This is a genomic window from Coleofasciculus sp. F4-SAH-05, from assembly GCF_040222985.1.
Classification (GTDB): Bacteria; Cyanobacteriota; Cyanobacteriia; order Cyanobacteriales; family Coleofasciculaceae; genus Coleofasciculus; species Coleofasciculus chthonoplastes.
Window position 1 is genome coordinate 1 of the sequence record NZ_JAVKBY010000164.1, and the last position, 49,868, is coordinate 49,868.

General features: G+C 43.2%; 43 protein-coding genes and 1 pseudogene. 23 read left to right on the forward strand and 21 right to left on the reverse strand.

What is annotated here, in order from left to right; genetic code table 11:
* Nucleotides 1-513 precede the first annotated feature (513 nt).
* The 4 genes from RIG27_RS19955 (at nucleotide 514) to RIG27_RS19970 (ending at nucleotide 7,288) form a co-directional block, all read left to right on the forward strand.
* Entirely contained in the window at nucleotides 514-3,306 is a 2,793-nt protein-coding gene (locus RIG27_RS19955; protein WP_446348024.1) for a DUF4114 domain-containing protein, read from the forward strand.
* 175 nt (nucleotides 3,307-3,481) lie between these two features.
* Nucleotides 3,482-4,558 carry an acyltransferase family protein gene (locus RIG27_RS19960; RefSeq protein WP_446348026.1) on the forward strand — a complete coding sequence of 359 codons (1,077 nt, stop codon included), beginning with the start codon at nucleotides 3,482-3,484 and terminating at the stop codon, nucleotides 4,556-4,558.
* Nucleotides 4,559-4,943: 385 nt separating this feature from the next.
* Nucleotides 4,944-6,179, forward strand: coding sequence for a glycosyltransferase family 4 protein (locus tag RIG27_RS19965; protein ID WP_446348028.1), 1,236 nt, complete (start codon nucleotides 4,944-4,946; stop codon nucleotides 6,177-6,179).
* A gap of 44 nt (nucleotides 6,180-6,223) precedes the next feature.
* Entirely contained in the window at nucleotides 6,224-7,288 is a 1,065-nt protein-coding gene (locus RIG27_RS19970; RefSeq protein WP_446348030.1) for an exostosin domain-containing protein, read from the forward strand.
* 385 nt (nucleotides 7,289-7,673) lie between these two features.
* On the opposite strand, the gene RIG27_RS19975 is transcribed toward RIG27_RS19970, so the two are convergent.
* The 6 genes from RIG27_RS19975 to RIG27_RS20000 form a co-directional block, all read right to left on the reverse strand.
* Nucleotides 7,674-8,864 carry a glycosyltransferase gene (locus RIG27_RS19975; protein WP_446348032.1) on the reverse strand — a complete coding sequence of 397 codons (1,191 nt, stop codon included), beginning with the start codon at nucleotides 8,862-8,864 and terminating at the stop codon, nucleotides 7,674-7,676.
* 42 nt (nucleotides 8,865-8,906) lie between these two features.
* Nucleotides 8,907-9,890, reverse strand: coding sequence for a sulfotransferase family protein (locus tag RIG27_RS19980; protein WP_446348033.1), 984 nt, complete (start codon nucleotides 9,888-9,890; stop codon nucleotides 8,907-8,909).
* 88 nt (nucleotides 9,891-9,978) lie between these two features.
* The gene (locus tag RIG27_RS19985; RefSeq protein ID WP_446348034.1) at nucleotides 9,979-10,848 is read right to left on the reverse strand and encodes a glycosyltransferase family 2 protein; all 870 of its coding nucleotides are present in this window, start codon (nucleotides 10,846-10,848) and stop codon (nucleotides 9,979-9,981) included.
* Between the two features lie 65 nt (nucleotides 10,849-10,913).
* Complete coding sequence (locus tag RIG27_RS19990; RefSeq protein WP_446348035.1) at nucleotides 10,914-11,744, reverse strand: FkbM family methyltransferase; 831 nt, start codon at nucleotides 11,742-11,744, stop codon at nucleotides 10,914-10,916.
* A gap of 87 nt (nucleotides 11,745-11,831) precedes the next feature.
* Entirely contained in the window at nucleotides 11,832-12,455 is a 624-nt protein-coding gene (locus tag RIG27_RS19995; RefSeq protein ID WP_446348036.1) for a class I SAM-dependent methyltransferase, read from the reverse strand.
* 39 nt (nucleotides 12,456-12,494) lie between these two features.
* Nucleotides 12,495-13,325 carry a glycosyltransferase family 2 protein gene (locus tag RIG27_RS20000; RefSeq protein WP_446348038.1) on the reverse strand — a complete coding sequence of 277 codons (831 nt, stop codon included), beginning with the start codon at nucleotides 13,323-13,325 and terminating at the stop codon, nucleotides 12,495-12,497.
* A 258-nt stretch (nucleotides 13,326-13,583) separates the two neighbouring features.
* Here RIG27_RS20000 and RIG27_RS20005 point away from each other — a divergent pair, with 258 nt between their 5' ends.
* The 3 genes from RIG27_RS20005 to RIG27_RS20015 all read left to right on the forward strand — a co-directional run bounded on the left by RIG27_RS20005 (nucleotide 13,584) and on the right by RIG27_RS20015 (nucleotide 16,449).
* Complete coding sequence (locus RIG27_RS20005) at nucleotides 13,584-14,315, forward strand: CatB-related O-acetyltransferase (protein ID WP_446348039.1); 732 nt, start codon at nucleotides 13,584-13,586, stop codon at nucleotides 14,313-14,315.
* A gap of 271 nt (nucleotides 14,316-14,586) precedes the next feature.
* On the forward strand, nucleotides 14,587-15,429 hold the full coding sequence (locus RIG27_RS20010; protein WP_446348040.1) for a glycosyltransferase family 2 protein: 843 nt from the start codon (nucleotides 14,587-14,589) through the stop codon (nucleotides 15,427-15,429).
* Nucleotides 15,430-15,462: 33 nt separating this feature from the next.
* A complete protein-coding gene (locus RIG27_RS20015; RefSeq protein ID WP_446348041.1) occupies nucleotides 15,463-16,449 on the forward strand; it encodes a sulfotransferase family protein in 987 nt (328 codons plus the stop codon).
* 160 nt (nucleotides 16,450-16,609) lie between these two features.
* Here the strand turns inward: RIG27_RS20015 and RIG27_RS20020 are convergent, their stop codons facing one another.
* Both RIG27_RS20020 and RIG27_RS20025 read right to left on the reverse strand, forming a co-directional pair.
* Nucleotides 16,610-17,950, reverse strand: a complete 1,341-nt coding sequence (locus RIG27_RS20020; RefSeq protein WP_446348042.1) for a flippase — start codon at nucleotides 17,948-17,950, stop codon at nucleotides 16,610-16,612.
* 72 nt (nucleotides 17,951-18,022) lie between these two features.
* Complete coding sequence (locus RIG27_RS20025; protein WP_446348044.1) at nucleotides 18,023-19,258, reverse strand: O-antigen ligase family protein; 1,236 nt, start codon at nucleotides 19,256-19,258, stop codon at nucleotides 18,023-18,025.
* A 397-nt stretch (nucleotides 19,259-19,655) separates the two neighbouring features.
* Between RIG27_RS20025 and RIG27_RS20030 the strand changes: the two genes are divergently transcribed.
* The 3 genes from RIG27_RS20030 to RIG27_RS20040 are packed head-to-tail and all read left to right on the forward strand — an operon-like array spanning nucleotide 19,656 to nucleotide 21,809.
* Nucleotides 19,656-21,125 (forward strand): SLBB domain-containing protein, encoded by a 1,470-nt coding sequence (locus RIG27_RS20030; RefSeq protein ID WP_446348046.1) that lies wholly within the window; start codon nucleotides 19,656-19,658, stop codon nucleotides 21,123-21,125.
* Between the two features lie 15 nt (nucleotides 21,126-21,140).
* Nucleotides 21,141-21,491 (forward strand): hypothetical protein, encoded by a 351-nt coding sequence (locus RIG27_RS20035; RefSeq protein WP_446348048.1) that lies wholly within the window; start codon nucleotides 21,141-21,143, stop codon nucleotides 21,489-21,491.
* Between the two features lie 24 nt (nucleotides 21,492-21,515).
* Entirely contained in the window at nucleotides 21,516-21,809 is a 294-nt protein-coding gene (locus tag RIG27_RS20040; RefSeq protein WP_446348091.1) for a class I SAM-dependent methyltransferase, read from the forward strand.
* A 135-nt stretch (nucleotides 21,810-21,944) separates the two neighbouring features.
* On the opposite strand, the gene RIG27_RS20045 is transcribed toward RIG27_RS20040, so the two are convergent.
* On the reverse strand, nucleotides 21,945-22,985 hold the full coding sequence (locus RIG27_RS20045) for a hypothetical protein (protein ID WP_446348050.1): 1,041 nt from the start codon (nucleotides 22,983-22,985) through the stop codon (nucleotides 21,945-21,947).
* 38 nt (nucleotides 22,986-23,023) lie between these two features.
* Here RIG27_RS20045 and RIG27_RS20050 point away from each other — a divergent pair, with 38 nt between their 5' ends.
* From RIG27_RS20050 to RIG27_RS20060, 3 genes are all read left to right on the forward strand, one after another.
* The gene (locus tag RIG27_RS20050; RefSeq protein WP_446348052.1) at nucleotides 23,024-23,323 is read left to right on the forward strand and encodes a hypothetical protein; all 300 of its coding nucleotides are present in this window, start codon (nucleotides 23,024-23,026) and stop codon (nucleotides 23,321-23,323) included.
* A gap of 412 nt (nucleotides 23,324-23,735) precedes the next feature.
* On the forward strand, nucleotides 23,736-24,515 hold the full coding sequence (locus tag RIG27_RS20055) for a glycosyltransferase (RefSeq protein ID WP_446348054.1): 780 nt from the start codon (nucleotides 23,736-23,738) through the stop codon (nucleotides 24,513-24,515).
* 184 nt (nucleotides 24,516-24,699) lie between these two features.
* Nucleotides 24,700-26,976: a GumC family protein gene (locus tag RIG27_RS20060; protein WP_446348055.1), complete on the forward strand. Its 2,277-nt coding sequence runs from the start codon at nucleotides 24,700-24,702 to the stop codon at nucleotides 26,974-26,976.
* A 99-nt stretch (nucleotides 26,977-27,075) separates the two neighbouring features.
* Here RIG27_RS20060 and RIG27_RS20065 read toward each other — a convergent pair whose 3' ends face one another.
* On the reverse strand, nucleotides 27,076-28,257 hold the full coding sequence (locus RIG27_RS20065; protein WP_446348057.1) for a glycosyltransferase family 87 protein: 1,182 nt from the start codon (nucleotides 28,255-28,257) through the stop codon (nucleotides 27,076-27,078).
* Nucleotides 28,258-28,583: 326 nt separating this feature from the next.
* Here RIG27_RS20065 and RIG27_RS20070 point away from each other — a divergent pair, with 326 nt between their 5' ends.
* On the forward strand, nucleotides 28,584-28,742 hold the full coding sequence (locus RIG27_RS20070; RefSeq protein ID WP_446348093.1) for a sulfotransferase domain-containing protein: 159 nt from the start codon (nucleotides 28,584-28,586) through the stop codon (nucleotides 28,740-28,742).
* 50 nt (nucleotides 28,743-28,792) lie between these two features.
* Here RIG27_RS20070 and RIG27_RS20075 read toward each other — a convergent pair whose 3' ends face one another.
* Nucleotides 28,793-30,268 (reverse strand): pentapeptide repeat-containing protein, encoded by a 1,476-nt coding sequence (locus tag RIG27_RS20075; protein WP_446348059.1) that lies wholly within the window; start codon nucleotides 30,266-30,268, stop codon nucleotides 28,793-28,795.
* Here RIG27_RS20075 and RIG27_RS20080 point away from each other — a divergent pair.
* The 4 genes from RIG27_RS20080 (at nucleotide 30,267) to RIG27_RS20095 (ending at nucleotide 32,649) form a co-directional block, all read left to right on the forward strand.
* Nucleotides 30,267-30,587, forward strand: a complete 321-nt coding sequence (locus tag RIG27_RS20080; protein WP_446348061.1) for a hypothetical protein — start codon at nucleotides 30,267-30,269, stop codon at nucleotides 30,585-30,587. The genes RIG27_RS20075 and RIG27_RS20080 overlap by 2 nt on opposite strands.
* 194 nt (nucleotides 30,588-30,781) lie before the next feature.
* Nucleotides 30,782-30,925: a chlorophyll a/b-binding protein gene (locus tag RIG27_RS20085; protein WP_006101425.1), complete on the forward strand. Its 144-nt coding sequence runs from the start codon at nucleotides 30,782-30,784 to the stop codon at nucleotides 30,923-30,925.
* Nucleotides 30,926-30,989: 64 nt separating this feature from the next.
* Nucleotides 30,990-31,133 (forward strand): chlorophyll a/b-binding protein, encoded by a 144-nt coding sequence (locus tag RIG27_RS20090; protein ID WP_446348063.1) that lies wholly within the window; start codon nucleotides 30,990-30,992, stop codon nucleotides 31,131-31,133.
* 181 nt (nucleotides 31,134-31,314) lie between these two features.
* Nucleotides 31,315-32,649 (forward strand): nucleoside recognition domain-containing protein, encoded by a 1,335-nt coding sequence (locus RIG27_RS20095; protein WP_446348065.1) that lies wholly within the window; start codon nucleotides 31,315-31,317, stop codon nucleotides 32,647-32,649.
* Nucleotides 32,650-33,130: 481 nt separating this feature from the next.
* Here RIG27_RS20095 and RIG27_RS20100 read toward each other — a convergent pair whose 3' ends face one another.
* Nucleotides 33,131-33,820 carry a hypothetical protein gene (locus RIG27_RS20100; protein WP_446348067.1) on the reverse strand — a complete coding sequence of 230 codons (690 nt, stop codon included), beginning with the start codon at nucleotides 33,818-33,820 and terminating at the stop codon, nucleotides 33,131-33,133.
* Between the two features lie 282 nt (nucleotides 33,821-34,102).
* Between RIG27_RS20100 and RIG27_RS20105 the strand changes: the two genes are divergently transcribed.
* Entirely contained in the window at nucleotides 34,103-34,543 is a 441-nt protein-coding gene (locus RIG27_RS20105) for a hypothetical protein (protein ID WP_446348069.1), read from the forward strand.
* Nucleotides 34,544-34,713: 170 nt separating this feature from the next.
* On the opposite strand, the gene RIG27_RS20110 is transcribed toward RIG27_RS20105, so the two are convergent.
* The 7 genes and pseudogenes from RIG27_RS20110 to RIG27_RS20140 form a co-directional block, all read right to left on the reverse strand.
* On the reverse strand, nucleotides 34,714-36,021 hold the full coding sequence (locus RIG27_RS20110; RefSeq protein WP_446348071.1) for a sensor histidine kinase: 1,308 nt from the start codon (nucleotides 36,019-36,021) through the stop codon (nucleotides 34,714-34,716).
* 183 nt (nucleotides 36,022-36,204) lie between these two features.
* A complete protein-coding gene (locus tag RIG27_RS20115) occupies nucleotides 36,205-39,432 on the reverse strand; it encodes a PAS domain S-box protein (RefSeq protein ID WP_446348073.1) in 3,228 nt (1,075 codons plus the stop codon).
* Between the two features lie 361 nt (nucleotides 39,433-39,793).
* Nucleotides 39,794-40,930 carry a WD40 repeat domain-containing protein gene (locus RIG27_RS20120; protein WP_446348075.1) on the reverse strand — a complete coding sequence of 379 codons (1,137 nt, stop codon included), beginning with the start codon at nucleotides 40,928-40,930 and terminating at the stop codon, nucleotides 39,794-39,796.
* A gap of 49 nt (nucleotides 40,931-40,979) precedes the next feature.
* A complete protein-coding gene (locus RIG27_RS20125) occupies nucleotides 40,980-41,309 on the reverse strand; it encodes a MerR family DNA-binding protein (protein ID WP_446348077.1) in 330 nt (109 codons plus the stop codon).
* An 86-nt stretch (nucleotides 41,310-41,395) separates the two neighbouring features.
* Nucleotides 41,396-42,040: pseudogene (locus RIG27_RS20130) on the reverse strand (RNA-guided endonuclease InsQ/TnpB family protein); the annotation flags it as partial.
* A 208-nt stretch (nucleotides 42,041-42,248) separates the two neighbouring features.
* Nucleotides 42,249-42,542 carry a hypothetical protein gene (locus RIG27_RS20135; protein ID WP_446348079.1) on the reverse strand — a complete coding sequence of 98 codons (294 nt, stop codon included), beginning with the start codon at nucleotides 42,540-42,542 and terminating at the stop codon, nucleotides 42,249-42,251.
* A gap of 693 nt (nucleotides 42,543-43,235) precedes the next feature.
* Entirely contained in the window at nucleotides 43,236-43,406 is a 171-nt protein-coding gene (locus tag RIG27_RS20140) for a hypothetical protein (protein WP_006101587.1), read from the reverse strand.
* Between the two features lie 188 nt (nucleotides 43,407-43,594).
* Between RIG27_RS20140 and ald the strand changes: the two genes are divergently transcribed.
* Nucleotides 43,595-44,692 (forward strand): alanine dehydrogenase, encoded by a 1,098-nt coding sequence (gene ald, locus RIG27_RS20145; RefSeq protein WP_446348081.1) that lies wholly within the window; start codon nucleotides 43,595-43,597, stop codon nucleotides 44,690-44,692.
* 671 nt (nucleotides 44,693-45,363) lie between these two features.
* On the opposite strand, the gene RIG27_RS20150 is transcribed toward ald, so the two are convergent.
* The gene (locus tag RIG27_RS20150) at nucleotides 45,364-45,906 is read right to left on the reverse strand and encodes a pentapeptide repeat-containing protein (protein WP_446348083.1); all 543 of its coding nucleotides are present in this window, start codon (nucleotides 45,904-45,906) and stop codon (nucleotides 45,364-45,366) included.
* Between the two features lie 24 nt (nucleotides 45,907-45,930).
* Here RIG27_RS20150 and RIG27_RS20155 point away from each other — a divergent pair, with 24 nt between their 5' ends.
* Genes RIG27_RS20155 through RIG27_RS20165 form a run of 3 tightly spaced genes read left to right on the forward strand, consistent with a single transcriptional unit; the run spans nucleotide 45,931 to nucleotide 48,232 of the window.
* Nucleotides 45,931-46,164 carry a hypothetical protein gene (locus RIG27_RS20155; protein WP_446348085.1) on the forward strand — a complete coding sequence of 78 codons (234 nt, stop codon included), beginning with the start codon at nucleotides 45,931-45,933 and terminating at the stop codon, nucleotides 46,162-46,164.
* Nucleotides 46,154-46,537 carry a hypothetical protein gene (locus RIG27_RS20160; RefSeq protein ID WP_446347968.1) on the forward strand — a complete coding sequence of 128 codons (384 nt, stop codon included), beginning with the start codon at nucleotides 46,154-46,156 and terminating at the stop codon, nucleotides 46,535-46,537. Before RIG27_RS20155 ends, RIG27_RS20160 begins: the two co-directional genes overlap by 11 nt.
* Nucleotides 46,538-46,576: 39 nt before the next feature.
* Nucleotides 46,577-48,232 carry a cation:proton antiporter gene (locus tag RIG27_RS20165; protein ID WP_446348087.1) on the forward strand — a complete coding sequence of 552 codons (1,656 nt, stop codon included), beginning with the start codon at nucleotides 46,577-46,579 and terminating at the stop codon, nucleotides 48,230-48,232.
* Nucleotides 48,233-48,338: 106 nt separating this feature from the next.
* Here the strand turns inward: RIG27_RS20165 and RIG27_RS20170 are convergent, their stop codons facing one another.
* Nucleotides 48,339-49,700: a protein kinase domain-containing protein gene (locus tag RIG27_RS20170; RefSeq protein WP_446348089.1), complete on the reverse strand. Its 1,362-nt coding sequence runs from the start codon at nucleotides 49,698-49,700 to the stop codon at nucleotides 48,339-48,341.
* Nucleotides 49,701-49,868: the final 168 nt, after the last annotated feature.

Sequence of the window (49,868 nt, forward strand, 5' to 3'; positions counted from 1 at the left end):
CTTAAGCTTGAATTCGTAGGTTAGACTAAACAACTTGCATCACCTCCTTTCCGTATTATACACACTTTTGACAAAACATCAGAACGATTTATCAAAAGCCGTCCGACAAGGACGGGGCTTGTGACCCAAGTCTTCGGTCAAATCTACTGTGAAGTTTTCATGAAGATACGACAGGCTGTTTATGAAGAGTCTGTAAAGAGTCTATTTTTGGGTAGACAGTAGTTGATTAAATTGAGTAGTTTTACTACAGACAGAGAAAAATATACTTACAGGGTTCAGTCTAGCGATTAAATTTGTCACAAGTCCCTCGACTTGAAACATGATCTAAGCCAACTCGGTGACACTGTTTAGTTCGCATCATTGTTCATGGATTATGAGTTTTAATCCGAGTTTGATGATGTATTAACACGGTGACGCCCTGTATAGAATCCCCTGACCTAGATAAACGTTGAGTTTCACGTTCTGGGCGAGGGATAGATTCAATCTGGCAAAAAACGGGTGCATTCTAAATTTATGACTACCATTATAGTTACAAGCGCTGCTGACAGTGGGGCGGGTTCTCTGAGAGCTGCGATCGCGCAAGCCCAGGCAGGGGATACGATTCAATTTGCATCGAGTTTAGCGAATAAGACCATTACCCTCACCAGTGGTCAGCTAGAAGTTGATAAAGACTTGACAATTGACGGTAAAAATGTTCCGGGTATAACCATTAGTGGGAATAATACCTCCCGTGTTCTTTTTGTTCAAGGAGATCCACCCTGGGAACCTGTAGAGGTTACGTTTAAGCATCTGACTATCGCGGATGGGAAGACGACACAGAAGGGTGAAGATGGTGCAGGGGCCGGACTTTGGACATTTAGCAACACTAAGTTAACCCTAGAAAATACCACCTTTAAGAATAATCATGCCAATGGTGAAGGTGGGGGGGCGATTTATGCAGGTTTTCGCAGTAGTAATATTATCATTAACAGTACATTTGAGGGCAATAGCACTGAAGGGAATAGCCTGACGGGTAAGAGTGAGCGAGGTGGTGGTGCGATCGCGGTTAAAAGTGAAAGCTCACTTACCGTCAGAGATAGTCAGTTTACCAAAAATACTGGAATTAACGGTGGTGCGATTAACACAGTCTTGGGCGGGTTAATTGTAGAAAACTCCACCTTCACTAATAATGACTCGACTCCCGGCGGTTCAATAGGACCCCATACCTTTGGTTACGGTGGTGCCATTTATACTGATGGTGCTTCAGCAACCAGTGATAGCAGTACCTCTGGCAAAATTGAGATTCGCAACAGTCGATTTGAGGGCAATAAAGGCGCCGGACAAGGAGGAGGGCTGCTGTTATTTGGGTACGAAGGCGACGAGGTGATTGTCGAAAATAGCACGATTATCGATAATCAGGTGATTGAATCTATCAACGGTGATTCTCTCGGCGGCGGCTTGCGACACGGGAATAGCAAATTGACAGTGCGTAACACTACGTTTGCCAATAATCGGGCGTTAGTTCAAGGCGGGGGTTTGTGGGTAGGAGAACAATCCCCAGTCACCATTGAAAACAGTACCTTTTACGAGAATAAAGCCGAGTCAACCGATGGTAAGAACGGTTTGGGGGGAGCAATTCTTTTAGCGAATGGTTCTCAACCCACGATGATTACCAATACCACTGTTGCCAATAATTATGCTGGGTTTCAAGGCGCTGGATTCTGGGGAGGTGGACGTAATGTTACGCTCCAAAATAGCCTGGTTGCAGATAACTTAGCGAATAATGGCGGTAATGCTTGGGATATTTTCCATCACACCGGTACAGTATTTAACGATGGGGGCGGTAACTTTCAGTCCAATTATCCCAATCCAGAGGATACGAAAGTAACCGATGGGGTGACGCTGGTTGATCCTCAACTGGGTGCGTTTACCGATAATGGAGGTACGGTACAAATCGCCCCCAAACCAGGTAATCCATTAGTGACAGGGGGGGCTTTAGTGAGCCGTTCTCCAGATACCGCTCCCACAGCGCCAAGCGACTTAAGCCTGACAGCCGTTTCAGCTACAGAAATTGAATTGACCTGGGCGGATAATAGTCAGGATGAAACCGGATTTAAGATTGAGCGATCGCGCGACCAAGAAAATTGGACGGTAGTAGCTACCACAGGGGCTGATATTACCCGTTACCGAGATACCGACTTAACGGCTAATACATCATATTACTATCGCATTAGGGCAATTAACGACAGTGGAGACTCGTCAGCTACATTCGCCCAGGGAACCACCGATAGCATAACCCCCCCTGTACCTAGCCCTCCACCTATCCAGGAACCCGCACTAAATCGCACATCTGAAGATGTTTTCTTCGTGGAAGGGAACTCAGATAGGGTTCAACTTCAATTTAATTTAACCGGACGTGACACGGATGGGGTGAATGAAGTTGGCATTTTTTTGGTGGATGATGAGTCAGGTTATATTAACGGTATTGCGCCTGGGGAAGCGGGGTATCTGGACGCCGCCCTCAGCCAATCCCAGGTTGTTTTCTCTGTGCTTCCGGGGAATCAGTTTCCGGATTTAAGCTTTACCCGTCAATTTGGCATAGATGGGGATCAGGACTTTGGGTTTTACCTGATCAAAGATAGTACCACGGATATGGTACGGGCTGATTTAGCGGCTGGAGGGACTCCGGATAATGTATTTTTTGGCTTAACTTCTGCTAATGGGGATCAGTTTGACCCTCTACAGGTATCGGAACTGGGTGATAATAGTTATCACCTGGCGTGGGACGATGGAAACGATGGGGACTTTGATGACCTCATATTCACTGTTCAACTGGCGGAGAGTGAGCCAGGAGTCGGAACCCAGTTACAAGGAGGACAAGAAACAGAACTCATTGACTTACGGGATCAGGTAACGGGTATGATTCCGACTGTGTTTGGGGTTAATAGTGACGCGGAGTATGACAATGACTTTGGATTTTATGTCATTGATGACTCGGATGGTCGGATTGGGGGTTTGCTACCGGGTGACTCCGGTTATGCTGAGGCGGCGGTGAGTCAGGGGTTGGACACAAACGCGGGACTCCCGGCTGGGACGTTAGTTGCCCCATTTATTATCGGCGATGGCACTGTAGAGGAGTTTTTGGCAGAGAATCCCGCTAATCAGAGTAGTGAAGACGTGATGGCTTATTTTGCCTTTATCGGGGCTAACCCAGATGGGGTAGACCACGTCCGCCTTTTGGGGGATAATACCTTTGGGTTTGAGGATAAATTTGGTGGAGGCGATCGCGATTATAATGATATGGTAGTTCAGGTGACTTTTATTTAGGGAGTTCCAAATAGGAGGGTGAAGGGGCGAGTCCCTGAATAATCGTTAGGAAATAAGCGATTATTTTTATTGAACCATTCTACCCTCTATACGAACATAAAGACCTAGTATCATTGCCCAAGAATTGTTCAAATGTAACCATGAAACTAAGTCTTTTGTCATACATCAATCTATCATGAAGAATAGCAATTTAAAAAGAATCGATCTTTTACAAGTATATCGAGGTTTAGCAGCAATTCTAGTATTGTTTTTTCATGGAAGCGTAATATTATCTCAGCAATTTAATCAACAAGAATTTTTTTTTAACATTGGTGGAGTCGGTTGGATAGGGGTAGATTTTTTCTTTGTTTTAAGTGGATTTATTATATATTATGTTCACCAAAATGACATCGGTCATCCGAATAAGATAAAGTCCTATATTTTGAAGCGTTTTATACGTGTATATCCTTTATATTGGACTATTTTAATATGCAAAATTGTGGCATTATTTTTTATAAATTACGGGAATAGCACTTATGATTTAAGTTTTTTGAGCTCACTTAAGAATATTTCACTTTATCCTCAGAAAGAGCGACTGCTAAATGTGAGTTGGACTTTGAGTTGCGAAGTTTTCTTTTATATTATTTTTGGCATATTAATAGTTGTAGGATATAAACGTTTTTTACCATTATTTATATTGTGGACAACAGGTATTTTGATTAATTCGGTTTGGTTTATAGAAAGCTTTCAAGGTATACCAATATTGAATTTGATATTCAATACAATTAATTTAGAATTTTTACTAGGGGGATTAATTGCTTATATCATATCAACCCAAAAAATAACTTTTAAACGAGGTTTATTTTTCAATTACTTAGCGACGTTCCTCTTGGCATTATTTTTGACCATGTATCAAAGCCAGGTAATAGATGACGGGACTGGAATAATGTGGGCTTTTGCTTTTGCTTTACTGATTCTTGGTTCTGCCGCTGTTGAAATAAACAAAACTATTAAAATTCCTGTATTCTTGGTTTATATCGGAAATGCTTCATATTCTATTTATTTGACACATGGTTTTTTTGTAAGTAATATTGCCAAGGTCATGACCAAATTAAATTCAAGTGTAGTCACGTCACCTCCTCTAGTCATCAATGCGGTGGCTCTGATGATTTTCACGTTAACGATAGGATTAGGATGTTTGGTCTACTCTTATATTGAAAAACCATTGATTACACTATTAAGAGCGCAATTGCTGCCTCGTAAGCTAACGTAGGTTCTTGATACAATTCTGATCAAGGGGCGAGTATAGCGCTCTATTGTCACTCTGGGAACAGAACTATCAAAGCTGATTGCTGAAAGCCTTTGCTGTCAAGCATTTGGGCATTGAGAAACTGATAGAAACTCATGAAATAGGGGCAAATTGTCAAACTCTCTCAGAGTAAGGGTTTTAGGCTTCGCCTTTCCGAAAGTGACAAGAGAGCGATATAGGGCGACCCGATAAATTTGAGTACACTCCGGTGGATAATCAATGCAAGCGGGTTTCCCCTCAAGGAAGACTATAGGTGTTTTCTTTTTGCATAAGGGATGCGCGACTCGTCCATGGGGACTAAGATTTAAGATTAGGAATGTCCTTATTTTTTTTGACCAAGAGGTATTTGATGAAAATCCTAGTATCTGCTTATGCTTGTGAACCGGGCTGCGGCTCTGAGGAAGGAGCTGGCTGGAATGCAATCTCGGCACTAGCTAAATCCTATGAAACTTGGGTACTAACGCGAACCATTTTCCAGTCAGCGATTGAGGCAGAACTTTCCCGCCATCCAATTCCTAGTCTGCACTTTATTTACTTTGATCCCTTTGGTTGGACAGAAGACTGGAGAGGACAGCAAGGAGTCGTCCAACTTCACTACTACCTTTGGCAGATTCAAGCCTATTTTAAAGCACGTCCGCTGCATCAGCAGATGGGTTTTGATATAGTGCATCACGTTACCTACGGCAAGTTTTGGTCTCCAAGTTTTCTCGCCTTGTTGCCTATTCCTTTTATTTGGGGACCAGTAGGAGGTGGCGAACAGGCTCCTAAGTCGTTCTGGGCTGATTTTAGTCTACGGGGAAAAGTTTACGAAATTCTGCGAGACCTAGCTCAACGTCTGGGAGAGCAAGATCCATTTACTCGCATTACCGCGAGACGGAGTGTCTCAGCCTTAGCGACAACAGAAGAAAGTCTCCAGCGATTGGCGAAGCTAGGGGCTAAAAACGTGCAGGTGTTTCCCCAAACGGGTTTACCGAAGCTAGAGATTGATCGTCTGGCACAGTACAGAATTCCTGAAAATTCTTCTATAAAATTTATCAGCATGGGCAGGCTTTTGCATTGGAAAGGCTATCATTTGGCAGTGCGTGCCTTGTCTAGGGCAAAGCTTCCGGGTGTTGAGTACTGGTTGCTGGGGGATGGACCTGAACGGGAGCGGTTGCAAGCTTTGGCTGAAGCGTTAGGGGTTAAGTCTCAAGTTAAGTTTTGGGGCAATTTACCTCGTGAGCAATCTCTGAGTAAGTTGGGCGAGTGCCATGTGTTGCTTCACCCCAGTCTGCATGATTCTGGTGGATTAACGTGCCTAGAAGGAATGGCAGCAGGTCGTCCAGTCATCTGTTTGGATTTGGGTGGACCAGCGACCCAGGTTACACAGGAGACAGGGATTAAAGTCCCGGCGTCTGATCCGGAGCAGGCGGTGCAGGGATTGGCGGAGGCGATGACTCGCTTGGCAGATGACTCAGAGTTACGAGTTCGTCTGGGACGGGCAAGTCAAAAGCGAGTGCAGGAGGTTTATGATTGGGATGTTAAGGGAGAAGTGTGGGCTCAGCTTTACAAAGAAGTTTTGGCGCAAAAGCACCAAGCCGTTTAAAGCTGAAACCTTTTGAAATAGCTTGAAAGATTTAGTCTATATTTATGAAGCTTAAGCTGAAGCTGACAACTCTTGGTGTTGAACTAGCTCAAGCGGATAGATTCCCAGATGGATGTCCTCTGCTCAAAGCATGGCGTGGTGTATATTCTCCCCAATTTAACCAGGTTATACAAGAGACGTTTGAATTTGTTGAGGATGAAAACGCTGATGGGTTTCTGCTGCCATCAAATGCTTCATTCTATCACCCCAAGCGACTCAAAGAGATTGGCATGATGGTTACCAAGCAGGGATTACCATCAATTGGTTTTGATATCAGCCACGAACGACGAAAACCTGGATGGCTTGACTATATTATCCGGTTTTCTTGGTATCGTTCATTACAGGAGCCAAGGGTGATTATTAGTCCAGCGTTCCTCGGTGGGGATGGGTTTGATCTGATGGCAGAATTGGGTATTCGCGACTGGCAACCTAGGGAAAAGGAACCCTTACCCAGTGTCAGTTTTTGTGGTCGAGAAGGGGGAACAATGGGACTTAGGATTTGGAAGATGATGCCTAAAAGCCTAACTCGTCATATGGCAGCTAATTTTTTCTGTGCGACAACTCGTGGGATTCGCATGACCTGTTGTTATCCACTGCGAGTTGACGCTATGCAGGTTTTGGCACGAGATTCTCGGATTAAGACTGATTTTCTAGGGCGGGGAACAACAAGATTACAACCCACTGTACAGGGGAATAGGCGTCACCAATTCCTGGATAACTTGCAGCGTAATGCTTATGCTCTTTGCGTTCGGGGGGCGGATAATTATAGTTGGCGATTCTATGAAGCCCTGTCTCTGGGGAAGATTCCGATATTAATAGATACAGATTGTATGTTGCCCTTGGAGGACGAGATATCGTGGGAGCAGTTTATTGTCCGGGTTCCGTCTACCCGTTTGCAGGAGTTACCAGATCGGTTGTGGGAATGGCATTCTCAGTTTTCTGCATCGGAATTTTGCGATTTGCAGCGACAGTTACGTTTACTTTTTGAGCAGTTGACGCCAGCGCAGTTTTATCCAGAGATATTTGGGAAAATTTTGAAAGGACGTGACAGGATATGTAGGGGTATGTAGGGGCGAGTCGTTGAGCATTGGTGTCAGTCAACTTAAGGTCGAAAACCAATGCGGGCAAGGTTTTCAGCTATGTCTATCTACGGCTCAAAATTTCCCCCTCATCCCCTAACCCCTTCTCCACCCCCCTCGTTCCCCCCTACAAGAGGGGGGAGGACAGAGGATGCTTCGCTTTTGTTGCACGGGAGAAGGGGAACCGGATTTTCTTGCTCCCCTCTCCCCGGCGTGGGAGAGGGGCTGGGGGTGAGGGGTTGAGCTTAAGTTGACACGGATGGTCACTGAGCCAATGTGACGGTGTGAGAATTAATGTGTCTCGACTCGCCCCAGTCTAAATGTACGCGGTGTGAGATAATTACTGATACTTGATGCAGGGCGACCACGAAAAGATTTATAGGTTGGTTGTATTGATTTTGTTCGGCGGGTTGCCCCTACGATGGTTCAAAGCAAAATGGGTCACTTCCACCAGGAACTTAGCAGCAGCTTCTGGATTATGCTGGGCGATAAACTGCTGCGATCGTTGACCCATGGACAAAATTAAATCTGGATTATCGATAAAATATCTCATGCGTTCAGCTAATTCTTCAGGATTATAAGGGTCAAAAATATAACCATTTTCTCCGTCAACGATTAGTTCCGAAGAACCTGCCCATTTAGAACACAAAATGGCTTTGCTAAATGCCATCGCTTCCAGCAAAACCACTCCCCAGATATCTTCTAAAGTGGGAAAAACAAAAACATCGGCTGTGCGGAAATATGCCCCTAATTTATCATAGTTTCCCCAACCCGCCCAGTTTACACAATCAGTCAAACCCTGGTTTTGACTATAGGCTTCCAATTCTTCTCGTTGTTCTCCATCGCCTACGATAAGCAAGGTATATTGCTGATAGCCTTGCTGCTTGAGAATAGCACAAGCTTTTAATAGAAACTGTAACCCTTTTCGGTGAAGGAGTTTTCCGACAAATAAGAAAATTGGACGTGGCAAATGAGATTCATTGTTTACTTCTTCTTCTTCTTGCTGTCCTAATAAGGTTTTTACATCCGGTACTTGGTAGGGTCGAGCAAAAACTTGATGTGCTTCAGCACCTAGGATTTTGGTCAGATAATTTTTACCTCCACTCGTATTCGTGATATAGGCATCTGCGAAACGAGCCATTATACTTCGCAGGATTAAACGCGGTCTGGAATTGATATAATCTATGGTTGGTGAACTGCCATCGTAAACAATGACTACTTTCCATTGACCTAAGGGTTTAAATAGCAAGGTAAGGAGTGTCCAGAGGGAGAAACCACTGACAAAAATGACTTGGGGTCGAAACTTGAGCAGATAACCAATAATCTTAGGCGATACGTGTATCAAGCCAGGACTGTAACCAATACCTTGACGGCTAGGTTTAAACTCCGTTTTGCCCACAACTTCAACAGTAAATACTCCTTCTAAACCCGGAACAAATCCTTCCCAAAACCCTGTATAAACGGTGGTTTGTGGAAAGGTTTTGGTAAATTCTTTGAATAGTGGCTGCCAGTAATTTTGTCGCTCCATTGAAGGAAGCAGCCAAGCGATAGGGATAGAATTCTGCACATTCACTTTACTGACCTCTATAAGGATGATCTACATAGTTGCTTATTGATTATATGTTTCGATATCACGTCTGTGATATCGCCAGTTGTTAAATAGTCTGGCACTCATGTAGGCAAGATTTCTTAACGGGAGCCAGAGCGGAAAACTGACAATCTTAAATTCAATTGGATAGTTATATTTTCTTAAATAAGGTTCTGCGATTAATTCATAGATGAACCGATTAAGCTTGGTCATCTTAGCTAAATACTTTTTCGTATTTGTTGGCTTGATTTCACTAATCTTCCGGATAAATAATTTTTTTTGAGTCTTTAATGCTGTAGTTTGGCTAGTTATTGGATTGCTGTTATCGGTCACAAATTTTTCGTAGTCTATGTTTAAAAATACACAAAGTTTTTTTAATTCTGCGGCAGGATCACTTAATAAGTCTTCATAGCGCAGTTCACAAAAATCGATATCATTAATTTCTTCAATACGTCTGAGTCCGTCAATCCAGTAAAGCGCATTGGTTACGACGCCTTTAGGACCAAATTTGATGACACCCTTCTGATGGATTTCTTTATAGGATAAAGACACATCTCTACCATCTCTGACAACGTGGACAATCTTAGCTTCAGGGAAAGTGTTAATAATTCTATCAATCCCAGCAATTAACACAGGGCGTTTGATTCCCCATTGTTGAGTTTCTAGTCCAACTTGTTGGAGATAAGCTTTATAGATAGTGGAATTTATATCAGCAAAGGTTTGGGGAGACTGTTCATGCAAACAAGTCAACAAATACTTTTCTGTCATCTCCCATCCATGATCTTCAGAGGTATTAATGAAAAGTTGGATAATTTTCCGGTAATCCTCGTCACTAAAATGTTGCTTGTTGTGATAGAAGGGGTACACCCTAGTAATAAAATCACTTTCTGGAGGAATATGAATTTGATTGCTACCGTTCAAAAGTCCCCTTAACAAGGTAGTGCCTGCTCTGCCTGAACTGACAATAAAAACAGGGGGTATGTTTTTAATTGATGTTTGAGTCATGTGGTAAATTACTCAATTGAGTAGATGCGATAGGACGATATTATAGTATAAAATGGGCATTATCTGTGGCTGTATTCAGCGTTTCTTTTTATTTATTCGCTTTAGCTAATAGTGAAACTAACCCTAACCGTACATAAGGGAGTAACCAATAGAACCACCATAACCAACCAGCATGACGTTGGCAAAATATTTTTGACTCTCTGGGGGGTAAACCCTTTTTATCAGTAACGGCTTGCCATCGCTGCTTCATGGTAAAGTTTGGATCATGCCAGGGGTGTCCTTGGGGTGGGTTCGTCTGACATTTTCCAGCATACCCTGGTGCTACCCAAACACTACACCCCTGACGGTGCGATCGCAAGCCATAGTCGGTGTCACCGATGCTATGACTGAAGGTGGGATCTAAGTTTCCCAGAATTTGAACAACGGCGCGGGGGATCAATACGCAGTTACCATTTAGGGTTTCTACTGGTTGGGGTTCTGTACTCGGTTCCACTAGACGATATTTAAAGGGATGCCACCACGTTTTTCGCACGACTCCCCCATAAGTAAGTTTACCTGTGTCTGGATGGTGAGTGGAACCAACGATAATAGCTTTTTCATACCCTTGTTTAGCTAGGTTGTGGGAGGTTTGCCAGAGGCAGGATAATGCTTCTGGGTAAAGGAGGGTATCATCGTTAAGCCAGAGGTAGTAGTCATAGTCATGTTGAAGTGCTTCAGCAAAGGCTTTGTGCATTCCCCGGTTCCAGTAGAGAGTCCCATCCCCTAGTAAGAGTTTTACTTGAGGATAAGTCTGCTGTACTGCCTCGGCTGTACCATCGGTGCTGCCATCATCGACTAGATAGACATCTAGGGTAAAATGGCTAGGGATTGCCTGGCTAAATAAAGCCTCTAGACAAGCCAAAGTCTTGGGTTTACGATTATGGCAGGTGATCAAGACAGCAGTGCGATCGCGAGTCATGGATTAACTTAAACTGTAATGTATGTGGTCATTAATTTGACCATAATTGTATCGGGGAGCTTTCCTTATTTAGGAATCGCGAATAAATGAACTCGCTTTTTAATTTCCTCTTGCGGATCAAAATCTATCGGTGCTTCCAATTCATCCCATTGAATCCAACAGTGATAACGACTAATATCAATCAAGTCCAAAATTTCTTGGACTGACGTATTTTGTCGCGAGAGAATTTCTGTATGTATTTCAATTTCCAGTTTGGGAGTGCTTTCTAAGATGTTTTTTGCGCCCTTAAGAACTTCAGCTTCGTACCCTTCAACATCTATTTTGAGCAAGGTTGGTTTGATATTTCTCTGTTGAGCGTAACTATCAAGGGATATCATCTCGACATCTTCTACTCCATAAATCAAGTTTTTGATCATCCCCCAAGAGATGGTATTTTTAGGCGTCACAGATGCATTAGATTTTCGGAACATCCTGACTTTTCCTTCAGAAGCACCTGTAGCTTTTTGTTCTATGGTCACATTATTTATGGAATTTAGTTCCATATTCTGTTTGGCAATCTGTGCATTATGATGGTTGATTTCAAAGCCAACAACTTGACCGGTATCACCTACCCATTTAGATAAAAGCAGGGTTGTCCAACCATGATGAGTCCCGCATTCAAAAATTACGTCTCCTGGTTCAATGAGTTTTTCTTTCAAAAATCCCATTTCTTGATTTAAATCACTATCAGGTGATGAGGCTGAAGGAATATACCATTCTTGACCATCTAAATCACCAATTATAAAATTAAATGATAGTCCATCACAAGTTTTATTTATTTGATAAGGCTTAAATGTTTTATCTTTAAACAATTTTTTTAATTGTCTTGAATAAGCCTGAAATGTTTTGGTAGACATATTTTTGTTCTTGTAAGTCAATGTTTATTGCTAAATACAGCAGTGCGATCGCGAGTCATGGGTTGATCTAGCTTCAGGATTCCTTTATTATCTCTCACCAATCGTTAAATAGCTGCCGTAAACGGCAAGAATCGGTAATCTTTCGCCTAAGATACGAGTCATTTTACCACTTCCCATGAGTTGAACATTCACGAAACCCACTGATTCTAATTGCTGTTTCAAGTCGCTAGGATAATGCTGTGAGACATGAGCGCCACCTAAAACACTTCCCCCTGTCAGCTTTAGACGCAGGTAGTTAGGATTAGGTGTTGTTAGCAGTAGTCTACCACCGGCTCTAATGATTCGATAGAATTCTTGTAAGGTTTTAATCACTTCATCTGGATAAATATGCTCAATAAACTCTCCGGAAACGACAACATCAAATGATGAATCTACTGCATCTATGTTTGTTGAGTATGAGCATATTGTACTGGAATAAATTTCTTTTGGGATCTTAGCTAAACGGCTATCAACACAATCTAAACCCACAAGTTGCAGATGCGGATTTAACTCCTTGAGAATCCTTCCACCTCTACCCGTGTTACATCCAACGTCAAGAACTGTTTTTACTTGCTCAGGAAAGTGGCGAAAAAACTGCCTGTATCTTTCTAAAGTGAATGGATCAGTTTCACTTACTTCTTGCGCTATGTTAATTTCTTTGTAGTTTTTCATAATTTCATCCCTGATAATGTCTCATGATTTGGATTATTTTTACGGATAACCCAAGCGCAACCTTTTAAGTTGGCTCCGAATACCTAGTGCAGAACGGGTTACTTTGAGCATAAGTTTGACAATAGCTAGCCAAAAGCCCAGTTCTCCAATATGTTCTTTAAGCAATTCTTGATTTGAGGTAAGCACCTGATATTGGGCTTGAATATGCCTCAGTCGTGAGCTTGTTGTTGAAAGTCCCGCATTTGTCTTACGGTAATTGATGCCAACAATGCCAGAATGCTTCCATTGATTAGGACAGGCGGCTAAGCGGATTTGTAAGTCCCAATCTTCGTACAGATTCCTACCATGTTGCATTCCACCTGCCTTTATGTAAAGTTCTTTAGGGATAAGCAGATCTCGAAGAGGTGAACCAGACCCATTTGCTAACCATCGCAATCTTTGCTTGATATCCAAATTAGCCAAATCTGAATTATCCCGATACAAAATCGATTCATCTTCACCACGAACTAACTGAACATCCGAATAAGCTATAGTTTCCATGCTACCTTGTAGCGCTAAAAACTCCTTTTCTATTTTTTGTGGCGTGTACCAGTCATCACCATCGAGGGTCGTAATTAGCTCACTTTGAGCCGCACGAATCGCTAAATCCCTATTTGCGGCAACTCCCAGATTTTGTTCTCTGAAAATCGGCTTAATTTGGGAATATTTATGAGCTAGGGATGTAATGAGTTCTCTTGATCCATCTGTAGACCCATCATCTGCTACTATAAGTTCAGTAACTGGCATTGTCTGATTAACCACGCTCATTATAGCTTTCTGCAAAAACTTCTCTTTATTGTAGTTGACAATAATACAGCTAATAGTGGTCATGCTTTAGCTACCGTAAATCTATGTAGTATATATTTATTTTGCTTTGATGATAGATTATAGCATAAAGGGTCAGTGTATCAAATATGGCTTTTTGTGAACATTTATATACTTTTGTGAACATATACTTAGATTTGAACAATGTGTAGCCCATCGAAACGCAAGTTCAAAAATTAAACATTTTCCATTCCCTTAAAATTACTGAAACACACCATTCCGGCAGAATAGTAATAGGCTAAATCAACTAACTCTTTAATTGAAATGATCCAGATCAAGGAAACTTTACATATTTTCTTCAAAAATCCTCTGACCACCTATCTGCGCTTTTTAATAAATTGGCTAAAAAATCAATTTACATTTAAAGAATTCAAGCAAGGATACTTATCCATCGTTTTAGATTCAGAACTAGAACCTAATGTTCGTATAGACAGCGAGGTATTAGTCATCGAATCCTCTATTGGCTCCTTTTCTTATGTATGCGGCAAAACGTTGATCACTAAGACTTCTATGGGAAAATTTTGTAGTATTGGTCCCCGTTGCCTGTTTGGTTGGGGGATACATCCTTCTAAAGATTTCGTTTCTAGCCATCCTATTTTCTACTCAACGAAAAAACAAGCCGGTATCACTTTTGCCGATCAAGATTATATAGAAGAAAGGAAACCGATCACAGTTGGTAATGATGTTTGGATTGGCGCTAATGTCATCGTTTTAGATGGTGTAACCATTGGGAATGGAGCCATTGTCGCCACTGGAGCTGTTGTGACTAAAGATATTCCCCCTTATGCTATCTATGGTGGTGTTCCTGCCAAGCTTATCCGTTATCGATTTGAGCAAGAAATAATTGACCGTTTGATGGATTTTCAGTGGTGGAACAAAGATCAAGAATGGCTGAAAAATAACTTCAAACTTTTTCATAATATTAATGAATTGATTAATTATATAGATAAAATTAATATTCCACATACATCAGATAATCGTACTCAAGTTAAATAATTTAACTCATAACGTGTATCATTCAGAACTAGATAGCCTGTTCATCCCTAAAAATGTACCTCACGAAAGCGATAACCGCTATACTTCAGGATGCAGGGCAAAATTTTTCATGCCTTGGCGATCGCAGATGGGTAAAGTAGGGTATCATCTAGACATCTAGAGCGATCTCAACAGGAAGTAACTGGTTGAGTGATGTCCATAGACAAACCAAGGTGTTTGGCTTATGGTTATGGCAGGTTAAGAGGACGGCAGTGGGTTCAAAAGTGTAATTATGTCTCGTATTAGTTGTATAATTGTTAGCTACAATAAAGGTAAATTTTTGAAGGATGCTATAATTAGTGTACTTAACCAGACAGTGCCCGTAGCTGAAATTATTGTCGCCGATGATGGTTCAACTGATGGATCTAGAAATTTAATAACGTCCCTTGCTCAAGAGTACTGCCAGATTAAACCAATTTTCAGAGAAAAGAATCTTGGGGTAGCCGCCAACAGAGACCTAGCTATCAGAGAAGCCAATGGTGAGTTATTGACAACCCTTGATGGGGATGACTGGTACTCTCCTCAAAAAATCGAGAAGGAGTTTATCACTATACAAAATAAGCCTAGCGCAATAGCTTATTCAGATGTTCGGCTAGTAAACCAGGAAGGGAAGCTAATTGACGATTGGGATATTTCCAGATTTTCTAAATTTGATACCGTCCAAAGATTGCACTGGTTGTCCCATCGCTTAGGACCAATTCCTAGAGATATGCTTTTACCCAAAAAACTCTACTTAGATGTTTTAGGTATGCGTCATAATATTCCCATATACGAAGATTGGGACTTTAAGATTCGCTTAGCAGCCTGTCCTAATCAATGGATACACTCTGGCATTGCTGGAATCAATTACCGTAAGACTAAATCTGGACTATCGCAAAGTAATTTGCTAATACATACTAAATGTCAATATCAGGTACTAATGTTGAATCAAAAGTTGCTCAAAAATCATATTGGTGCTAAAGGGTTTTGGTTAGCTATTGCCAAAGTTATTTTAAAAGGAGGACGTTCTGTAGCTAGAAAGATTATTCTTCCAGAGAAGGTGGATAGAACTATTAAATCCACTAAAAAATCTTAACAAGAGACTAGATTCAATCATAGGTAATTTTAGATGATTAGTTCGACCCCAGACATAAAACCCTTGTTTATTTTTTCAATGCCGCGTTCCGGCTCAACTTTACTGCAGCGTCTTCTCGCCTCACATGAAAAGATCAGCACGGCCATGGAACCCTGGATATTGCTTCCTTATCTTTATACGCTTAAAGAGAAGGGAGTTTATAGTGAATATGGTCATTTTTTCTTGACACAAGCTGTTGATAGCTTCTGTGATGAGCTACCTAACGGTCAAGATGATTACTTCGCAGAAATGCGCTCATTTATCTTAAGACTTTACTCTAAAGTTGCTGATAAAAATGCCAAATATTTTTTAGATAAAACTCCTCGATACTATTTAATTGCAGAGGATATTTTTCGCCTTTTTCCTGAAGGAAAATTTGTATTCTTATGGCGAAATCCGTTAGCCATAGTCGCTTCCATACTAGATACCTGGGAACAGGGTAAGTGGAAGCTCTATAGACACAAAATAGATATATTTGATGGTCTGGTTAATCTAGTTAATGCTTATGAAAAATATGGAAACCAAGCTTACAGCTTACAATATGAAGCTCTAGTTTCTAATCCAATAGCTGAATTGCAGCAACTATTTGCCTACTTAGAACTGCCTTTTGATCCTGTATCTAACACACAACCCATTGAACTGGAAAATCAGTTGCTTGGAGATTCCACAGGAGTCAAGCAGTATAAATCGATTAGTAAGGAACCGATAAGTGAATGGAAGCTTACCATGACTAACTCTATTCGGAAGAGTTGGTGTCGTCAATATTTGCATTGGATTGGTAAAGAACGATTAGCAGTAATGGGTTATAGTTTGGATGAAATATTGACTGAACTTGCCACTATCCCTTTTAACTCGCACCTGATTCTAGAGGATCTCCTTCTCATACCTTATGGCGCTCTATATTGTGCTGTTGAACCTACATTGATAAAACATAAAATACAAATCTTACCTAACTTTCAGAAGTTACACACACACACGTAATTCTTGGAAAATTAAAGTTATGTAACTATGTTTGAATCGATGTCAAGTTTATTGTTATTAAAGGGTGTAACGATTGGTGATCGAGACATGGTAGATTGATTCTGGAAGCTACTCAATGTTTTGCCTTACATCAGCTATGTTGATATGCTGGTGTAATCATTCATTTTGTCAATCCTTTAATTCTTACAATAGCGGCATACAAGTTAAATGATCGGACGATTAGAGTCCCAACAAATTTTAACTCTTGAATGAAAAAGTTTATTAAAACAATCACGATTAAGTAAGTGATTATCGTTGCAATTGTTGCTCCCATTGCTCCATAAACTGGTATCAGGAAAAAGTTCAAAACCAAATTAATTATTGCGCCCATAGTTGTAAAAATAAGAGTAAATTTTAATTTCCTTTCTATGGTTAAAACAGTACTTCTTGCTACCCCAAAACAACTATTAAATTGAGACCACACATAAATCGATAACAGAGTTCCAGCAGGTGCAAAATCTGCTCCATAGAGAATCTGAACGATATAATGAGATAACAGTGAAACTGGAATAGCGCCAGCTAGCCATATCAGCGTTGATATGTCAAAATAAACCTGAAGTTTATCCCAATAATCTTCCTGACTTTTTTCCTTGAGTGCCGTTAATTTGGGTAAAATTGATGAGGCTAATACCATCGGGAAAAAATCTAGGAGTCGCGATATCTTAACCGCTGCGGCATAAAATCCCAATTCAGATTTATCTGGTAACATTGAACCTAGCATTAACTGATCGATATCAGCATAAATATAAATAGCTATTCCCGCACCAACTAGTAGCCACCCCTCTTGGAGCAATTCCTTAGCTCTTTTCCAGTTAGTTCGCCATGCTTGAATGTGATTTCCCTGGCTTTGATAAATGATAACTAGCCCGATTGAACCCAACACAACCTCCGCCAATCTCGCCCAAGCAAAAGCAATCAGGGGAGCTTGTAGATAAATTAATCCAACTCTAATCGCCGCCATAAACACATAGGCAGAATTCTTGGCAGCAACTGTATATTTTGACTGGATTTGGGACTGGAACCAGAAATCAATCGTATTAAATGCATTAAAAAGAGTTCCGGCGGCGATAATTCCCACTAACCAGTGAGTTAAGGCTTCATTGGGTTGTAGCCAATAAATTGTTACTACGGCTGTCAATAGAGTAATTAAGCCACCAGCGAATTGGAGCGCAAAAGTTGTACCAAGAGTTTCATTTTTACTGGTAGGAGTTCGAGCAATATCACGCACAACAAGAGTTTTCAACGCTTGCAGCGTTGCAAATCTAAACATCCCCACAAAAGTCATCGCGTAGGTGAGCGTGCCAAACTGGGTTGGTCCGAGATAGCGAGTCACCCAAACTCCCACCACTAAACTCAATCCAAGTTCTATCACTTTGCTAATGAAAAGCCACCCCATATTACTGAGGACTTGGCGTAAACCCGGACTAAGCTTTTGAATGAGTGAAGCGATTTTGTCGAGCATTAGAATTGCATTCCTGATTAAACTCTAGTGATTGAAGATAGACTTGTGCTGTGCGTACAACGATGACTCAGTTTAATCCGGATAGTTACGCCTCTCCTCAGTGGCGCTGATTTGAGGGGATGAAGAGGTTGACTCAAATGCTAAAGCGTTCTGAATATGGGCATCATCACTGGTATCTTCTGCTGCCACGTCCATCGTTAACCTTGCGGTCATCAAGACATAAAATGCCCAGCCACTAGAGATAGCAACTAAACTGGTTTCTGTATAATTTGTGATTATTAACCAAGTAAAAATAACTAATGGCAATCCAGCAGTGGAATCTTTCGTGCGAATTAAATGCAGTACTCCGTAATAAATATTCACTAACAATGACAGGCTAAATAAGCTTAATCCAATCCAGCCAAAATCTAAGCCCATATCTAAAAAACCATTGTGAGCATGCATTGCTTTAAAACCACTCGGAGTTCTGACGTTAAATGAAGGGTCATTCGGTCCTCGCCATTCCTGCCAAAACCCTCCATATCCATAGCCAAACAAAGGATACTTGTTAATAGCATCAACAACATGTGCCCAGATGTATGTGCGACCAGTTAAAGTCATATCCTTCCCCAGCTTTTCAACGATAATATACTCGGCATTCTCTGTAATCAAAATCACTAGGGACACGGCAATTGCCAGAAATACACCCATACAGGCAAAAGCAGTTCTTGGTGGTAAACGTTTAAGAAAGCGGAGAAATCCTAAGAGACATATCAATATAAATATTAATGCTTTCCCCATACCACTCCCAGCTTGTTGTACGAAAACAACGGCTAACATAGCTAAACTCATGAAGACCAACTTATACTTTCTGGATACATCGACTGACCATAAGTAAAGGATAATTGCGCTTACAGCCATTGTTGGACCCGCATAATTTTTATGCCCGAAATGTTCCATTCCATATACTAAAAAAAGAATAACAGCGATGCCATGATACCAAGTTAACATCGCAAGTAACTCTTTCCAAGTATACTGCTTACCAATATAAATTAATGCCAAGGTAACTCCTATATGAACGAGGCTTGCTTTTAATGTATAACCTGGAATGTTAGAAAATGAAAAAGACAAAAGCATTATCAGAATATAGCCGCAGAAAAATAAATTATTTTTGAGGAAAGACGAAACAATATAAACGGTATCCTTAAGGTTACTATTTAACCTTGGCGCTAATAAAACAAGACAAGCGATATAAGTCGCTAGAGTTATGCTAATAGTAGGCAACGTCGTATCTCTTAGAGTCAAAACCTGAGGATGAAATTTATTCATCAGTCCTAGTCCTAGGGTGACCTTGCCGATAATTAAGATAAGTAAGGTTGCACAAGCTTGTTCAAAGAGCTTAGACCATCGACTCTTGGAATTAATTAATTGAAACGCTACAACGAAATAGACTGACCCGACACAAAGGAGTAAGGTTAGAATCAGGGGATGTAAAAGTAGCTCTTTCATTTAATTTAATGACCTGTGATATATCAATATTTAGATTTTCAGGATCAAGGACACCTGAAGACTTTGACGCTACCGCTAGAAGTTGGATGAACACGGCTTTTCCTACTTGAGGCGGACTTGAGGCGGTATGTAACAATTAATTTTTTTGAACCAAGGGCAAAATATTAATTATACAGATAAAATTGTAGAGTATCTAGTTTCAGCGAAGATATCGCCTATGCGCTATGTACCTCGGCAACTGACCCCCCCAATCGGTGCAGCTATGTCCTTAGGGGTTTCCCTGACGCTCATCTGCTCTTGTTTTATTCCTATCAGCAGGGCGCAACTGCCAACCTTTGAAGAGCTACCGCCTCAACCCCCACCAGCTAGGTTGGCACAATCCCAAGCAGAGTATACCCTAGGCGGCGGCGATCGCATTCGTCTGGATATCTTAGAAGTCCCCCAATATAGCGGAGAGTATCAAATCCCGCCCGGAGGTTCACTCAACCTACCATTGGTTGGTAGTGTACGACTCGAGGGACTCACCGAACAACAAGCTGCACAGGCAATTTCTGCTCGATATCAAAGCGTTATCAAACGCCCCCTAGTCACCGTCATCCTGCTCAGTCCCCGTCCTTTGAATTTGTCAGTTTCTGGGGAAGTCAATCGTCCAGGCTCCTATACCCTATCCTTTACAGGTGGTGTCGGAAATGATCCAGGGGTACAATACCCCACTGTAACCCAAGCCATACAGCAAGCTGGGGGAGTCACCCTATCAGCTAATATTCGCAATGTCCAAGTTCGCCGACGCCAGCAATTTGGTTCAGGAGCCGTAACTACGGTTAATCTTTGGGAATTCATACAGACGGGAAATCAGCGTCAAAACGTACTCTTGCGTGATGGCGATACAGTCTTTGTCCCTATTTTAACGAATCTTAACTTAGCCGAAGCCCGACAAATTGCCACCAGTAGTCTTGCACCTGATCCCGAAGAACCCCTTACCGTTGCTGTGGTTGGCGAAGTGAACCGTCCAGGGACTTATACAATCGTTGGCGGAAATACGGGAACGACTCAAAGGAATGTTGGCTTACCGACGATTACCCGAGCAATTCAGATTGCTGGTGGGATTAAACCCATGGCTGACATTCGCCAAATCTCGATACGCCGAGTGACAAAAACGGGTGCAGACTATACGATTCCGATCAATTTGTGGCAACTCTTGCAACTGGGGGATTTTAACCAAGACACTGTGTTGCAGGAGGGAGATACAATTATCGTGCCAACGGCTACTGATGTGAGTCCAGCTGACGCTACTGAACTAGCCACCGCGAGTTTTTCCCCTGATACAATTCAAGTCAGTGTCGTCGGCGAAGTGACTCGACCTGGACTCGTAGAAATTCCCCCGAATACCCCCTTAAATCAAGCATTGCTAGCGGCTGGTGGATTTGAATTCACGCGAGCGCGGAAAAGTTCGGTGGAATTGATTCGTCTTAATCCAGATGGTACTGTTTCTAAACGGACGATACCGATTGACTTTGCTCAAGGTATTAACCAGGAAAGCAATCCCATTGTGCAGAATAATGACATCATTGTGGTTAATCGCTCTGGTGTCGCCAGGATTGCTGACACCCTCGAAACCCCTCTATCTCCCCTCAATGGTGTGTTTAACTTGTTCCGACTATTTGATTTATTAGGAATCTTTTTCTAGCTCACCTGTCTAGAGATGGTTTTTGATGTTAAATTTTCAGGTATTGACTTTGAGCAGAGTCTAAGCTATGTATGTTTTGAGTTTGATGTAGCTATCTATTTTTATTTAATTCAGGGCTTTTACTATGAGTTTAATTCGACCAAAAATTTGGATTCACGGATTTACTGGGTTAGGTCGCTTTCTGATCTGGAAACGCTCTATCTCTTAGCTCTCATTTCCATGAGAAAAGCACCCAAAATTTTTGAGATTGGCAGCGCCCATGGGGAAACAAGCTACGCCATGGCGAGAATTAATCAGGATACCCATGTTTTTAGTTTAGATTTACCCGTTGATGATACCGTTGCCCATCAAAATAAAATGAGATGAAAAAATACTCCCCAAGAACAACAGATTACCCAGCTCTATGGCGACTCAAGAACCTTAGACTATAGTCCTTATTTGGGACAAATGGATATTGTGTTAATTGATGGAGATCATTCCTATTTAACCTGTAAAAGTGATTCGGCGAATGCTTTGAAGCTAATCAACAATAAAGGAATCATCATTTGGGATGATTACAATGCATTAGAAGTTCAACGAGCCGTCAATGAGTTGCTACCAAAGGAAAACATTTTCCAATTACAAGGAACAGGTTTTGCTATATTAGATCGCAGCCTAACTAACTTTCCCACTGAAGTCAGTTAATCTGGAATTAGGAGAAACAAACGAGGGTATCCCTGGCAATGTAGAGACGTTGCCTGCAACGTCTCTACAAGTTGAATGTCTTTTTAAAGCATGATTGAGATTCTCTTACCCTGCCAGATTGGAAAAACTACAATTTTACCTTAAGCGATTGTCTAATTCAAATCTTTTCATAATATCCCTAATTGCATTTTGATCTGATTGATTCAGTTCAGACTTCCAAGAATACAACCTGTCAGTGCTTTGGCGTTTACCATAAGCAGGAAGTTTTTTTTCTACAGAAGTTGGAGAGGTTATACTCCAATTTTTTTCTAAAGCTAGGGGGTTAAATTGCATTTTCATTTCTTCTAAAACTATTTTTAAATAATCTGAACCTCCAAGAACCATTTCATCATAATTTACTATATAAAATCTATTCTTATTCTGTTGATTTTGAAATGAATCTACTACATATTTTTCGGTTAAAGCCCAGTAGGCAGCAAGGCGCGAGCTCAAATCCTGTTGGTCTAATTCTAAAATATCATTTTCCCATCTAGAGAAGTAATTTTTACGACCATCATTAATCTGGAGTAATTGTTTTGAGAGTGAAAGTTGCTCAAAAATAGCTCTCCAATACTGGATTCGCATAATCGTATGAATAAGGGCACGAGGATCTCGATAGATATGAATAATGGAAACAGGCCAATCATTATAGATAGCTTTTAAACAAAGAGATGCCCTGACAAACTTCACCACAACCCTATCTCTAGAATAGTAGCTGATGGGTCTGATACTCCGTTGAGTATTTCGATGAGGCAATAGATCTAGCAATGCTTTGTCAACTATGAGCTTAAGATGTGAGCCTTCCCTAAAATTATGATCTTGGTAAGGTATCAATAGGTTGAGAAAAGTAGGATCATGTTGTGGTGGCTTAATTTCTGGTATTGTTTTATAAAAATAACCCGCTCTTGGTGCAAAAGGTTCAAAAACGGCTTTGGCGTTTGTTGCGGCTGATAAAGTATCTTGTAACCAGGTTGTTCCACTTCTCCAAAAACCATTTACTACTATACATTTAGATATGTCAATTTTATCGGCTGTCAACAAATTGATAGGATAGAAAATCCTAGATTGTGCTTCTCTGGCTATCAATTCTGTTTTACTTTCAATTTTGAGTTTCAGTTTATTAGCCTTACTGTTCATCCAATGCATGTTTTTTATGAAAAATATAGCGTTTAAATATGTTAAGTCGTCTGCAACTGGGGAATGGGGTAGTGCTGTTTGCTCAGCTTGATCCCAACGGTTTGAACGCGGATGTCAAGACCTACTTACATTATACCCGCTGGCGACAGACGAGAGCGATCGCACAAATCCTGGCAAACTTGGGTGCCAGTTTCCAAGTTGATGGTACAATCTTCAAACGGATAGGGCAAAAACCTGACCAGCACAGATCGCCTACTACTGATAGTGGCTTTTATCATTCGGATTACCGGACAGATTTTGACTTAGGCGATGAACCCTACCGCTATTATCGCTGGTAAATTTTCAGTTACCATTAATTCTCAATTGTCAAGTTCATTCCTTAAGCCATTCTGAAAGATCTTGCTCGATGAGGTCTTGAAGTTTTAAAAGTACCTGCTTTAGCTGCGCCTATTATCACAAAATTTTTTCTTTCCATCTATTTTCAATACATTACATTGCTGGCATTTTGACAACTTGATTAGCGCCTGAAGCTCTCCTGAACTTGTCAAACCAAGCAGACTAGCGTAATATTACCATAATCTTAGATAATCAAGACAGAGGCGCGTCACGGTGATATTTCAGGGGTTTTACATTCTTAGCACTGAACCACTAATCGTTTCCTATATCGGAGCCTTCCCGACCCTACCCAAAGGATTTCAACCCAAACACGTCTTAGAAAGTCCAGGGGGATGGTCGGCCCGATGGAAACCAATGATTAAATTTAAGCAGCATCAAATCCAGCACCAGCTATCAGGCAGATCCTATCACCTGATGGTCAATGCCTCTGATGAAGAAGTCTGGCGCAAACGCTGGCTGATACAAGGAGCGCACGTTAGCTCCAGTGTCTATGTCAACGAGCATATCTACCAATCCCTGAATCAGCCCAAGCACTACGACGCCATCTACACCGCACAACTTCTCCCCTTTAAGCGACATGGATTGGCTAAAGACATAAAAAACTTAATGCTTGTCTCCTACGGCGGTGACTTGCCGACCTTCTGTCCAGAATTAGCACACGCTGAGTATAATAGAGAATTCATCCCCCGCCCTGAACTTGCCAAAAAGCTGAATCAGGCTTATGCGGGTCTGTGCCTTTCCGCAGAAGAAGGAGCCATGTATGCCTCCGTGGAATATCTGCTTTGTGGAATTCCTGTGGTGAGTACACCGAGTAAAGGTGGACGTGATGAATTCTTCAATAGCGAAAATTCAATCATTGTTCCCCCCGAAGCGGATGCCGTTGCTCAAGCCGTACAACAGTGGAAGGCATCACCTCCCAACCCCGAAAAAATCCGTGAGCAAACCCTTAAACAGCTTAACGCTATCCGGCGGGGTCTATGTACTTATGTTGCCAAGCTCATTGAGAAAGAAGGAGGCGGTAAAAAAAATCCAGAGGAACTCATGGAAAAATACTTTGCTCCACCCGGTATCTCATCTCGTTTTGTTCACCAAAGAGATTTAGCTAACGTTAATTTAGAGCAATTCAGAGTGTAAGGTTATAGAAAAACTGGCGGAGCCACTTAGGTTCCGGCGATTAAAATCGCAACTATACAAACAAAGTCCGCCGACGCGGACTAGGGAAATCCATAAAATAGAGATATACCTACCTTGAACTGAACTCAGACAGGTTAATCACTGATTCTGTTTCAGTCAACCCAAGACTCTAGAGGTGCTTCTGATGGATACCGAACACAATTTACAGCCATTCCCAGCCCAGCCAAACGGCAAGCCACTCAAGTCATTGCCTCAGGTTCACTCAACCGAAGTCAATCAGAGTGATGGGCAAACCGTAGATTTAGGTTGGGTTTTGGCTGTTGCCCGTCGGAGAGCCTGGTTAATGACAGGAGTCGCCTTGACATTAATTGTGGGTTCTGGACTCTGGCTGCTGTGGAGTAAACGCCAGTATATTCCAGAGTATCGAGGGTCGTTTAAACTATTAGTTGAGCCAGTTACCGCAGAAAATCTGGTAAGAAATCAATTTTTACAGGCTCAAAGTCAAGGTGCAAATATACGAACATCAAATTTTGAAAACACAAGTTTATTGGATTACGAATCCCAAATTAGGGTTTTGAAAAGTCCGCAACTCATAAGTCCAATCGTCGATCAGCTACAGAATCGGTATCCGGATATCGACTATAACTCTATGATGGGGAGTATGTCAATTGTCCGCATGACTTATGAAAAAAATGCGGAAGACGTCGGCACTAAAATTTTAGAAGTTATTTATCAAGACAAAGACATAAAAAAAATTAAATTTGTTTTAAAAACAATCTCTGATAAGTATCTCGATTATAGTCTCCAAGAGCGTCAGAAAACCCTGACGCAAGGAATTACATTTATTGAATCTCAACTTCCCCGTCTACAGCAGCAAGTTGATCAACTCCAAGAGCAATTGCAAAAGCTACGGCAGGATTACAATCTGATTGATCCGCAGACGGCTGATCAACAGTTAACAGAACATGTGCTTTTCATTCGCAGAAATCGATTAGAGACAGCTGCTCAACTGGCTGAAACCCGTTCATTCTACAATGCCTTACAACAACAGTTGAATGAAGCCGATCCCACGGCAATTTTATCGACAGATGCCCAAGCCTATGGTCCCTTACTCTCAGAATTGCAGAAAGTAGAAGCCCAGCTCGCCTCAGAATCCGCTCAATTTCGGGCAGATAGTCCACCCATGGAAATATTACGTGAACGGCAGGAAAATTTGCGTCTATTACTCAGTCAAGAATCCCAAGATGTCCTGGAAAATTTAGCCGGTAAAATTCAGGGATTAGAAGACCGCTATCAAACCATTCTCCAAACTGAAAATCAAATTAATCAACAACTTGAGCAGTTACCCAATGTTACTCGACAGATTACTGATTTAGACAGTAAACTTGATTTGGCTACGGATAACCTGAAGGAATTTCTTTCTAAACGAGAAACTTTAAAACTCGATGCGGCTCAGCAACAAATTCCCTGGGAGTTAATTAACCCTCCGGAAATCTGGGATAACGAGAATGGTGTGCCAGTGCCTGTTGATCCACAGCCACTGAAGCGTCCCCTGGCTATCGCTGTGATTTTAAGTGTCTTCCTGAGCATCGGCGTCGGTTTTCTGGTCGAGATTCTCCATACGGTATTCCACACCCCGGAAGACATCAAGGGGGCCACAAAGCTGCCGATTTTGGGAGTGATTCCTTTGACTAAACAGTTTAAAAAACTTTCTAAACAACCTAGTCAACTCGCGGTTATAACCCAAGTTGCTCATTCTAAACCTGAACAAAAGCGTCATTGGTTTTCTCACAATCGCCCTACCGATTACGGCACTTCACCCTTTATGGAAGCCTTCCGCTCTTTGTATACCAATATTCGTTTGCTGAGTGCAAAGAAGTCTATCCAATCACTGGCGATTAGCTCTGCTGTACCGGGTGATGGCAAAACAACGGTTGCGGTGTACCTGGCTCAAACCTCCGCCACGATTGGTAAGCGCGTTTTACTCGTAGACACGGATTTACGAAGCCCTCAGCTTCACAGTCGATTAGACTTACCCAATACCCAGGGACTTAGTGATATCATTGCTACAGACTTAATGCTTCAGGATGCTATCCAAAAATCCTCTCTGGATGAAAACTTGTTTGTGTTGACGGCTGGTCAGAGTTTATCTGATCCAGTCAAGCTGCTCTCCTCTGATAAGATGCAGTATCTTATGGATCAAGTGACAGCTCAGTTTGACCTCGTCATCTACGATACCCCACCGCTTCTGGGTTTGGGAGATGGAAATCTGCTCGCGGCTAAGGCTGATGGCACTATATTGGTTGTTGGAGTAGAGAAAACTGACCGTTCTTTGGTGATGAAAGCCTTTGATGGATTAAAGATTGCTGGGGCTTCTGTTTTAGGAATTGTTGCTAATGGGGTGAAATCAGAGGCTACGCCGTCTTATGGTGTCTATCGCCGACAGGCAATTCGATATTAATTGCTGCTCAAGAGGGTCAAGAGGGTGTTTGAATTTCTGTTGCCTATTGTCGTAAAATCCGTAGATTTTATGGGTTTATGGGCGCACGTCGGTGCGCCCCTACGACATTCCCCAAATTTCTGCTTTACGCTTCACGCTCATTACCCCTAACCAAATGGTTAAGCCAATCACCAACAGGACCCGATATTGTAGCAGTAATTCACTGTGAATAAATGTCATGAAAACATTTCGGGGAAAAAACATTACAAACATCATAGTTAAGGCAACTAAGGTCACTTTTGGGCGATGAGACAAATGCCGCCAGAATGCTGCCATCAACGGTGCTAAGGCAATTAAATCATAATGATGGGCGAAACCAAACAATACCGAAATAGCTAGCAACAGTCCAATCACATCATCAATGATTAGTCGGGAACGATAGCGCCAAAGTAGAACTGTAATCACAATCCCCAAAGGTAATAGTTGTGGCACTTGAATACCAGCCGTATACAGTAAATTTTTGATACTAAAAACGGCTGGAAAACCCAAAACATTAGCAAATATGTTTTTATGTGCCCCCAAGGAGGCAAACCAGTGGAAAAACACGTCAATGGGACCCGTAATCACCATAGGGACTAGACAAAAAATTAAGGTCGTAACAGCGGCTACTGCCAAAATTCGCCAGCGCCGTTCTAAAAGCAGCCAGAGGATAACCAGCAAGCTCAACTGTGGCTTAATCGTAGAGATGGCAATCAGAACACCACTCAACACCCAGCGTCCCCGATAAGCATAATACCAGCCACTAACAAGCGCTGTAGCAACGATTAGAGTCGTTTGTCCCAGTACGATGATATTCAAGGTGAAGGGATTAGCGATAACAATGGCTGGAATAAACCATCCCGGGCTAGAACCTGGGACTCTGAGTTGTTTCACCTGAGGTTGTTTAACCAGAAGTACACCCAAAAATGCCAATATTCCAGTACAAAAGACATTTAAAAGGGTCATTACTACCTTTGCTTGCGTCCAGGGAAATGCACCTAAGAGAAGACACAGGGGAGCAATCTGGGGAGGATAGAAAAAACCACCTAAACTCTGATTTGCACCGAGTTGGCTGGCTACATCTGGATCATAAGCATTTAACCCTTCCCACCAAGACAATCCAGCTACATACAGATATTTCGTGTCAAAGTGTTGGTTGAATCCGATGATGGCAACAACAACCAGTGCTGTGCAGGCGCAGAGTAAAAAGGCAATCCGAAAAAGTAAGTTTTTTGATAGACGATAAACAACTGAAGTTATCATTGTTAAGTTATGATTAAGTTTACAGTTTTAAACATCCCCATTTAAATGAGTTTTAGCTGATCACTGTCGAGCATAGCAATTTCCGGTATGCTCAGGTAGATGAGATACAACTGAGAAAACTGCTATACTACAGTAAGTCGATGATTGGTCTACTAAAGATTGCTATCATAAAAAATTGGAGGAGACAAGTTTATGAAAATACGGTATTATTTAGGTCGCAGCAACTTGGCACGGTTCCCTGTTCCTTTGACTAGGCGAGAAATCTATGCCTCTTTACATTTGCAAATTATCTGAATATTGATAATTCTGAAGAACAAATTATTCAGATAGCTAAAAATGTTTTCTATAAAAAATCAAGGACGTTTCGCAAAGGTACAATTGGTGATTGGCGAAATCATTTTACAAATGAACACAAACAGGCATTCAAAGATGTATGTGGCGACATATTAATAAAAATGGGATATGCTGATGGATATGATTGGTGAATTTATTTGACATTAAACTCATCGGTCTAAACATTTATTGAACGGGTGTTTTATTGAACGGGCGTTCTGGGTACAGCATAACGATTAAATCCGATCGCGCCTTTGAAGTTGGCGTCGCTGAGATTTGCGCCCTGTAAGGTTGCGCCCATCAACGCAGCTTGGGCAAAATCGGCTTGCGTCAGGTTAGCGTAACTCAAATCTGCCCCGGTTAAGTTAGCCCCGCGTAAATCACATCGGGTTAAATTCGTATAGGTTAAATTAGCCCCAGTTAACGTGGAACGAATCAGAGTGGCATCTTCTAACGTGGCGCCAACCAATGTAACATTACTTAAATTCGCCTCTCGCAGTTGCGCCCCCTGTAAATCCACACCACTTAAATTGGCATTTGTCAACGTGGCGCTGTGCAGATAAGCTGAATGGAGAATCGCCCCCGTCAGTTGGGCATTAGTTAGGTCTGCGATCGCGAGTTTAGCATTGCTCAAGTCTGCCCCCTCCAGATTCGCCCCTGTCAAATTAGCCCTATTGAAGCCTACCCCTTTTAACTGCGCCCCTTGTAAGTTCGCCTGACTCAAATCCGCAATCTGAAAATTGCTCCCATTCAGAACCGCCCCTTGCAGTGTTGTCCTTACCAAAATCGCACCATTGAAGTCCGCATTAGTGATATAGGCTTGACTTAAATTAGCACCGCTTAAGTTGGCGCTATCCGCATTCACGGTATCCAGGTTGGCATTATTCAGTTTAGCGCCCCTCAAATCCGCTGAACGAATATCAGCGACTTCCAGTTGGGCGTCGGTTAAATTAGCATTGCGTAAATCAGCACTAACTAAGTTGGCGTTGGTGAGTGTGGCTTCTCTTAAGTAAGTGCGGACTAGGCTAGCGTAGTCAAGTTGAGCCTCTTGGAGATTCGCACGACTCAGTAGCGCCCCATTCAGGTTAGCCCGATACAAGTCAGCCCCCTGGAGGTTAGCATCACGTAAGTCGGTGACGACTGCTGCATACCAATGGGCAATAAATGTGGGAAAATAGCCTAGCCAGGATAGGGTATTGTAGAGATTATCGGGTTCGACCTGAGAGGGTAAGGGGTTGTCAGCATCCGGTTCTCTTAACCCCAGTTTTGCTTCCCTCAAATTAGCCCTTGCCAAGGTTGCCCCAGCCAGTTTAGCACCGTTTAATTCGGCATTGCTGAGATTGGCTCGATTTAGGTTAGCCCCCGTTAGGATTGCTCCTTTTAAGTTAGCACCGCTCAACTCTGCCTGCTGAAGATTGGCACTGGTTAAATCCACATCGGTTAAGTCACATTGAGGACAAGCATTGGTTGTTTTGAGTTGTTCGAGGTGTTGGGGGTTAGCTGCATGGGTGGTGTGGGTGAACCCTTGAGTGATGACGAGGGAAATCGCTAAGACAAGCGTTTTCAGGAATGTAGGGGCAAGTTTCACGATTATCGTGTTTTGTCCTACCTCGATGTGACTAAACCTACCCCAACCAAAGTTTTCAGTTTTGAGTGAGAAAATGAGAGGGATTTTCATGATCACAGTTGTGCGTGGCTCATTTTTTGAACCTGTTTTAACTTACATCTTGCACCAACAATACCCAAATGTAGGGGCGCAAGGCTTGCGCCCTCATCCCTGTACCTCATCCTATGAGAAACGCTATAAATCCCAGGTTACCCTGTGGTGGGCAAGAGCAACGAACGATAATATAAGGCTTTCCAGGTTGATAACTCTTGCCCACCCTACATCTAAACCCACCGCAACCGACGTTTTCAGTGCGATCGCGCGTAATGTAGCAATGGGATATTTCCAGGTTAAAGGGAAAAGGAGAGTTGTGATTTTTCACAACCTTTGAGGGAACCTGGCGCGTCAGGGGTGTAGGGGCGGGTTTCACGATTACCGTTTCTTGACCTCACCCAGATGTAACTAAACCCGCCCTGACTTAACCTCATTACCATATTACGTGGACAATCAACCTAAAGAAATGTTGCAGGTTTAGAAAAATTAAGTTAAATTTTATTACAGAGACAGATACAGGAGACACCACTCATGCAAGAACAAGAAACCAAGTTTGGCTTTACCTCATTTGCGGAAACCTGGAATGGTCGCTTGGCGATGCTGGGCTTCGTCATTGGTATCGCCACCGAATTGCTCACCGGGCAAGGCATTCTCCAGCAACTCGGCTTGATGTAATCCACCGAGACGGGTCATTGGACAAGGCAAGAACGTACACCAAAGGTATTGAGAGGGAAGAATTATGCAAGAACAAGAAACCAAGTTTGGCTTTACCTCATTTGCGGAAACCTGGAATGGTCGCTTGGCGATGCTGGGCTTCGTCATCGGTATCGCCACCGAATTGCTCACCGGGCAAGGCATTCTCCAGCAAATCGGCTTAATGTAATTTAGACAGCGATACCTAATTCTTTCCTAGAGAACGCTTCGTATCCCTACGAACTGACTGAACTGTTGGTAGCCGACAGGCATCTAGAACTGATTCTTATAGAGCGATTAAAAGACTGAGGGCTTTTGCCTTCGGTCTTTTGCCGTTATTCTATGAGTTTGTCTATTTACGGTGATTCAGTATGTCCTCCCAACCATCGAGGAAGCCCAGCGCTATCAACATTGTTTTTGTCGGCTTTATTGCTGTAGCTATCCTATTTGCTGGGTATACCGACAAGATGCAAGCCATTACTGACGCCAGTTTTGAATCTGCTAAAACGGCTGTCGAGTTAGCCATTGGTTTGATTGGCGTGATGGCGCTTTGGTTAGGATTAGTGCGGGTTTTGGAAGCCGGAGGGTTGATGTACAATCTGGCAACTCTGCTCAAACCCTTAATGGTGAAACTTTTTCCCGATGTACCCCCCACCCATCCGGCGATGGGGGCGATGATTCTGAATATTTCTGCCAATATGCTGGGGTTGGGGAATGCGGCGACTCCATTTGGCATCAAGGCGATGGTGGAGTTGAATAAGTTGAATCCGTTTCCGGGAACAGCAACGGATGCGATGTGTCTGTTTCTGGCGATTAATACATCCAGTGTCGCCCTATTCCCCCTAGGTGTAATTGGTGTGCGGGCGGCAGCAAATAGTAGTGATCCTGCTGCTATTTGGCTACCGACATTTTTGTCTACGACTTGTTCGACGTTGGTTGGGGTGTTAGTGGCGTTGTTTTTACGCAAACGGAGTCAAGTATCCGATACGCCTATCGCGGATAGTTCAGAACAGGAAACGGTACTGCAAACCGAGGATGAGGTTAAACCCGTTGAAGAACCTGATTTTTCCCATTTATTGTATCCAGCGGGTCGAATTTCTAAAATTATCGCCTGGGGGTTTATTGCGGGGTTCATCTTTTCCATGGTTTATGGCGTGATAATCCGCCAAAGTTTAGGTGGTTTCTTCAACCAAGATTTTATTTCCTATTGGCTGATTCCCACATTAATTTTATTGATTATCGCCTATGGGGTTGGACGCGGGGTGAAAGTTTATGAAGCGGTTACAGAAGGGGCGGTACAGGGGTTCGAGATTGCGATTCGGATTATTCCGTTTCTAGTGGCTATTTTAGTGGCAATTGGTATGTTTCGGGCGTCGGGGGCGATGGAAGCACTCTCGACTCTATTAAATCCGATCACCAGTTTAATCGGTATGCCTGCTGAAGTTTTACCGATGGCGTTAATTCGTCCTCTTTCTGGGGGAGGGGCGTTTGGCATTATGAGTGAAATCGTGGAACGAGCGCCGGATTCCTATAGTGCGTTTTTGGCTTCAACGATGATGGGGAGTACGGAAACAACGTTTTATGTGTTAGCGGTTTATTTTGGCGCTGTTGGCATTACTCGTATCCGTTATGCATTGGTGGCGGCTTTATTGGCAGATGCGACGGGGTTAATTATGGCTTGTGTGTTTTCGGCTTTATTTTTTTGATGAATTGGTTATTTGTCATGCGTCATTTGTCCTTTGTTATTCGTTCTATTTCTGGATGAACCTTAGGGGAGGGCGGGTTTATTCATATTTGTGTCTACTCGCAACTGATAACGGTAAAACCCGCCCCTACAAATAAACGTGTTCTACAAATTCGTGTGATCTAAACCATTAACTTGAATGAAAGATGTAGGGTGGGCAAGAGTGATCAACCCTGAAGTGCTGATGTTATCGTTTTTGGCTCTTGCCCACCTCCAGGTTAGTTAGAGTAAGATCCCGAACTGTCAGAACCGACCAAAAAACATCCCATCTAATCCTTTATCTTCCCGACACCCTGCTTATCCTTCACATCCCTTGTCACCCCTTCAGGTTATAAAATTTGGTTTTATTTCTGCATGAACCTTGGGGAAGGGCGGGTTTATTTACATCTGTGTCTACCCGCAACCGATAACCGTAAAACCCGCCCCTACAAATAACCACTGCCTTATCTAAGAACTAACTCGCTATCTAAGGTTAAGTCTAAATCGGTTTCTGGGTAAATCACGAAAACTTCCGCTTGTTCGCCTCCACCTAAAAGTAGTCCGCCTAATGCGCCTAATCCAGCACCGACTAAAACTTCAATTAAATCAATATCGCCAAAGATTTCTGACAAAACCCCGGCGGCGGCTGCACCAATGGCGGCATTTTTGAGAATACTACTTACATCAGTTCCGTTATCGATTGTTTCTGTTTCTGTAATGATGGCTGATGTCGCTTCAATCGGCAATTCTCGATTATTGGTTTTTAGGATTAGCTGTTTAGCGATAAATTGAGTACCACCTTCTACGGGACGTAATTCTCCCTCAATTTGACTCCCGGCGGGAATTAAAATGGTTCCGGCTGAAGAACGAATTGGCTGGGTAATTGTTAGGGTGATGGGTGCGGTTTCATCTGGGGTAACGACTATTTTTTCCGCTTCCTCAGACTTAACTGTAATAATTGTTCCCGATGGTATGCTTACCTGTGTAGAACGAGGGGTGACTGGAGTGGGTTGTGAGGGAAACAGTTGCCCGATACGATAAGGTTGGGGTTTTGCTGTTGCGGGTATGGCGATGAGGATGGGAAGTGAGGCTGTTGTGGTTATGCCTAGCGTCATCAGTACGGCTAGTTTGGATTGCCAGCGATAATTTAACATGGAAATATGCCTGCCATAATAAGATGATTATGTGTAAAGTTGACTGATTTTTTAGGTAAAGGTTCCCAATAATGGTGAGATTGAGACTTATTTTTTAACGCAGAGGGACGCAGAGGTTAACGCAGAGGGGCGCAGAGGAATTAAGAGTATTTGATGAAATTTTTATTGTAAAAAATATATGTAATTAAGCTCGTGTGCAGCTCAAATTGATAGTCCTTGTTCTCTGATCCGGCGTTTCAGGAGGGCAATTATACAGAACCTCCGTTGCTGGGACTTTCGCGTATGTCTGAAGCTTGGGCACCTTGGGCTTTTTCGCCAGAGTTTTATTCTTTACAGGTGTATCAAAGGTATCCTGATACTCAGGCAAATTCGTTGGATGAATTTCTGGCAAAATGGCGCACCCGCTATCATGAAAAAGATGCGAATGACTTATTCTGTCACTTTCAGACTTGGGCAAGTCATGATGTTAGTTTGACACCCGGTATGAATAAATCGTTAGAAAAGGCTTTGGCAAGTATAAAAGCAGAGATTCTTTTTCTACCTATTCGCACGGATGCTTATTTTGCTGTCGCTGATGTTACTGCAGAAGCGGCACTTATTCCTCATGCCCAACTTATGGTGCTAAACTCAGTCTATGGTCATGCGGCAGCGTTTGGACGAGACAAGAGCGATCGCACACAGATTAATCACGCGATCGCGAATTTCCTCCATCAAGACAATTAACCCCTGAAGGGGTGACAAGTTATGAATCAGGGCGGGTTTTGTTGTTCATTTATCGGTGACTAGCAGAATTTAGTCCCTAAACCCGCCCCTACAATTGTGAATTGACAAATGACAAATGACAAATGACAAATGACAAATGACAAATGACAAATGACAGACCAAAAGACGACTTATGACATGGGCAACTCAATCACAAACTCGGTTCCTTGCTCTAATGCGGAACTAAAATCCAGGGAACCTCCATGCTTTTCGACTACAATCTGACGCGCAATCGATAAGCCTAAACCCGTTCCTTTGCCCACGGGTTTGGTAGTAAAAAAATTATCAAATATGCAGTCTTTTACCTGACTTGGCATTCCTATTCCATTATCGCGAATCCGAATAATAACAGTTTCTTTATCGTACTGAATGTCGGTATCAATTTTAATTTGAGGCAGATAGTCTTTATTCAATTCCTCGGACTTCTTTGTCTGTAATTCATCTAATGCATCTATCGCATTAGCAATAAGATTCATAAAAACTTGGTTTAATTGCCCAGGATAACACTCAATAGGCGGTAATTCGCCGTAGTTTTTAATCACTTCGATTGCTGGACGTTTATCATTTGCCTTAAGGCGGTGCTTTAAAATTAATAGTGTACTCTCGATTCCATCATGGATGTTAAAGACTACCTTGGTATGAGCATCCAAACGAGAAAAGGTTCGCAAAGAGATACTTAACTGAAAGAGACGATCAACTCCTTTTTTCATTGAGGATAAAATACTGGGCAGATCTTCAATCAAATAATCAAGTTCAATATTTTGACTTTCTTGTTCGATTTCAGTTCCGGGATGGGGAAATTTGTCTTGATACAGACGCACCAGGGAAATCAGATCGTTCGTATAATCCTTGGCACAACTGAGATTTCCATTAATAAACCCTACAGGATTGTTAATTTCATGGGCTACGGCGGCTACCAGTTGACCCAGTGTTGCCATCTTTTCCACCTGTATAAGCTGAACTTGGGCTTGTTGTAAATCCTGTAAGGTTTGTTTTAATTGGGCGGTTCGTTCTTCAACTCGTTGCTCTAAATCCTGGGTAAGTTGACGAATCGTCAGTTGATGATCGACACGCGCCAAAACTTCTTCAAATTGAAAAGGTTTAGTAATATAGTCAGCCCCTCCCAAGGCAAAGGCTTTGACTTTATCAAAGACTTCATCTAAGGCGCTAATAAAAATTATCGGAATATCACGAGTGACGGGTGACGCTTTTAAGGCTGAGCAAACGTCATAGCCATTCATGTCGGGCATTTTAATGTCCAACAAAATCAGATCCGGGGCTACCGCTTTTGCTGCCGTTAATGCCATACCACCGTTGACTGTACTGCGAACTTCATACCCATATCGTGTCAGTGCGGCTTCCAACAGACGTAAGCTATCGGGTGTATCATCAACGATTAAAATAATTCCTTTTGCGGTTTTTGGCTGATAACTGTTCATAAGTAAGTCTGGCTGCCAAGGGGGAGGTGGGGTTGTAGAGACGTAGCGACGTCTGGGTAATGTAGAGACGTAGCATGCTACGTCTGGGTAATGTAGAGACGTAGCATGCTACGTCTGGAAGCTACGGGAGCAAAGGACGAATTACAAATGACGATCACAGTCGTTCACTTTAATGTTTCCCACCTACTTAGCCTTTTGCGCTATATCCATAATGACATCACAACGAAAATTATTAACTAAATTGGTTAATGCCTTAGCGAATAACCTCTGTTCTGGGGGAATTTGTTGGATAAGCTGAATAATCTGCTTGCTATTGAGCTGGATTGCGGCTTGGTGCAACTGGGCAATCCAATTCGTCGGCATCACCTTTAAATCCTCAGGGGTTAATATCGGTGTATCGGTATCGGATGGGGATGGGGTAGCATTTTCATAGCGATAACGGAGTCCTAAATGTTGTTCCATTTTCTCTAAAATGGTATCCGTTCGGAAGGGCTTGGCGACAAAATCATCACAACCTACCTCTAAAATAGTGGTGCGTTCTTCATCAAATGCGCTAGCGGTTAAGGCAACAATCACGGTTGTTTTTCCCCGATGATGAGATTTAATCATTTTGGTTACTTCATACCCATCCATTACAGGCATTCGCATATCCAGCCAAATCAAATCAGGATGCCATTTTTCCCAGATAGCGACAGCAACTTGACCATTCTCAGCTTCTCGCACATCTAATCCGAGGGATTCCAGAAACTTAACCAGAGCTTGGCGATTTGTCCATTGATCCTCAACCACTAAAATCCGATAGCTGGGTTGATCGGGGGCAATGCCAATAACCTGCTGACTTAAGGATGGGCGAGGAATTTGGTCTTGGGGAACAATGCCAATGGGGATATCAAATTTTACTATTGTACCTTGACCGGGAGTACTATCGATGGTGATATCGCCTCCCATCAACTGGACAAACCGACGACTAATGACTAAACCTAAACCTGTTCCCGAGTGCGATCGCTGACTGGTTTTGGTTTGTACAAAAGCCTGAAATAGGGTATATAGTTCATCAGAAGGAATGCCAACCCCTGTATCTTCAACTTCAAAAAACAGACGGGTTTGAGAATTTTGGTTGAGTGAGGGGATTACCGGATCAGAGAGTTCTCGCACCCGCAAAATTACCTGACCTTGTGAGGTAAATTTCACGGCATTGCCAACTAAATTAATCAGAATTTGCCGCAATTTACCCTCATCGGTTACCCCATAGTGCGGCACATTCGCGGTGCGATCAACTATCAGTTGTAGCCCTTTAGATTGAGCTTTCAGGCGCAACATATCGGCAATTGAATTAATCAAACTATAAAGATTAAAGCTATTTTCTGACAGTGAAATCCTACCTGCCTCAATTTTGGACATATTCAGGACATTATTAATCAAATCCAGCAAATGTTCACCGGAACGGGTAATAATGCCCACATAATTTAGCTGATCGGGCTTGAGAGACGCATCCCGTGCCATGAGTTGAGTAAAGCCCAAAATAGCATTGAGAGGAGTACGTAGTTCATGACTCATATTCGCCAAGAACTCACTTTTCCCTCGGTTTGCCGCTTCTGCAGCATCTAATGCCTGTTGCAAGGCGGCTTCGGTTTGCTTGCGCTGTTGGATATCTTCAACCACACCAATAATATAATTGGGAGCATCTGTCCACGTGCGTACCAAGGATACAGAAATATTCACCCATTGCCACTGACCCTCTTTACGAATAAAGCGTTTCTCTCGATAATAGGTCGATTTTTGACCGACCAATAACTGAGTTAAATCATTGAGTGCAGTTTCTCGATCATCCGGATGAGTCAGTTCTGAGAAACTGAGTTCTAATAATTCAGACGCCTCATATCCAACTAAATCACAAAATCGTTGATTGACTCGAATGAAATGTCCTGATGGTGTACCTAAAGCAATCCCTACAGCAGCTTGTTCAAAAATTGCCCGGAAGCGTTCTTCACTTTCCCGTAATGCGGCTTCAGCGTGGTGACGTTCAGTGACATCCCGTAAGCAAATCTCAAAAACTGACTCACCGTCCCATTCAGTTTCCACCACACTCATTTCAGCAAACCTGAGTTGTTCATTACCACCAATTAGTCCCAACTCTGCCGTTTGATTGACACTAATCGGCAGTCCAAAGTGATAATTGATTAACTGCTCCATTTCCTGATTTAATAGATTGGCAGCAGCAGGGTTAGCGAACCGAACTCGACCTTGTTGATCGACGATCATAAGCCCGTCGCAGGTGCTGGTAATGATTGTGTTGAGTCGGGTTTCACTATGGCGCAGTCGTTCTTCTGTTAATTTGCAATCCGTGATATCTCGTCCGACTGCCTGGAATTCCAGTAATCGACCTTGCTGATCAAAGATAGCCCGATTACTCCATTGTTGCCAACGGATTTTATCCCCTTCTAGAATGACCCGGTGTTCGACTGTATTGACGGGATTATCTGGAGTCAAGCTAGCGATACAGTTTTCGATTCTGATCTGATCGTCAGGATAAATCAGAGGAAAAAAATGATACCCGATGAGTTCTTCGGGAGTTTTGCTAAAATAGCGACAATAGACTTCGTTGACAAAGGTGAGTTTGCCATCAGCGCTGTACCGACAAATGAGTTCGCTTTGATCTTCAACAATAGAATGAGAAAATGATGTATTGTGTTGTAACAGTTGCTGTTGCTGTTCTACTGTTTTCTCCAGGTTTCGTGCATAGTTTTCCAGGGATTCGTAGGCTTGGGCATTTTTGAGGGCAGATCCAGCTTGGACACACAGGAGTTGGACAAGAGTTAGGCGATCGCACGTAAATACGCCTCTGGCTTGATTATTTTCTAGGTAAAGAATACCAATTCCCTGATTACCAACTGTTAATGGCGCACATAATACACTCAGTTGGGGAGGTGTTGATTGTTGGTTGTTGACCCTTTGCTGCCCTCGAGAGCATGGATTATAGGGGCGGGTTTCACTATTATCGTTTTTTCCCGCCCTGATGGTACTAAATCCGCCCTCTTCTCCCTCATCTCCCGGATTCAGTGCGATCGTTGACCATCGTTTAACATCTGTCGTATCATCTGAGACAATCAAAATATCTGGATGATGCCATACATATTCAACCAGCATCCGGGGAATCTCCGGGCTGGATTCGATGGGAGTCAGGGGCAAAATGCTTGGAGTCGTACCCCTTACCCCCCTAGCCGCTATGACTAAACCCTCCGGCTGAGGCAAAATCAGGGTAACACTTTGAGCATCTGTCGTCTCAAAGGCTATCTGGATTAAAGTTGAGAGCAATGGCTGTAGTCTAATTTCTCCAGAGATGGCTTGGCACAACTCAATCACCGTCACCATGGATAGACTATCGGAATTATCAATAAAACAAGAGACCAAGGTTCTAGGGTTAAATGTTTTGACATCAAAACGGACGAACAGAAGCAACTTAGCCTGCTGATCAGATGGTTATTTCTGAAGAAAAATTAATTTTGCTTGACTTTTTCCGTTTACTGTTTTACTCACAACAGACCCTTGGATGCTTCGCGATCGCGTCTTCTGTGAGCGTCGTTTGCTCCGGCTGATTAGCTTTTCTTTTCCCAAGATTAACTTGGCTTTATCGTCAGCTAAGCTTTTATAGCGTTCGTCCTCTAGTTTATACTAGATTTCCTTTAAGTGAAAACGGCTGTACGGGGGAAATCTTAGGTGGATCTAGGCTTGACATTTGACGGGGTGAAGTAGGGGCTTGGTAACCAAGCCTCTACTGAGAACGTTGTGCCAACTCTTCACCACTCACGGGAGAAATTTGCCAAATCATGATTTGCCGATCAAATCCACCCGTTGCTAGGAGTGTACCATCCCGGTTAAAGGCAACGGAATGCACCCAATCTTCATGGGCTGTCAGTAACGCTAACAGTTCACCGGTTCTTAAATTCCATAACCGCACCCCGTCACGGCTGGCACTTGCCAGGGTTTCACCATCGGGGTTAATCGCCACAGCCCAGACTCGCCCGGTATGTCCCGAAAGAGTTTGTGCTAATTGTCCAGTTCTGAGATTCCAGACTTTAATCGTGCGATCATAACTACCACTGACTAATGTTTGTCCATCGGGTGTAAACGCCAAGGCATTAACTGAACCACGATGGGCGCTAATCCGATTGAGTGACTGTCCTGTGTTTACATTCCAGAGTTTAATTGAACCAAACTTATGACCACTTGCCAGGATATCTCCATCTGGGTGAATCGCCAGTCCATAGGTCTGGTTATCGAAACGCACTAAGGTGTACATTCGACGTTGTTTGGTTAAATCCCATAGTCGAATTCCATCTAAAGCGCCTGTGACTAAGGTGCGACCATCTGGCGTAATTGCCAAGGATAAAACATTGCTGGTATGATCACGAAACTGATGGATATAGTCTCCGGTTCTCCAGTTCCAAAGATTAACCGCAGAATCTGTACCCGAACTGACCAAGGTTTCTCCATCGGGTGATAAGCCTAGGACAGATACTGAAGTTCGTTGCGCTCGCAGGCTGTCGATTTCTCGACCTGTTTTTAGCTGCCAGAATTTAATTTTGCCATCGTTACGACTACCGCCGCTAATTAGAATTGTTCCATCGAGGCTAAAGAACAACGAATCAACGGCTGTGTTATGACCTGTAAAGGTGTAAATTAGTCGCGGATTTCTCCAGGCTTCAGGAGAGGAGAAAGGTTGAGGTGGAGATAAATTATCGGGATTGAGTGGATTGGTTGGTGTAGGAGGCGGCGGTTGGGCAGGATTTTCCGGACGTGGTGGCGCAACGGGTACAGGTAAAGGCTGACTTATTGCCTTATGGCTTATAGTCGCCGAACTTATCATGACTCCGATTAAAATTAAAATTGCCCCTTTGTTATTGATCATTTGACAGGGAACAGGGAACAGGGAACAGGGAACAGGGAATTATCATAATTCATTGAATGTTTGGGCAGATCGTTTCAGCGACGCGATCGCAAGGCGGCTGCTCTTGCCATCCTGAGAGTAAGCCTAAAAGCTCTGACTGAAGTAGTTCTAGGGCTTGAATTTGCTGGTTAATTTCCTCGACTTTATGCAGCAAGTGTTGCTTCACTGCACCACAGGGTAATTCCCCGGAGTCGTGAACCTCAAGGATTTCGTGGATTTCACTCAGGCTAAGTCCGAGGGATTGCGATCGCTTGATAAAGGCTAACCGATTCAGGGTTTGTTCGGTAAACAGGCGATAACCTGATTCGGAACGGGTTGTCGTTGGCGTCAGTAAACCCACCTCTTCTTGACACTCCCCCGGTTGAAAACGCGGGGGATTCTTCGTTCATCCAATCACCAAGCGAGTATTGATTTTCATCAACACTGCTATAGGGCGAGTTGTCCCGAAGCGTTTATCCAGTATTCCTGGAATGTTCCCGTGTGCCCCACGGTACGAAGTGCTTCCTTGAGTATGTTTATTGCGGCATTCCAATCACGGTCTAAAACGCATCCACACTGACATTTGTGCGTCCGGGTTGAAAGCGTTTTCTTCACAAGACAACCGCAATTAGAACAATTTTGAGAGGTGTAGTGAGGTTTAACGGCAACTGTTGCTACACCAAAAACCTTACCAAAATACTCAAGCCAACGTCTAAACTCAGACCAAGCCGCATCACTAATAGATTTAGCCAGGTGATGATTTTTTACCATGTTCCGCACTTGCAAGTCTAGCCTTCGGCAAGCCGCTGGCGCGTCTACATAAGCTACCAAGTCGTTAGACCGGACTACGCACAATGCAATCTTTACCGCAAAGTCTTTACGCTGCCTACTGACTTTCAAGTGTTTCTTGGCTAACTTTTGTTTAGCCTTTTTGTAGTTATTAGATTGAGGTTGACCTTTCTTAAACCTTTTAGATACTCGCTTCTGAAGACGCTTAAGTTGTTTCTCCGATTTCTGAGGAAATCTTGGATTGTCAACTGTCTGTCCGTTAGAATCAGTATAGAAATGGTTCAACCCAACATCTAATCCTAGGGCAACTTCGCCAATTTTATACAATCGCTCTAATGTTGTTTTGCTCGTCATTCCCGCCAATCCGCCTCTGTCTTCTTTAGTTTCCCGAAAAATTATAGCGGTTGCCATAAAGGTTAAGACAGATTGAATGGTTCAAATGCCACGTACCAGTAAGAACCCTTCTGCCCTGGAGCCTTCTGCTATACACCCGACTTGCACCAAAAAAGCATCAGCGGTGGGGATGACGCTTGCTGGTACTGAGCATCGGTAAGGGTGGACGGGAAGGACTTGATGGCAGATAATGGGTTACGGGTTGTTCAGCTAGTTCTGTTTGGCGACGTTGGCTTTGCCACCAGCGTAAACCTACAGCTAACATGACCATCATTAACCCAAATGTTAGCAGTGACCAGCGTTCACCAACTCCGCCAATGACGGCATCGACAGCGCCGACAGTGACAATAAAGCTAGAAATCGGCTCTTTGCGGTAGGCTAACTTCCAGAATCGAGGTCCTAAGGCATTCATCACGGTTGGTTATTTATCTCTATTCCACGTAAGTACTTTATCTACTTCTAGGTTATCCGATCAATCGACGGATTAACCTCATCCATATTGACACTCCCCGTCCTATAAGTACGGGGATTCTTAGTTCCACGACACACCTTATAGCTATCTATCCTTGCGGCAATACTTAAACCAAATACCCGTAGAAAACCACCAAGTATTGAGCCTAACTTAGATAACCCCAGAGGGCTTGTCTCCCTAAGCGTAATGGTACTTTACCGAGAGTGTCTTATACTTCCGTTCTCTCTCTTTCCCTATGTTCCCGTATGCCCTACAGTACATTGTTCTAGTCTTGTGACTAACGCAAGTCGTGCACTTTTGGCGGTATCGGCACTCTTTTGAGTCCATGGGTTTTTTAAGAGGTTACTCGCGCCTCATGTACTAGCATCACTTTAGGTGATCAGCATTGATTGGCGATACTCACGAATTTTCGCCTGTGCTAGACTACCATCATACTGTAGCACAATAAATACTACAATGCCCAGGGAAAAGATACTAAGGGTAAGGCTTTCAGATAGAGAGCTTGAGACGCTTAAACAATATGCCAAGCAAACGGATAGGATGCTTTCAGAGGTGGTTCGAGATTGGATAAAGGACATAAAAAAGCCGTCCTAGAAGGACGGGGAACCTGATCCCGGTTTTCCGGTCAGAGTATTATTGCAAACCTAGCCACGTTAGCAGTCCCTGACCTGTAGCATATTCAATCGCCAAGGTCAAGACAAAGCCAATCATCGCGGCTCGACCATTCAAACGTTCAGCATATTCATTGAAACCGAACTTGGGTTCGGCGAGTTGGGGAGTGGTTGTGGGTTGGGGTTGTGTCATAGTTGCCAAGGATGGTGTAATGATTTAGTTATATTTCTTTACTAAGTTTAACATTTAAACAAGCAAGGACAGAATTTATACAGTTAAGTGATACCAAATTCAACAACAGTGTTGTGCGATCGCGCCAGGAGTATACGCTTAGTCCTTATGGCACAACGTCTGAAAACTGCATTACATAAAGGAAAACGATGGAAATCGGTGTACCCAAAGAGACAAAAGACCAAGAATTTCGAGTCGGCTTGAGTCCTAGTAGTGTTCGCGTCTTACAGGAAGCAGGACATCAGGTTTGGATTGAAACCCAGGCGGGAGCGGGTGCGGGCTTTACTGATCAAGACTATCAGCATAGTGGCGCTAAGATTGTCGCCACAGCAGCCGAGGCGTGGAATCGGGAACTGGTGGTTAAGGTGAAAGAACCGCTAACGTCGGAGTATCCCTATTTACAGAAAGAACAATTACTGTTTACCTACCTGCACTTGGCGGCGGATCGCCCGTTGACCGAGTGTTTAATCGATAGTGGTGTTTGTGCGATCGCCTATGAAACTGTGGAACTTCCTGATCGCCGTCTCCCATTGCTGACACCGATGAGCATTATTGCCGGTCGTCTTTCTGTCCAATTTGGCGCTCGATTTCTGGAACGCCAGCAAGGGGGACGCGGGGTGCTTTTAGGGGGTGTTCCTGGGGTGAGACGCGGTAAGGTGGTGATTCTTGGGGGTGGCGTTGTCGGCACAGAAGCGGCGAAGATTGCCGTAGGAATGGGCGCTCAAGTTCAGATTTTGGACATTAATGTTGAACGTCTAGCCTACTTAGAAACCCTGTTTGGTTCCAGAGTTGAACTCCTTTACAGTAATTCAGCCCAAATTGAAGCCGTCGTTCCCCAAGCCGATTTGCTGATTGGGGCGGTATTAGTTCCGGGGCGTCGAGCGCCAATTCTTGTCCCTCGTAGCTTGGTGCAACAAATGCATCCGGGTGCTGTAATTGTTGATGTGGCGGTGGATCAGGGAGGATGTATTGAAACCTTGAAATCTACCTCACACACGAATCCCACCTATATAGATGAAGGGGTTGTCCATTATGGTGTCCCCAATATGCCCGGTGCTGTACCTTGGAGTTCGACTCAAGCCCTCAATAATAGTACGTTACCCTATGTCCTCAAGTTAGCCAATGAAGGAATCAAGGCTGTCGGATCAGATTTGGCGTTAGCAAAGGGCGTGAATGTCCAGAATCATCAGTTGGTTCATTCGGCGGTGCGGGAGGTTTTTCCTGATTTAAGTAACGCGAAGGCATAAGCTGTTCGGCATATAAACCTTAATGTCAATAATGACTAATCCTTGTATGTAGGGCGAGCATCTTGCTCGCTACTAATACCCAATTTAAATGCATAACAGCTTACAGGGCGCAAAGTTTTGCGCCCATTAAACCTGTAAAGTCTATTCCGTATGATTTATCGCCATCGCTGTAACTGTTCCCAGGGGGCTTCTCTGGAGGGATTTAGGCAAGAGTTGGATTATCCATAAACTCTTATATCGATTTATTACTTTATTTTTCAATAAACAAATTTATGTATCATTGCTAGTCCACAAAAACCAGAAAGGAGTAAAGTTAAAAAGTGAAGCCATTAAGCTTCCCTGACAGATAACCGAGTCTAGTCTAGTGTAACTCCAATATAAGAACGATAACGAGATCAAAACATCTGTATACCCGAATATCTGTCTCGTCAACAAACAACAGCAACGATTAACTGTATTGTTCATATTTCCTCAAATAAAAGACAGGGAGCTATGCGACTGAAAGGTGTGAGGATGACCTAGGTAAGTCAGCGCAACTCTAAAACAAATTGTGTCCCCAGAGGAAATTACTGGCATAAATGTAAACGTTGCTGTTGTTTTTCAATAGACAAAATCTTTCCGGGTTGGCGTCTACCCGTAATAAACCTTCTGCCCTCTGCTTTTTGCTACAATTAACGACACCCTAAACTATCCCGCGTTGAAACGCCGGTGACGGGATTAACGCCATCTGCCCGTTGACACATTAACGATATTTGATAGGTGTCAAGGATTACACCGGAAAAATCCGCCCCTGTAATCGTTGTATCAAAAAAGCGGCTACGACTGGCAATAGCATTAGTAAAAATAGCATTGGTTAAATTAGCGCCGTCAAAGACAACTCGATCGGCTAAAGTCTCGGACAGGTTAGCTCCGGTTAAATCCGCCTCAAAAAACGCCGCTTTGGTGAGAATTGATCCTTGAAGAGAAGCTCCTCGAAAAGAGGCACCGCGTAGATCTGCACCTGCAAACGAGGTTCCCTCTAAATTTTGATGGGAAAAATCTCGATAGTGTAATTTAGTAAGCGTATAGTTGACGCTATTCTCCTGTGCGATCGCGCTAGGCAAATCTACAATCCACGCGAAAAGTGCAATCAATAATCCTATGCCAATGGCTAAACGTTTCCCAGCTTTTTTACTGGGGCGGTTTTCGGTTCCTTTTTGGCTCGCATTAGTCATCGTTTCTTCTTCACATTAAAACTGATGGGGTCTAACTTACCTATTTTGCCGCAAGCTGGGATTTGTCATTCGTCATTCGTCATTCGTCATTTGTTTCCCCATCTCCCCCTGCTCCCCCATCTCCCCCTGCTCCCCCTGCTCCCCCTGCTCCCCCTGCTCCCCCTGCACTTTACCTCTCATCCGTTAAACTGCTTTTTGTTACGATACATTAATGAGTCAATAGTCGCCCTATTTTACCAAACAACTCATGCTCACTGAACTTTTGCCCTTTCAATTCGAGTTAAATACGACAGCGATCGCGGGTGCATCGTTGTGGGCGCTAGCGCTGTACTGGGGCTTCTCGACGCTAAGCCACTGGATCATGGAACAACTGAATCGCTGGTTTAACTTTGCCGAGCGATCGCTCTACACTTCCATGAAGGAATATGAACGCACTCGTCGGGGAAGAGAAGCTCAAAATGCTTTCTATGCTTCCCTGTTCAGCATTGTGCCATTTTTAGTCGTTGGCGCTGGCTGCAACTGGGGTGTGGAAATCACTCTGGGTTCAAGTTGGGCAATTAGTATGGGGCTTCTGGCTTGTATCAGTGGTGCTGTTTATGAATTAGGGCGTCGTGATAGTCAGTCAAATTAGTTATTTGTTCCTTATCCTTCCTCAGAACCAGAATCTTCCATGTTAACCAGCGCATTGTGGATTTTATTGATGGGCTTTTTTGGGGGGCAAATTGCCCGTCGTTTAGGTGCGCCACCGTTGATCGGTATGATTTTGGTGGGAATTATCCTCGGATCACAAGTTGGCAATGTGATCAGTTCAGATGTGCTGGAAGCGGCGGATAGTTTGCGAACGGTTGCCGTGATGGTTATCTTGATGAAAGCGGGACTAGGGCTGGATCGGGAAAAGCTGCTTTCTCAGGGAAGTGTAGCGCTGCGGCTAGGCTTTTTGCCTGCGGGGTTTGAAGCAATTGCGATCGCGTTAGCCGCTATCTGGATTTTTCACTTTGACGTTCCCACGGGATTACTCTTAGGTTGCATCATTGGCGCAGAATCTCCGGCGGTAATTGTTCCAGGAATGCTGCGGCTAAAACGTTTGGGTTGGGGAGTGACGAAGGGAATTCCCGATGCCATTCTCACGGGGAGTGCCTTATCCGATGTTCTATTATTACTTTTATTCAGTTTACTGTTAAGTTTTTTAGGTCAGGGCGGAATTGAAACCATCACCCTTCCTGGAGGATTTACACTTTCGGCGTTGCAATTACTACCGTTGCAAGTATTCATTGAAATCGGACTGGGTATCTTGATTGGCTACGTGGCGGCTCGTTTAATCGTCTCGCTGCTAACGGAACAAAATTGGACCCAAAATACGGTTCAAGATGTTTTAATTGCCGCTGGAATTGCGTTGTTATTGGTGATTGTAGAAAAAATACTGCCCTACTCTGGCTACTTAGCCGCGATGGGAATGGGGTTCTTTTTGATTGAATTGGATGCACCGTTGGCTCGACGCCTACGCGGTGGATTTGATAGCCTTTGGGTTGTGGCGGAGATTGTTTTATTTGTTTTATTGGGCGCTAGCGTTCAACTGCAAGTATTAGGGAATACAATTTTACCAGGACTTTTAGTGTTAGCTATTGGCTTGTTTGTCGGTCGTCCCGTGGGTTGGTATCTCTCGACAGTGGGAAGTAATTGGACGGGGCGAGAACGGCTATTTTTGCTGCCGGGAAATATGGCAAAAGCAACGGTTCAAGCGGCAATTGGTGCGATTCCCTTAGCCAGGGGGATTGAAGGGGGAGAAATTATTTTAGCCATTGCAGCGCTTTCCATTTTGACCACGGCACCCATTGGTGCTTGGGCGATTCCTACGTTTGCGCCAAAATTATTGGAACGGGGAGAAGTTGACCCGACGAAAGTAACGGTAGTGACTCATACCGTGTTGTTAGCGGCGGTGGATACCTCTCCCTTAGCGACAGAGGTTTTAAGGAAAGTAGCCAGTATTGCTCGACGCACAGATGGTGAAGTGATTGTATTATATGTGATCAATAGTGATGAGATAGAGGACGTAGAAACGCTGCGCGATCGCACTCAACGATTCCTTAGTGATATTCGCTATAAATTTATCACGAGCAAGGGTTCCATTCCAGAAGAAATTGTTCGGGTGGCGCAAGAATATCAAGTGGCAGATATTGTCATGGGCAAACGGGGACATCAACCTTGGCAACAAGTGCGAGTCGGTTCCGTATCACAAGCCGTTCTAGAAATAAGTTCTATGCCGGTTATCTTAGTGGAAGATCCGCAAAACGAATTGGCGGTAAAAAGTGCAATTTTTGATAATTAGGTTGGTGAAAATAAACTTAACTAGATTAAGTGTTATCAACACGCATCAAACCCTTACAAATGACAAATGACGAATGACGAATGACGAATGACAAATGACGAATGACCTACTTAACCATCTGAACCTCAACCATCCTACCGTGGGGTTCCTGAGAAAGCCGGAATTGTATTCCCTCTTTTAATTCAATCGCCTGTCCCGCTTGTCCCGGTTGAGGACTCGGTGCAACTTGGTTCCCACTAGGAGATGTAAGGGATACTAGATTTTGGTTGATCAGCAGCCATTTTCCTTCAAAGAAGACACAATAAGCTTGAGGCGTTTTATCAGCTTCTTCACCAGGAAAAATATTATCAAAGGCGTGCCATTTAAACAAAGTCAGATTATGGTAAACTACAAGCTGACCATCAAGTGTCCACTGACCGGGACGCCGTTCTGAACGCAGCCGTAAAATTGGTAGAGTTCCTTTGGGTTTTGAGCCACAAAATGGACAGTTTAAATGAGCTGGGTCATGTAAAATAGACCAATGACTGGGACAATATTTGTTTTTACAGGGGAACAGCAGATCCCAGGTTTTGACTAGTCCACGTTCCCATTCAATCGCAGCGGGGCGCTCATTGGGTGAATGTAAACCTTGAACAAACGCTCTCTGAAACAAATCGCTTAAATGGGGTCCCAGGGCGGTAAATGATAGCTGTAAATCATTTGGTCGATTAGACATATCCGTGGGATGTTCAATAAATAAAGCCTTGGAACCCATCTCCAGACGTTCCTGTTCCTCCGCAGACGCCGCCGGATAGGTTTTCGGACCTTCCAGGGGATGCCTACCTAGTAAATACTGGTACAGTAAGACAGCAAGGGCATGTTGGTCAGTACGAGCAGAGGGATGTTGGCGGTTGGCATCATCAAGGGGTAAATGAAGCGTCGATAAAACTTCTGGGGCGATATATCCCCTGGTTCCCAACACATCGGGCGGAAATAAACCAGGAACCACCAATGAGTCAATATCAATCACCACACATTGTCCCGATGTCGGATCAATCAACACATTTTTATTCGACAAATCAGAATGTGCTAATCCCGCTTGATGTAAGCGCCTCACCGCCCTAGCTAGGCGAATACAGGTTTGAAAATAATTAATCCAAGAACCGCGTTCTGTTTCTGGTAACATTTGCCGCAGTTTGGGGCGAACAAACCAAGTGCTTTCTTTTTCTTTACCCGCTAAATTTCCGGTAGCAAAGAAATAGTTTTGCGGATACGTTGGCGCGATGAACCCTAACTGAGGCTGCACCACAATCCCCGTGGGCCAACAAAAGAGCTGTTGGAAATAATCGCCATTTTGAGCAATAGTTGGATTATAACTATCTAAAATCTTCTCTAACCGAGCCATCCGATTCGGATCTGAACTCGCGCTTTGGTCTTTATAAAAACAAATAACCGAGGATTTATCGGCAGTAAAATAGACGTGTTTCATCACCCCTTCACCAATGGGATCAGGGATATACAGCGCTTTGCGCTATATCATAGTACAATTGATGAACAGAGATTAAGGCGTTGGATAGCCAATGAAAGCATATTCAGTAGATTTCAGAGAAAAAATAGTCAAAGCTCATTTAGTAGAAAAAAGCTCAATTAGACATGT

Excerpts from the sequence above, each read along its gene's own strand:
- RIG27_RS20015 (WP_446348041.1), top strand. The coding sequence starts at position 15,463 with ATGATTAGTTCGACCCCAGACATAAAACCCTTGTTTATTTTTTCAATG.
- RIG27_RS19980 (WP_446348033.1), bottom strand. The coding sequence starts at position 9,890 with ATGACTCAAACATCAATTAAAAACATACCCCCTGTTTTTATTGTCAGT.
- RIG27_RS20120 (WP_446348075.1), bottom strand. The coding sequence starts at position 40,930 with ATGATCAATAACAAAGGGGCAATTTTAATTTTAATCGGAGTCATGATA.
- RIG27_RS20085 (WP_006101425.1), top strand. The coding sequence starts at position 30,782 with ATGCAAGAACAAGAAACCAAGTTTGGCTTTACCTCATTTGCGGAAACC.
- RIG27_RS20010 (WP_446348040.1), top strand. The coding sequence starts at position 14,587 with ATGTCTCGTATTAGTTGTATAATTGTTAGCTACAATAAAGGTAAATTT.
- RIG27_RS20095 (WP_446348065.1), top strand. The coding sequence starts at position 31,315 with ATGTCCTCCCAACCATCGAGGAAGCCCAGCGCTATCAACATTGTTTTT.
- RIG27_RS20000 (WP_446348038.1), bottom strand. The coding sequence starts at position 13,325 with ATGACCACTATTAGCTGTATTATTGTCAACTACAATAAAGAGAAGTTT.
- RIG27_RS19955 (WP_446348024.1), top strand. The coding sequence starts at position 514 with ATGACTACCATTATAGTTACAAGCGCTGCTGACAGTGGGGCGGGTTCT.
- RIG27_RS20100 (WP_446348067.1), bottom strand. The coding sequence starts at position 33,820 with ATGTTAAATTATCGCTGGCAATCCAAACTAGCCGTACTGATGACGCTA.
- RIG27_RS20055 (WP_446348054.1), top strand. The coding sequence starts at position 23,736 with ATGATTAAATTTAAGCAGCATCAAATCCAGCACCAGCTATCAGGCAGA.
- RIG27_RS20170 (WP_446348089.1), bottom strand. The coding sequence starts at position 49,700 with ATGAAACACGTCTATTTTACTGCCGATAAATCCTCGGTTATTTGTTTT.
- RIG27_RS20160 (WP_446347968.1), top strand. The coding sequence starts at position 46,154 with ATGCTCACTGAACTTTTGCCCTTTCAATTCGAGTTAAATACGACAGCG.
- RIG27_RS20155 (WP_446348085.1), top strand. The coding sequence starts at position 45,931 with ATGGGGTCTAACTTACCTATTTTGCCGCAAGCTGGGATTTGTCATTCG.
- RIG27_RS19960 (WP_446348026.1), top strand. The coding sequence starts at position 3,482 with ATGAAGAATAGCAATTTAAAAAGAATCGATCTTTTACAAGTATATCGA.
- RIG27_RS19985 (WP_446348034.1), bottom strand. The coding sequence starts at position 10,848 with ATGACTCGCGATCGCACTGCTGTCTTGATCACCTGCCATAATCGTAAA.
- RIG27_RS19990 (WP_446348035.1), bottom strand. The coding sequence starts at position 11,744 with ATGTCTACCAAAACATTTCAGGCTTATTCAAGACAATTAAAAAAATTG.
- RIG27_RS20165 (WP_446348087.1), top strand. The coding sequence starts at position 46,577 with ATGTTAACCAGCGCATTGTGGATTTTATTGATGGGCTTTTTTGGGGGG.
- RIG27_RS20110 (WP_446348071.1), bottom strand. The coding sequence starts at position 36,021 with ATGAACAGTTATCAGCCAAAAACCGCAAAAGGAATTATTTTAATCGTT.
- RIG27_RS19970 (WP_446348030.1), top strand. The coding sequence starts at position 6,224 with ATGAAGCTTAAGCTGAAGCTGACAACTCTTGGTGTTGAACTAGCTCAA.
- RIG27_RS20060 (WP_446348055.1), top strand. The coding sequence starts at position 24,700 with ATGGATACCGAACACAATTTACAGCCATTCCCAGCCCAGCCAAACGGC.
- RIG27_RS19995 (WP_446348036.1), bottom strand. The coding sequence starts at position 12,455 with ATGAAAAACTACAAAGAAATTAACATAGCGCAAGAAGTAAGTGAAACT.
- RIG27_RS20020 (WP_446348042.1), bottom strand. The coding sequence starts at position 17,950 with ATGCTCGACAAAATCGCTTCACTCATTCAAAAGCTTAGTCCGGGTTTA.
- RIG27_RS20025 (WP_446348044.1), bottom strand. The coding sequence starts at position 19,258 with ATGAATAAATTTCATCCTCAGGTTTTGACTCTAAGAGATACGACGTTG.
- RIG27_RS20065 (WP_446348057.1), bottom strand. The coding sequence starts at position 28,257 with ATGATAACTTCAGTTGTTTATCGTCTATCAAAAAACTTACTTTTTCGG.
- RIG27_RS20050 (WP_446348052.1), top strand. The coding sequence starts at position 23,024 with ATGTTAAGTCGTCTGCAACTGGGGAATGGGGTAGTGCTGTTTGCTCAG.
- RIG27_RS20045 (WP_446348050.1), bottom strand. The coding sequence starts at position 22,985 with ATGAACAGTAAGGCTAATAAACTGAAACTCAAAATTGAAAGTAAAACA.
- RIG27_RS20090 (WP_446348063.1), top strand. The coding sequence starts at position 30,990 with ATGCAAGAACAAGAAACCAAGTTTGGCTTTACCTCATTTGCGGAAACC.
- RIG27_RS20140 (WP_006101587.1), bottom strand. The coding sequence starts at position 43,406 with ATGACACAACCCCAACCCACAACCACTCCCCAACTCGCCGAACCCAAG.
- RIG27_RS20080 (WP_446348061.1), top strand. The coding sequence starts at position 30,267 with ATGATCACAGTTGTGCGTGGCTCATTTTTTGAACCTGTTTTAACTTAC.
- RIG27_RS20075 (WP_446348059.1), bottom strand. The coding sequence starts at position 30,268 with ATGAAAATCCCTCTCATTTTCTCACTCAAAACTGAAAACTTTGGTTGG.
- RIG27_RS20035 (WP_446348048.1), top strand. The coding sequence starts at position 21,141 with ATGGTTTTTGATGTTAAATTTTCAGGTATTGACTTTGAGCAGAGTCTA.
- RIG27_RS20150 (WP_446348083.1), bottom strand. The coding sequence starts at position 45,906 with ATGACTAATGCGAGCCAAAAAGGAACCGAAAACCGCCCCAGTAAAAAA.
- RIG27_RS20105 (WP_446348069.1), top strand. The coding sequence starts at position 34,103 with ATGTCTGAAGCTTGGGCACCTTGGGCTTTTTCGCCAGAGTTTTATTCT.
- RIG27_RS20005 (WP_446348039.1), top strand. The coding sequence starts at position 13,584 with ATGATCCAGATCAAGGAAACTTTACATATTTTCTTCAAAAATCCTCTG.
- RIG27_RS20030 (WP_446348046.1), top strand. The coding sequence starts at position 19,656 with ATGCGCTATGTACCTCGGCAACTGACCCCCCCAATCGGTGCAGCTATG.
- ald (WP_446348081.1), top strand. The coding sequence starts at position 43,595 with ATGGAAATCGGTGTACCCAAAGAGACAAAAGACCAAGAATTTCGAGTC.
- RIG27_RS20135 (WP_446348079.1), bottom strand. The coding sequence starts at position 42,542 with ATGAATGCCTTAGGACCTCGATTCTGGAAGTTAGCCTACCGCAAAGAG.
- RIG27_RS19965 (WP_446348028.1), top strand. The coding sequence starts at position 4,944 with ATGAAAATCCTAGTATCTGCTTATGCTTGTGAACCGGGCTGCGGCTCT.